This is a genomic window from Micromonospora sp. WMMD730, assembly GCF_049178955.1.
In the GTDB taxonomy this organism is placed as follows: Bacteria; Actinomycetota; Actinomycetes; order Mycobacteriales; family Micromonosporaceae; genus Micromonospora; species Micromonospora wenchangensis.
On the sequence record NZ_JBMHML010000002.1, the window covers coordinates 2,923,517 to 2,980,200 of the forward strand.

The 56,684-nt window shown below is 74.1% G+C and carries 50 protein-coding genes (2 of these 50 running past the window's edge); 36 read left to right on the plus strand and 14 right to left on the minus strand.

The window, feature by feature from the left end; genetic code table 11:
- Together ACN265_RS12770 and ACN265_RS12775 are read left to right on the plus strand one after the other, a co-directional pair.
- Positions 1-886, plus strand: partial view of an Ig-like domain-containing protein gene (locus ACN265_RS12770; protein ID WP_421407642.1) — the 3' portion only. Its footprint begins 392 nt before the window's first position; only the last 886 of its 1,278 coding nucleotides appear in the window; its start codon lies beyond the left edge, outside the window; the stop codon is at positions 884-886.
- Between the two features lie 176 nt (positions 887-1,062).
- Entirely contained in the window at positions 1,063-1,431 is a 369-nt protein-coding gene (locus ACN265_RS12775) for an STAS domain-containing protein (protein WP_421407644.1), read from the plus strand.
- Positions 1,432-1,620: 189 nt separating this feature from the next.
- Here the strand turns inward: ACN265_RS12775 and ACN265_RS12780 are convergent, their stop codons facing one another.
- Positions 1,621-2,004, minus strand: a complete 384-nt coding sequence (locus ACN265_RS12780) for an FKBP-type peptidyl-prolyl cis-trans isomerase (protein ID WP_088646491.1) — start codon at positions 2,002-2,004, stop codon at positions 1,621-1,623.
- 236 nt (positions 2,005-2,240) lie between these two features.
- Complete coding sequence (locus ACN265_RS12785; protein WP_204922889.1) at positions 2,241-2,807, minus strand: DoxX family membrane protein; 567 nt, start codon at positions 2,805-2,807, stop codon at positions 2,241-2,243.
- A gap of 226 nt (positions 2,808-3,033) precedes the next feature.
- Here ACN265_RS12785 and ACN265_RS12790 point away from each other — a divergent pair, with 226 nt between their 5' ends.
- Positions 3,034-3,723 carry a CBS domain-containing protein gene (locus ACN265_RS12790; RefSeq protein ID WP_377686637.1) on the plus strand — a complete coding sequence of 230 codons (690 nt, stop codon included), beginning with the start codon at positions 3,034-3,036 and terminating at the stop codon, positions 3,721-3,723.
- A gap of 30 nt (positions 3,724-3,753) precedes the next feature.
- On the opposite strand, the gene ACN265_RS12795 is transcribed toward ACN265_RS12790, so the two are convergent.
- A complete protein-coding gene (locus ACN265_RS12795; protein ID WP_421407648.1) occupies positions 3,754-4,470 on the minus strand; it encodes a helical backbone metal receptor in 717 nt (238 codons plus the stop codon).
- 18 nt (positions 4,471-4,488) lie between these two features.
- Positions 4,489-5,598, minus strand: coding sequence for a DICT sensory domain-containing protein (locus tag ACN265_RS12800; protein WP_357930246.1), 1,110 nt, complete (start codon positions 5,596-5,598; stop codon positions 4,489-4,491).
- 142 nt (positions 5,599-5,740) lie between these two features.
- On the opposite strand from ACN265_RS12800, the gene ACN265_RS12805 reads away from it, so the two are divergent.
- Together ACN265_RS12805 and ACN265_RS12810 are read left to right on the plus strand one after the other, a co-directional pair.
- Positions 5,741-6,613 (plus strand): hypothetical protein, encoded by an 873-nt coding sequence (locus tag ACN265_RS12805; RefSeq protein WP_421407650.1) that lies wholly within the window; start codon positions 5,741-5,743, stop codon positions 6,611-6,613.
- 321 nt (positions 6,614-6,934) lie between these two features.
- Entirely contained in the window at positions 6,935-8,221 is a 1,287-nt protein-coding gene (locus ACN265_RS12810; RefSeq protein WP_421407651.1) for a hypothetical protein, read from the plus strand.
- Positions 8,222-8,438: 217 nt separating this feature from the next.
- Here the strand turns inward: ACN265_RS12810 and ACN265_RS12815 are convergent, their stop codons facing one another.
- Positions 8,439-8,786, minus strand: a complete 348-nt coding sequence (locus ACN265_RS12815; RefSeq protein ID WP_145922814.1) for a histone-like nucleoid-structuring protein Lsr2 — start codon at positions 8,784-8,786, stop codon at positions 8,439-8,441.
- A gap of 243 nt (positions 8,787-9,029) precedes the next feature.
- Here ACN265_RS12815 and lon point away from each other — a divergent pair, with 243 nt between their 5' ends.
- Entirely contained in the window at positions 9,030-11,366 is a 2,337-nt protein-coding gene (gene lon / locus ACN265_RS12820; RefSeq protein WP_421407654.1) for an endopeptidase La, read from the plus strand.
- Positions 11,367-11,497: 131 nt separating this feature from the next.
- Positions 11,498-11,863, plus strand: a complete 366-nt coding sequence (locus ACN265_RS12825) for a DoxX family protein (RefSeq protein WP_421411476.1) — start codon at positions 11,498-11,500, stop codon at positions 11,861-11,863.
- A 56-nt stretch (positions 11,864-11,919) separates the two neighbouring features.
- On the opposite strand, the gene ACN265_RS12830 is transcribed toward ACN265_RS12825, so the two are convergent.
- A complete protein-coding gene (locus ACN265_RS12830; protein ID WP_204922882.1) occupies positions 11,920-13,638 on the minus strand; it encodes a DEAD/DEAH box helicase in 1,719 nt (572 codons plus the stop codon).
- Positions 13,639-13,737: 99 nt separating this feature from the next.
- Between ACN265_RS12830 and ACN265_RS12835 the strand changes: the two genes are divergently transcribed.
- The 3 genes from ACN265_RS12835 to ACN265_RS12845 all read left to right on the plus strand — a co-directional run bounded on the left by ACN265_RS12835 (position 13,738) and on the right by ACN265_RS12845 (position 17,805).
- Positions 13,738-14,265 (plus strand): 2'-5' RNA ligase family protein, encoded by a 528-nt coding sequence (locus ACN265_RS12835; RefSeq protein ID WP_421407655.1) that lies wholly within the window; start codon positions 13,738-13,740, stop codon positions 14,263-14,265.
- A 115-nt stretch (positions 14,266-14,380) separates the two neighbouring features.
- Complete coding sequence (locus tag ACN265_RS12840; protein WP_421407657.1) at positions 14,381-16,639, plus strand: glycoside hydrolase family 9 protein; 2,259 nt, start codon at positions 14,381-14,383, stop codon at positions 16,637-16,639.
- 209 nt (positions 16,640-16,848) lie between these two features.
- Entirely contained in the window at positions 16,849-17,805 is a 957-nt protein-coding gene (locus ACN265_RS12845; RefSeq protein ID WP_420116012.1) for a hypothetical protein, read from the plus strand.
- Between the two features lie 31 nt (positions 17,806-17,836).
- Here ACN265_RS12845 and ACN265_RS12850 read toward each other — a convergent pair whose 3' ends face one another.
- A complete protein-coding gene (locus ACN265_RS12850) occupies positions 17,837-19,063 on the minus strand; it encodes an SLC13 family permease (RefSeq protein ID WP_363658616.1) in 1,227 nt (408 codons plus the stop codon).
- A gap of 151 nt (positions 19,064-19,214) precedes the next feature.
- Here ACN265_RS12850 and ACN265_RS12855 point away from each other — a divergent pair, with 151 nt between their 5' ends.
- Positions 19,215-20,249 carry a linear amide C-N hydrolase gene (locus ACN265_RS12855; protein ID WP_421407660.1) on the plus strand — a complete coding sequence of 345 codons (1,035 nt, stop codon included), beginning with the start codon at positions 19,215-19,217 and terminating at the stop codon, positions 20,247-20,249.
- Positions 20,250-20,312: 63 nt separating this feature from the next.
- Here ACN265_RS12855 and ACN265_RS12860 read toward each other — a convergent pair whose 3' ends face one another.
- Positions 20,313-21,767 (minus strand): LVIVD repeat-containing protein, encoded by a 1,455-nt coding sequence (locus ACN265_RS12860; protein ID WP_421407662.1) that lies wholly within the window; start codon positions 21,765-21,767, stop codon positions 20,313-20,315.
- A 140-nt stretch (positions 21,768-21,907) separates the two neighbouring features.
- On the opposite strand from ACN265_RS12860, the gene ACN265_RS12865 reads away from it, so the two are divergent.
- The 4 genes from ACN265_RS12865 to ACN265_RS12880 all read left to right on the plus strand — a co-directional run bounded on the left by ACN265_RS12865 (position 21,908) and on the right by ACN265_RS12880 (position 27,252).
- The gene (locus ACN265_RS12865; protein WP_421407664.1) at positions 21,908-22,588 is read left to right on the plus strand and encodes a DUF305 domain-containing protein; all 681 of its coding nucleotides are present in this window, start codon (positions 21,908-21,910) and stop codon (positions 22,586-22,588) included.
- 58 nt (positions 22,589-22,646) lie between these two features.
- Positions 22,647-23,876: a sensor histidine kinase gene (locus ACN265_RS12870; protein ID WP_420116016.1), complete on the plus strand. Its 1,230-nt coding sequence runs from the start codon at positions 22,647-22,649 to the stop codon at positions 23,874-23,876.
- Positions 23,873-24,538 (plus strand): response regulator, encoded by a 666-nt coding sequence (locus ACN265_RS12875; protein ID WP_204922873.1) that lies wholly within the window; start codon positions 23,873-23,875, stop codon positions 24,536-24,538. Before ACN265_RS12870 ends, ACN265_RS12875 begins: the two co-directional genes overlap by 4 nt.
- 236 nt (positions 24,539-24,774) lie before the next feature.
- On the plus strand, positions 24,775-27,252 hold the full coding sequence (locus ACN265_RS12880; protein WP_421411478.1) for an FtsX-like permease family protein: 2,478 nt from the start codon (positions 24,775-24,777) through the stop codon (positions 27,250-27,252).
- Positions 27,253-27,288: 36 nt separating this feature from the next.
- On the opposite strand, the gene ACN265_RS12885 is transcribed toward ACN265_RS12880, so the two are convergent.
- The gene (locus ACN265_RS12885) at positions 27,289-28,551 is read right to left on the minus strand and encodes a nucleotide sugar dehydrogenase (protein WP_204922872.1); all 1,263 of its coding nucleotides are present in this window, start codon (positions 28,549-28,551) and stop codon (positions 27,289-27,291) included.
- 113 nt (positions 28,552-28,664) lie between these two features.
- On the minus strand, positions 28,665-30,056 hold the full coding sequence (locus ACN265_RS12890) for a serine/threonine-protein kinase (RefSeq protein WP_204922871.1): 1,392 nt from the start codon (positions 30,054-30,056) through the stop codon (positions 28,665-28,667).
- 506 nt (positions 30,057-30,562) lie between these two features.
- On the opposite strand from ACN265_RS12890, the gene ACN265_RS12895 reads away from it, so the two are divergent.
- From ACN265_RS12895 to ACN265_RS12940, 10 genes are all read left to right on the plus strand, one after another.
- On the plus strand, positions 30,563-31,186 hold the full coding sequence (locus ACN265_RS12895; protein WP_421407665.1) for an RNA polymerase sigma factor: 624 nt from the start codon (positions 30,563-30,565) through the stop codon (positions 31,184-31,186).
- Positions 31,187-31,202: 16 nt separating this feature from the next.
- The gene (locus tag ACN265_RS12900) at positions 31,203-31,961 is read left to right on the plus strand and encodes a hypothetical protein (protein WP_377685316.1); all 759 of its coding nucleotides are present in this window, start codon (positions 31,203-31,205) and stop codon (positions 31,959-31,961) included.
- A gap of 141 nt (positions 31,962-32,102) precedes the next feature.
- A complete protein-coding gene (egtA, locus tag ACN265_RS12905; protein WP_421407667.1) occupies positions 32,103-33,338 on the plus strand; it encodes an ergothioneine biosynthesis glutamate--cysteine ligase EgtA in 1,236 nt (411 codons plus the stop codon).
- The gene (egtB, locus tag ACN265_RS12910) at positions 33,335-34,672 is read left to right on the plus strand and encodes an ergothioneine biosynthesis protein EgtB (RefSeq protein ID WP_421407668.1); all 1,338 of its coding nucleotides are present in this window, start codon (positions 33,335-33,337) and stop codon (positions 34,670-34,672) included. Before egtA ends, egtB begins: the two co-directional genes overlap by 4 nt.
- A gap of 16 nt (positions 34,673-34,688) precedes the next feature.
- A complete protein-coding gene (egtC, locus tag ACN265_RS12915) occupies positions 34,689-35,450 on the plus strand; it encodes an ergothioneine biosynthesis protein EgtC (RefSeq protein ID WP_421407670.1) in 762 nt (253 codons plus the stop codon).
- Between the two features lie 40 nt (positions 35,451-35,490).
- Positions 35,491-36,462, plus strand: a complete 972-nt coding sequence (gene egtD, locus ACN265_RS12920; protein ID WP_420116021.1) for an L-histidine N(alpha)-methyltransferase — start codon at positions 35,491-35,493, stop codon at positions 36,460-36,462.
- Positions 36,463-36,844: 382 nt separating this feature from the next.
- The gene (locus tag ACN265_RS12925) at positions 36,845-37,432 is read left to right on the plus strand and encodes a TMEM165/GDT1 family protein (protein WP_204922864.1); all 588 of its coding nucleotides are present in this window, start codon (positions 36,845-36,847) and stop codon (positions 37,430-37,432) included.
- A gap of 39 nt (positions 37,433-37,471) precedes the next feature.
- On the plus strand, positions 37,472-37,882 hold the full coding sequence (locus tag ACN265_RS12930; RefSeq protein WP_421407672.1) for a DUF1622 domain-containing protein: 411 nt from the start codon (positions 37,472-37,474) through the stop codon (positions 37,880-37,882).
- Positions 37,879-38,238 carry a hypothetical protein gene (locus ACN265_RS12935; protein ID WP_421407674.1) on the plus strand — a complete coding sequence of 120 codons (360 nt, stop codon included), beginning with the start codon at positions 37,879-37,881 and terminating at the stop codon, positions 38,236-38,238. The genes ACN265_RS12930 and ACN265_RS12935 overlap by 4 nt, the downstream gene beginning before the upstream one ends.
- Positions 38,235-38,438, plus strand: a complete 204-nt coding sequence (locus ACN265_RS12940) for a hypothetical protein (protein WP_204922861.1) — start codon at positions 38,235-38,237, stop codon at positions 38,436-38,438. The genes ACN265_RS12935 and ACN265_RS12940 overlap by 4 nt, the downstream gene beginning before the upstream one ends.
- Before the next feature lie 46 nt (positions 38,439-38,484).
- On the opposite strand, the gene ACN265_RS12945 is transcribed toward ACN265_RS12940, so the two are convergent.
- Entirely contained in the window at positions 38,485-40,362 is a 1,878-nt protein-coding gene (locus tag ACN265_RS12945; protein ID WP_204922860.1) for a polysaccharide biosynthesis protein, read from the minus strand.
- Between the two features lie 188 nt (positions 40,363-40,550).
- Here ACN265_RS12945 and ACN265_RS12950 point away from each other — a divergent pair, with 188 nt between their 5' ends.
- The 7 genes from ACN265_RS12950 to ACN265_RS12980 all read left to right on the plus strand — a co-directional run bounded on the left by ACN265_RS12950 (position 40,551) and on the right by ACN265_RS12980 (position 48,196).
- Positions 40,551-42,008: a polysaccharide biosynthesis tyrosine autokinase gene (locus ACN265_RS12950; protein ID WP_421407677.1), complete on the plus strand. Its 1,458-nt coding sequence runs from the start codon at positions 40,551-40,553 to the stop codon at positions 42,006-42,008.
- 157 nt (positions 42,009-42,165) lie between these two features.
- Complete coding sequence (locus ACN265_RS12955; RefSeq protein WP_421407679.1) at positions 42,166-43,395, plus strand: glycosyltransferase family 4 protein; 1,230 nt, start codon at positions 42,166-42,168, stop codon at positions 43,393-43,395.
- Positions 43,396-43,494: 99 nt separating this feature from the next.
- Positions 43,495-45,279 (plus strand): DUF4012 domain-containing protein, encoded by a 1,785-nt coding sequence (locus tag ACN265_RS12960; RefSeq protein WP_421407680.1) that lies wholly within the window; start codon positions 43,495-43,497, stop codon positions 45,277-45,279.
- A 12-nt stretch (positions 45,280-45,291) separates the two neighbouring features.
- A complete protein-coding gene (locus ACN265_RS12965) occupies positions 45,292-45,924 on the plus strand; it encodes a hypothetical protein (RefSeq protein WP_420117920.1) in 633 nt (210 codons plus the stop codon).
- Positions 45,925-46,048: 124 nt separating this feature from the next.
- Positions 46,049-46,360: a MazG-like family protein gene (locus ACN265_RS12970; protein WP_204928638.1), complete on the plus strand. Its 312-nt coding sequence runs from the start codon at positions 46,049-46,051 to the stop codon at positions 46,358-46,360.
- Between the two features lie 497 nt (positions 46,361-46,857).
- Positions 46,858-47,448: a hypothetical protein gene (locus tag ACN265_RS12975; RefSeq protein WP_421411480.1), complete on the plus strand. Its 591-nt coding sequence runs from the start codon at positions 46,858-46,860 to the stop codon at positions 47,446-47,448.
- 334 nt (positions 47,449-47,782) lie between these two features.
- Complete coding sequence (locus ACN265_RS12980) at positions 47,783-48,196, plus strand: protein-tyrosine phosphatase family protein (protein WP_420115791.1); 414 nt, start codon at positions 47,783-47,785, stop codon at positions 48,194-48,196.
- A 53-nt stretch (positions 48,197-48,249) separates the two neighbouring features.
- Here the strand turns inward: ACN265_RS12980 and ACN265_RS12985 are convergent, their stop codons facing one another.
- Positions 48,250-50,526 carry an ATP-binding cassette domain-containing protein gene (locus ACN265_RS12985; protein WP_421407681.1) on the minus strand — a complete coding sequence of 759 codons (2,277 nt, stop codon included), beginning with the start codon at positions 50,524-50,526 and terminating at the stop codon, positions 48,250-48,252.
- 141 nt (positions 50,527-50,667) lie between these two features.
- Here ACN265_RS12985 and ACN265_RS12990 point away from each other — a divergent pair, with 141 nt between their 5' ends.
- Complete coding sequence (locus tag ACN265_RS12990; protein ID WP_421407683.1) at positions 50,668-51,378, plus strand: MerR family transcriptional regulator; 711 nt, start codon at positions 50,668-50,670, stop codon at positions 51,376-51,378.
- Between the two features lie 94 nt (positions 51,379-51,472).
- Here the strand turns inward: ACN265_RS12990 and ACN265_RS12995 are convergent, their stop codons facing one another.
- Entirely contained in the window at positions 51,473-52,675 is a 1,203-nt protein-coding gene (locus ACN265_RS12995) for a hypothetical protein (RefSeq protein WP_421407685.1), read from the minus strand.
- 369 nt (positions 52,676-53,044) lie between these two features.
- Between ACN265_RS12995 and ACN265_RS13000 the strand changes: the two genes are divergently transcribed.
- Entirely contained in the window at positions 53,045-54,295 is a 1,251-nt protein-coding gene (locus ACN265_RS13000) for a D-alanyl-D-alanine carboxypeptidase family protein (RefSeq protein WP_421407687.1), read from the plus strand.
- A 153-nt stretch (positions 54,296-54,448) separates the two neighbouring features.
- Positions 54,449-55,228 carry a peptidylprolyl isomerase gene (locus tag ACN265_RS13005; RefSeq protein ID WP_307826461.1) on the plus strand — a complete coding sequence of 260 codons (780 nt, stop codon included), beginning with the start codon at positions 54,449-54,451 and terminating at the stop codon, positions 55,226-55,228.
- Between the two features lie 79 nt (positions 55,229-55,307).
- Here ACN265_RS13005 and ACN265_RS13010 read toward each other — a convergent pair whose 3' ends face one another.
- Positions 55,308-55,538 (minus strand): hypothetical protein, encoded by a 231-nt coding sequence (locus ACN265_RS13010; RefSeq protein WP_421407690.1) that lies wholly within the window; start codon positions 55,536-55,538, stop codon positions 55,308-55,310.
- A gap of 158 nt (positions 55,539-55,696) precedes the next feature.
- Between ACN265_RS13010 and ACN265_RS13015 the strand changes: the two genes are divergently transcribed.
- Positions 55,697-56,684, plus strand: the 5' portion of a protein-coding gene (locus ACN265_RS13015) for a D-alanyl-D-alanine carboxypeptidase family protein (RefSeq protein WP_421407692.1). Its footprint extends 245 nt past the window's final position; only the first 988 of its 1,233 coding nucleotides appear in the window; it begins with the start codon at positions 55,697-55,699; the stop codon falls past the right edge of the window.

Here is a 56,684-nt window from a genome sequence, read left to right on the forward strand (position 1 = left end):
GAATACGAACCGGCAGGCGCTGACCAGCGTGCTCTATTTCGCCGGAAACCAGACGTACGGCACCGCGATGCCGGTGACGGTCGCGTTCGAACCGGCCATTCCGAAAGAGGCCAGGGCGGTCGTGCAGCGACGATTGTTCGTGAAGACCGATCCGCCCCAGCCGGGCACCTGGTCGTGGCTGGAGGACGGCAGTCAGGTCTACTACCGGGCCCCCGACTTCTGGCGTCCCGGGACGACGATCAGCGTCCGCTCCGCACTGGAGGGGCTGCCCATCGGCAAGGAGTACGTCGGTGACGCCGACCGGCGGTCCACCTCGAGGATCGGCCGGCAGGTCGCGCTGGACATCGACAATGCCACCAAGCAGATGTCGGTCTTCCAGGACGGCAGGCTGGTCCGCCGGATCCCGGTCAGCCTCGGCAAGCCGAGCACCCCGAGTTCCAGCGGCAAGATGGTGATCATGGAGAAGCACCAGCAGACCCGCTTCGACACCCGGGGCGAGCCCGACGGCGGCTACGTGGTCGACGTCGAGGACGCCCAGCGCCTCACCTGGGGTGGCGAGTTCATCCACGCCGCCCCCTGGTCGGAGGGGGACCAGGGCTACACCAACGTCTCGCACGGCTGCGCCAACGTCTCCTCGGCCGCCGCCGACTGGCTGATGGGCATCACCCAGGTCGGTGACCTGGTGACCGTGAAGGGCACCGAGGTGCCGCTGCGGCCGGGTAACGGCTGGACCGCCTGGAACACGAGCTGGGCCGAGTTCGCCCGGGGCAGCGCGCTGCCCGTACCGCCGGGGTTGAAGCCGGCGCCCGCCACGAGCGCGCCGCACCCGGGGGCGGTCGCCGGTGGCTCGTCGCCGGCCCCCGGGCCGTCGGCCAGCGGCGGCTGACCCACGACGACCCGCCGGGAACCACCCGGGCCCGCTCGGCCACCACGCGGCCGGTCGGGCCCGGCCGGCTCCACCCTGAGAAGGACTCGGGGTCGGCTCCGGGGCGACCCTGGGACTACCCCGAAACCCGCCCTGGGCAGGGCGGAAACGTCAGAGGTGGGGGCTAGATTCGGGGCATGACGCAGGCAGAGGAGCGGTTCCACGTGCGGCTGCGGGTGGCCGACGACGTGGTCGAGGTGCGCGCGGCCGGTGAGATCGACATCGCCACCGTGGGCGCGTTCCGGGCCGCCCTCTGGGCCGCACCGGCCCGCCCGCTGCTCCGGCTCGACCTGTCCGGGGTCCAGGTGCTCTCCGCCGCCGGGGTGCGGGCGCTGGTCGCCGCCCACCTCAGGGTCCGGGCCCGGGGCGGCGAGCTGGTGGTGGTCGACCCCGATCCGGTGGTCGCCCGGGTGCTGCGGGTCGGCGGCCTGCACCGCGTCATCGCCGTCCGGCACGGCGACGCCCCGGTCGGGGCCCTGCCCCGCCCGCTGGCCGCCTGCGCCTGACCACATATGCCCCGGCGACCGCCGGGGCGGCACCGCAGAGCCCGGCGCCGGGGCAGCACCGGAGTCGGGCGACCAGGGCGGCACCGGGGTCCGGCGGCCGGGCCGTGCGCCGTGGGGCCCGGAGACCGGGCCGCGCCACGGAGTCCGGCGGGTGGGGCCGCCGGGCGGTGCCGGCGACCCCGACCGGCGTCAGCGCACGCCGAGCAGGTCGACGACGAAGACCAGGGTCTCGTTCGGCTTGATCACGCCGCCCGCGCCCCGGCTGCCGTAGCCCAGGTGCGGCGGGATGGTGAGCCGACGGCGACCGCCGACCTTCATCCCCACCACGCCCTGGTCCCAGCCGGCGATGACCTGACCGCCGCCGAGCGGGAACTCGAACGCCTCGCCCCGGTTCCAGGACGCGTCGAACTCGCGGCCGGTGGAGTGGGACACCCCCACGTAGTGCACGTTGGCGAGCTGGCCGGGACGCGCCTCCGGGCCCTCCCCGACGGTGATGTCCTCGATCACCAGGTCGGCCGGGGCCGCACCCTCGATCGGGCCGATCTCCGGCTTGCCTGCCTGGGGCGTGTTCATCTGCTGTTCTCCTCTGTCGTCACCCGATCGTCCGGACGGTGTCGATCCTGCCCGATCGCGAGCGCGTCGGCTGCCGCGGGCCCCACCGACCGGGCCCCGCGCGTCGCGGGACCCGGCCCGGCCGTAGCCGCCGTACACGTATCCCGCCCACGGGGCCGGACGCGGACGCGGCAGGGGCGCCACCGTGGCGGTGGCGCCCCTGCCGGTCGGTCGACCACCCGGGCGGGTGGGACCTGTCACCTGAGCCAGCCGAACCGGCGGACCAGCGGGAGGGTGGCCCAGACCCGACCGAGGCCGAGGGTGTTCCCCGCGCCGACCAGGGCGAGGCCGGCGAGCACTGCGGCGTAGATCAGGTGGTCGTCCATGAAGGGGTTGTTCTCGGGAGGCAGGACGGCGGTCCACATCAGCACCATGAGCAGGCCACCGGCGACGGCGGCGATCCGCATCCCGATGCCGAGCAGCAGGGCCACCCCGATCCCGGCCAGGCCGATCATGAACAGCCAGTCGGCCCAGGCCGCTCCGGCGATGTCCTGGTAGATCCCCTGGAACGGACCCTTCGCGCCGAAGGCGAGGAAACCCTTGGTCGGGCTGCCGCCGTTGATCCAGGCGTTCTTCGCCGGGGTCTCGTGGCCGAGGCCGAACAGCTTGTCCAGGAAGGCCCAGAGGAAGATCCAGCCGAGGGCCAGCCGGGTTCCGGCCCAGACGTACCGGGCGGCCCGCTGGCGGGTGGTCTCGGTTCCGGCCACCGGTGCGATGTTCCTGGCGGTGGTGTTCCGCTCGATCGTCGCGGTCATGGTCTCCACGTCCCTTCTCTGCCTGGCACCGCACTTCCCGGTGGCAGTTACATTCCACGCCGGTCGGCGCGGTCCCGGCAGGGCCGACCGGTCCGTGCCGGGACGGGACCTAAGTCCCCTGGTACGGGCGTCCGGACGGGACCTTCGGCCTCGGGTCTACCGGTCCACCCGCCCCTGTCCCGGCCGGTCGGCGCGGTCCTAGCGTCGGACGGGAGAACCGGGCGAGGAGGTCGTGATGAGGACGTGGCAGGTGGACGACGTGATGACCCGGGAGGTCGCCACGGTGGGGGAGGAGACCCCGTACCGGGTGATCGTCGACATGCTGATCCGTCGGGGCATCAGCGCGGTGCCGGTGGTGGACGACTTCCGTCGGGTGCTGGGGGTGGTGTCCGAGGCGGACCTGCTGCACAAGGTGGAGCACTCCGGGGCGCAGGAGGAACGTCGGGTCTTCACCGGGCGGCGGCGTCGGGTGTCCCGGGAGAAGGCCGGGGCGCTGCTGGCGAAGGAGCTGATGACAGCCCCGGCCGTCACCACCTTCCCGGGTGCGTCGCTGCCGGCGGCGGCCCGGCTGATGGACCGGGAGGAGGTCAAGCGGCTGCCCGTCCTGGACGACCTGGGCCGGCTGGTCGGCATCGTCACCCGCAGCGACCTGCTGCGGGTGCACCTGCGCACCGACGCCGAGATCCGTGAGGACGTGGTGCAGGAGGTGCTGCGCCGGGTGCTCGCCGTGCGGGACGGGCTGGTCACCGTGCAGGTCCGCGACGGCGCGGTGCGGTTGGACGGCCGGCTGGACCGGCGGACCGCCGCCGAGCTGGCGGAGAAACTCGCCGGCCAGGTCAGCGGCGTGGTCCAGGTCACCAGCACCATCGGGTACGACGTGGACGACGCCGGTCTGACCGAGCGGGGGATCACCCCGGTGGCCTGACCGTCGACGCCGGGGCCCGCCCGGGGACGGTCAGACCGGGGTGGCCAGTTGGGCGGCGAGCAGGGCCGGCGCCTCGGCCAGCGACGGGCCGTACCAGGTGAGGTGGCGGCCGGAGACCAGCGCACAGGGGACGCCGGGGAAGGCGTCCGGCCCGTCGTCGGCGGTGAACGCGTACGGCTCGTCGGGGAGGACCACCAGATCGGGGCGGCGGGCCCGCAGCGCGTCGAGGTCGGGACGCGGATAACGGTCCGGGTCGTCGTCGTACACGTTGACCACGCCGAGCCGGCACAGCACGTCCCCGGCGAAGGTGTCCCCGCCGAGCACCACCCACGGCCGCCGCCACACCGGCACCACCGCCCGCCGCACGGGGCCCGTGCCGGTGGGGGCGGCCCAGGCCCGGCGGGCGTCGCGCAGCCAGCCCGGCTCCCCGGTCACCCCCAGCGCGGCAAGCACCCCGGCCAGCTCGTCGAGGGCCTGCGGCACGGTCCGGGGGTAGGTGACCAGCACCGGAACCCCGGCCGCGGTGAGCGCGTCCGCGTCGGCGCGGCGGTTCTCCTCCACGTTGAGCAGCACCAGGTCCGGCCGCAGCGCCCGGACCCGGTCCAGGTCGGGGTACTTGCTGCCGCCGACCCGGGCCACGTCCAACCCCGCCGGGTGCACGCACCAGTCGGTCGCGCCGACCAGCAGCTCCGGCACGGTCACCGCCACCGCCTCGGTCAGCGACGGCACCAACGAGACCACCCGCACGTCGTCGTCCTCCCGTCCTCAGTGGGCGGCGCTGGCGACGGTCTCCCGGGCCACCGTCGCCACCGGGACACCCTCCCGGGCCGCCCACCCGACGGCGTGCCGCACCTCGGCCACCGGCAACGGCCGCCGGTCGGTCACGGTGACCGCCGTGTGCACCGCGAAGGACACGAACGGGTACGACCGGGCCAGCCCGGCCACGCAGTCGTGCACCTGACCGGCCACCGCCAACGCCTCGTCGCGGGTCAACGCCGGCAGTACCAGCAGGTACTCGTCGGCGGTGAGGCGCACGGCCCGGTCGACCGGGCGCAGCGGGGCGGTCAGCGCGGCGATCACGGCCTGCGCCTCGCGGGCGGCGCTGCGTCGCCCGAACCGTTCCGGGGCGCCGGCCGGCTCACCGACGCGCACCCCGATCAGGGCCACCGGCAGGGTGCCGGCGGCGGTCACCCCGTCCATCCCGGTCCAGTGGCGCAGTGCCGGCTCGTCCACCAGCCCCGGCGGGCCGTCCACCGGCTCGGCGTGCCGGCCCGGCCCGCCACGGTGGGCGCGCTCGGCCCGGTCGGCCATCAGCCGCAACGCCGCCTCGGCCCGGCTCTCCCCGGGGGTCGCCGGTAGGTCCCGGACCCGGTGCAGCACCTGGTCGATCGCGGTCAGCGCGACCGGGGGGAGCCGGTCGCCGAGCTGGGTGCGCAGCCGGATCACCTCGTGCAACGCCTCGTCGCGGCGGAAGCCCCAGCGGCCGGCGAAGAGCCGCCCCTGTTCCAGGGTGTCGGCCGGCACCGCCTCCCGGCGGTCCCGGGCCACCAGGCTCGCCCCGAACCGGGGGGTCAGCGCCACCACGCTCCACTCGCGGGCCAGTTCCTCGGTGTCGTCGAGCGTCACCGGGTACACCCCGGCGGGCAGCTCCGGCGGTGTCTGCCCGACCGACCCGACCACGGTGACCGTCGCGCCGGCCGCGATCCGGGCATAGCGTTCCCGCTCCCGCAGGAAGTACGGCATCCGCTGGAACAGGGCGATCACCACCAGCGGGCCGTCCTCGGCGGTGGCCAGCGCCGACCGCTCGATGGCGTGGGAGACCGTGACGAGACTCCGCTTGGTCAACAGTTCCGGGGCCGGTCCGTCGTGCAGCACCCCGTGAGCGTAGAGATCGCGCCCGGGGCGCACCAACCGCCTGGTGCCGCGTCCGTCGCCCGAACCGGCGGGGCGGAGATCGCCCTCGACGTCCTAGACTCGGCCGGTCACTTTCGCCTGCCACGGACGGACCGACCCGACGATGACGCGTACCGCCACCGACGACGACGCCCGGCTGCGGCCGGTCCCGTCCGGTGCCGCGCCGCTGTTCGTCCGGGCCGGCCAGGCCGTGTACGCCGCCCGTCGGCTCGGTGACCTGGTGACACGGCGGCCGGCCGGGGTCACCGGGCACCAGTGGAGTTCCGCCCTGCGCGAGGAGTTCGACCACGTCGTCTGCGCGGCCGACACCGGTGTGCCGCTGTTCGCCCTGACCGTCGGCCCGACCGCGCCCCCGGGTTCGGCCGGGCAGCGGGCCGGGCGGATGGCCGCCGCGGTGTGCGCCGCCGTGGGCCTGCCGGTGCTGCGGATCGGCTCGCCGACGCTGCGGGCCGCCGGGCACGGCCGGCGCATCGTCACGTACGTCATCGACGCACGCGCCTATGCCGCCGGGGCCGCCCCGGACGGGTCGGACGACGCCCCGGTGGGTTTCCGGGACATCGTCGGCCGGCTACCGGACGGGCGAACCGGGCCGGTCAACGACCTCGGCGCGTTGTCCCGGGCGGCGGCCGTCGAGGCGTACGTGTCGCGGCGGCTCAGCGATCCGATCGTGCGGGGCTTGCACGTGTTGTGGCGCGACGGGACGGCCGAGGGGTGGAGCTGGGTCGAGGTGCGTCCCGGCCGGTGCCTGGTGGAGCGGGTCACGGTGCACGAGGCGCGGCTGCGCTGCGGGGTGGACCCGGGCCGGCTGGCCGAGGATCTCGCGGCGGTGGCGGTGGGCGAACGGCTCGCCGGGGCGGACAACGCGGAACCGGTCCTGCTCGACCGGGACGAGCTGCGCCGGCAGATCCGCGCCCTGCGGGACCGGCGCGACGAGTTGGGCGCCCCGTTCGCGTTCGAGCACCTCTGCGTGGACTGACCGCCACCGAAACGACCCGCCGCCGAACGACCCGCCGTCATTTTCCGGCGACGGTTGGTGACATTGCGGCCCGCCCGGAAATCGGTCCGGGATTCCTCGATCCGCGTTGAACCTTCGCCGATGCGGGCCCGTACCTAAGCGGGAATGGACAGGATCTTCCCAGCCGCGCCACCCGACGCGGCGGACGGTGCGGAAAGGCATCGTCGGCCATCGACGTGCGACCGGAACGTCGCAGCGTCTCCGGCGGGGGTGACCGACCCGGAAAGGGTCTCCTCGTCGGGGGCGCGAGTCAGGTACCGGATCGAGAAGGAGAGCAATTCGATGCGCAGGTCCACAGGGGCACGCCGGTCTTCCGGTAACGCGCGGAGCAAGCGGCTGCTGGCGGCGGTCGGTGCGCTCGTCGTCTTCGGCGGTATCGCCGCCGTCACCCAGATCTCCTCGGCCGGGGACAAGCCGAGGCAGCAGACCCGCAACGTCTCGTCGGCCTGCGTCGCACCGAGCCCCGGTGCCACCTCGCCGAGCGGGCGCGGCAGCACCACCCAGACGTGGCAGAACGGCAGATGGGTCCGCAACCACTGGGGTGACGGGCAGATGTCCGTCGCCGAGTGCCAGGCCGTCAAGGCCGGCAACGCGCCGGTCACCACGCTGGCCTCGACGGTGGCCTGCCCGGAGGTCACCCCCCGGCTGCCGCAGATCCCGGCCCAGGCCAAGGCCGAGGTGGACAAGGAACTCGCCCTGCTCAAGACCCAGATCGACGACGCCAACAAGCGGTTGGCGGCCGAGGGGCGCAACGGCAAGGCGTTCATCGACAACGCCATCCTCGGCCCGCTGGCCGACAAGCGCCGGTCGGCGCTGAACCGGATCGCCACCGCGATCGGCCGCTTCGCCCAGCGCCCGCAGGGCCTGGAGCAGCTCGCCGGCTGCCAGGTGGCGGCCAACAACGGCGGCAACAACGGCGGCCAGAACGGCAACAACGGGAACAACGGCGGCCAGAACGGCAACAACGGCAACAACGGCGGCCAGAACAACAACGGCGGTAACAACGGCAACAACGGCAACGCGCTGGGCGTGCTGGCCAAGGACTGCGCCAACAGCCGGTTGCAGGCGCACGACGGCTTCCAGAACGGCAACCGGTGCGTCAGCACCGCGTTCGGCGAGGTGGGCGCGGCGGCCAACAACCCGTCGCTGCTGATCACCCAGTTCCCCAACCAGGTGCAGCGCAACCAGGCGTTCACCCTGAAGGTCTCCACCCGCAACCTGGTCCGTGACCGGTTCCTGGCGGCCGGCCAGGGCGGCTACTACCTGGAGAGTTCGGTGCTCAACGGTCAGGGCCTGACCCGCGGTCACTTCCACACCGCCTGCCGGATGCTCCAGAACACCAACCAGGCGCCCTCGAACCCGCAGGACGTGCCGGCGTTCTTCGTCGCCACCGAGGACGGCAAGGGCGGCAACCAGGCCGACGACGTGACCATCCAGATCCCGGGCCTGCCGCAGTCGGGTACGGCGCAGTGCGCGGTCTGGGCCGGCGACGGCTCGCACCGGGTGCCGATGATGGAGCGGGCCAACCAGACCCCCGCCTTCGACGTGGTGCGCATCCGGGTCAACTGACCCGACCGGCAACGACTGCGGGCCACCCCGGGAATTCCCGGGGTGGCCCGCAGTCGTTGCGTGCCCGCCCCGGGTGCGTGCGGCGGGCGGACAGCGTACCGGCGGATGTTTTCGGTGCGGGGTCGTCGGATGGAAATTGTGGACACGGCAAAAACGCCGGGGTCACGCTGATATCCCAGCGTGACCCCGGCGTGCCCGTTCGTGAACCGGCCCGCTGTCAGCGGTTCTTCCACGCCTCCACGACCGAGACCGGGATGCGCCCGCGCTCGGAGATTTCGTGTCCGTTCTTGGTCGCCCATTCCCGGATGGCGCGGTTCTGCTCGCGATCCATTCCCGAGACGCCGGGCCGGGCGGGGCGCCGGGCGGGGCGACCGGCCTCGACGGCGCCTCGGCCCATTCGACGGCCAGCGGTGATGTAGGCGTCGAGCGCCTTGCGCAGCACCCCCGCGTTCTCGTCGGAGAGGTCGATGGTGTACGCCGCCCCATCCAGGCTGAACTCGACGGTCCGATCGGCCTTTCCGCCGTCGAGGTCGTCGGTCAGAACGGTGATTACTTTCCTTGCCATCGCCATTACTCCCTGTGGTGATCGGGGTGTGCTAAGAGTTTGACGTATCTGACGGCAAATCCGCAACAATATGCCTCCCTTTCATTTGGCGGGTCGCGCCAATCCTGGGAAATCCGGGTGCGGCCAATGCTGGCCGGCGGTGGCGGTACGGCTGGGATGTGTCCTGAGTCACACGTCGGAACATGGGGCACGGTTTGTGACTTGAGTGAGACACGCTCAACCTCAAGTGATGGCAGGTGCTCGATGGCAACCCTTCCGGTACTTCCCCTGACCGACGTCGTCCTGCTGCCCGGCATGGTCATCCCGGTGACCCTCGACCCGACCACCCAGGCCGCCGTCGACGCCGCCCGGGCCAGCGGCGACAAGACCCTGCTCGCCGTCCCCCGCATCGACGGCGAGTACGGCCCCGTCGGCACGATCGCCACCATCGAGAAGGTGGGCCGCCTTCCCGACGGTGAGCCCGCCGCCGTGGTGCGTGGCGTCGCCCGCGCCCGGATCGGCTCCGGCGTCCCCGGACCCGGCGCGGCCCTCTGGGTGGAGGCCACCCGGATCGACGAACCCGCCCCCGCCGGCCGCGCCCGTGACCTGGCCCGCGAGTACCGCGCCCTGATGACCTCCGTGCTCCAGCAGCGGGGCGCCTGGCAGGTCATCGACGCGATGGAGCGGATGACCGACCTGTCCGAACTGGCCGACGCGGCCGGTTACGCGCCCTGGCTCAGCCTGGCGCAGAAGACCGAACTGCTCGCCGCCCAGGACGTCACCGCCCGGCTGGAACTGCTCGTCGGCTGGGTGAAGGACCACCTGGCCGAGCAGGAGGTCACCGAGCAGATCAACAGCGACGTCCGGGAGGGGCTGGAGAAGTCCCAACGGGAGTTCCTGCTCCGCCAGCAGCTCGCCGCGATCCGCAAGGAACTCGGCGAGGACGAGCCGGACGGCTCCGCCGACTACCGCTCCCGGGTGGAGTCCGCCGACCTGCCGGACAAGGTCCGCGAGGCGGCGCTGCGCGAGGTCGGCAAGCTGGAGCGGGCCAGCGACGCCTCACCCGAGGCGGGCTGGATCCGCACCTGGCTGGACACGGTGCTGGAGATGCCGTGGAGCACGCGTACCGAGGACAACACCGACCTGACGGCGGCGCGGGCGGTGCTCGACGCCGACCACGCCGGCCTGGCCGACGTCAAGGACCGCATCCTGGAATACCTGGCGGTGCGCAACCGGCGTGCCGAGCGCAACCTCGGGGTGGTCGGTGGCCGCGGCTCCGGCGCGGTGCTCGCCCTCGCCGGCCCGCCCGGAGTCGGCAAGACCAGCCTCGGCGAGTCGGTCGCCCGGGCGCTGGGCCGCAACTTCGTCCGGGTCTCCCTCGGCGGCGTCCGTGACGAGGCCGAGATCCGCGGCCACCGGCGCACCTACGTCGGCGCGCTGCCCGGCCGGATCGTCCGCGCGCTGCGCGAGGCCGGCTCGATGAACCCGGTGGTGCTCCTCGACGAGGTCGACAAGCTCGCCGTCGGGTACGCCGGGGACCCGGCCGCCGCCCTGCTGGAGGTGCTCGACCCGGCCCAGAACCACACCTTCCGCGACCACTACCTCGAAGTCGACCTCGACCTGTCCGACGTGCTCTTCCTGGCCACCGCCAACGTGGTGGAGACCATCCCTGGCCCGTTGCTGGACCGGATGGAACTGGTCACCCTGGACGGGTACACCGAGGACGAGAAGGTCGCCATCGCCCGCGACCACCTGCTGCCCCGGCAGCTCCAGCGGGCCGGCCTGACCGATGGCGAGGTGACCGTCACCGACGAGGTGCTGGCGCTGATCGCCGGTGAGTACACCCGCGAGGCGGGCGTCCGGCAGCTCGAACGAGCCCTGGCGAAGATCCTGCGCAAGGTCGCCGTGGCCCTGGCCACCGACCCGACCCCGGTCCGGGTCGACACCGACACCCTGGCCCGCTACCTGGGCCGGCCGAAGTTCACCCCGGAGTCGGCCGAGCGGACGGCGGTGCCCGGCGTGGCCACCGGCCTGGCCGTCACCGGCGCCGGCGGCGACGTGCTCTTCATCGAGGCCACCAGCATGGACGGTGAGCCGGGGCTGACCCTCACCGGGCAGCTCGGTGACGTGATGAAGGAGTCCGCCCACATCGCGCTGTCCTACCTGCGCGCCAACGGGCGGCGCTACGGCCTCGACCCGAACGTCCTGGCCGGACGCCGGATCCACCTGCACGTGCCGGCCGGTGCGGTGCCCAAGGACGGCCCGAGCGCCGGCATCACCATGGTCACCGCGCTGGCGTCCCTGGTGACCGGCCGACCGGTCCGGCCCGAGTTCGGGATGACCGGTGAGGTGACACTGTCCGGCCGGGTACTGCCCATCGGCGGGGTGAAGCAGAAGCTGCTCGCCGCGCACCGGGCCGGCCTGACCGAGGTGATCATCCCGGCCCGTAACGAGCCCGACCTCGACGACCTGCCCACCGAGGTGCGCGAGGCGCTGACCGTGCACACCCTGGCCGACGTGGCCGACGTGCTCGCCCTGGCGTTGCGCCCGGCCGAGATCGACGCGGACACGCTCGGCGGTCGACCGGTCGGCGCCGCCTGACCGGAACCCACCCACGGCCCCCGACGTCGCGCCCGGCGTCGGGGGCCGCTGCGGCCCCGTAATCTGGACCCCTCCCGTTTCCCGCATCCGCCACCGCCCGGTGGCACCCCCGGAGGCGACCACCCGTGAACATGTTCCTGTGGATCGTGCAGATCCTGCTCGCCGCGCTCTTCGCCGGCGCGGGACTGACCAAACTCATCCAGCCCAAGGAGAAGCTGCTCGACCGGATGGCCTGGGTGCGGAACACCCCGCCGCTGCAGGTCAAGGCGCTCGGCGCGGCCGAGGTGCTGGCCGCGCTGGGGCTGGTCCTGCCCGGCCTCACCGGCATCGCCACGGTGCTCACCCCGCTGGCCGCCGTCGGGCTGGTCATCGTGATGGTCGGTGCGGTCGTGGTGCACGCCCGCGCCAAGGAACACCCCGGTACCGCGATGACCGTGGTGCTGCTGGTCCTGGCGGCGATCGTCGCCTGGGGCCGGTTCGGGCCGTACCCGCTCTGACGAACGCGACCGGCCCGCGCCCCGTCGAGGGGGTGCGGGCCGGTGTCGCGTCCGGGTCAGCGCCCGTCGACGCCGCGGTCGCGGCGTACGGTCGCCTTGCGGCCCTTGATGGTGCTGTTGCGCAGCCCGGCGATCACCTCGTCGGCGACGCCCTGCGGCACCTCCACCAGCGAGAACCGGTCGGCGATCTCGATCGAGCCGATGTCCCGGCCGCTGACCCGGGTCTCCCCGGTGATCGCGCCGACCAGGTCCTGCGGGCGGACCCCGGCCCGGCGGCCCAGGCCGATGAAGACCTGCGCGGTGCCGCCCGTACGGGGCCGGCCACCGCCGCGCCGCTCCCCGCCCCGGCTGTCGAATCCGGGCCGGGCCTCGCGGGGCGGGCGGACCGCCACCTGCGGGATCTCCTCCTCGTCGTCGGAGCCCGGCAGGGCCGCCTCGTGGGCCAGCTTGACCGCCGCCAGCGCCACCTCCATCAGGTCGAACTCGTCCGACAGCGACTCGACGATCACCCGGAACGGGTCCAGGTCGTCCTCCAGCAGGCTCTCCCGCAGCGCTGCCTGGGTCAGCGCCAGCCGCCGGGTACGCAGGTCGGCCACCGTCGGGATCTTGTCGATGGTGATCCGCTGGCCGGTGACCCGCTCGATGGTCTTGAGCATCCGGTGCTCCCGGGGCTCGGCCAGGGTGATCGCCACCCCCTCCCGGCCGGCCCGGCCCACCCGGCCGATCCGGTGCACGTACGACTCCGGCGCGGACGGCACGTCGTAGTTGACCACGTGGGTGAGCTGCTCGACGTCCAGACCCCGGGCCGCCACGTCGGTGGCCACCAGCAGGTCGGCGGTGCCGGCGCGCAGCCGCCCCATCACCCGGTCCCGCTGCTCCTGGCTCATCCCGCCGTGCAGCGCCTCGGCCCGGTAGCCCCGCCCGTTCATCGTCTCGGTGAGCCGGTCGACCTCCTCCCGGCTGCGGCAGAAGACGATCGCCGCCGTCGGGGACTCCACGTCCAGCACCCGGCCCAGCAGTGCCGGCTTGTGCGCCCGGCTGACGATGTAGGCGCTCTGCCGTACCCGGGGGGCCTCGCCGGCCACCGGCTGCTCCCGCCCGATCTGGATGCGCTCCGGGTCGGTCAGGTGCTGGCGGGCCAACCCGTCGATCCGGGCCGGCATGGTGGCCGAGAAGAGCACCGTCTGCCGCTGCGCGGGCGCGTGCTCCAGGATCGCCTCGATGTCCTCGGCGAAGCCCATGTCGAGCATCTCGTCGGCCTCGTCCAGCACCACCGTGGCCAGCGAACCCAACCGCAGGGTGCCCCGGGCGATGTGGTCCAGCGCCCGGCCCGGGGTCGCCACCACCACGTCCACGCCCAGGTCCAGGGCGCGTAGCTGGCGGCCGATCGGCTGGCCGCCGTAGATCGGCAGCACCCGGGCGCCCAGGTCCTTGCCGTAGCGGTGGAACGCCTCGGAGACCTGCACGGCCAGTTCCCGGGTGGGCACCAGCACCAGCGACACCGGGTCACCGCCCTGACGGTCCTGCGGCATCCGCTGCAACAGGGGCAGGGCGAACGCGGCGGTCTTGCCCGTACCGGTGGCCGCCTGCCCGAGCAGGTCCCGTCCCGACAGCAGCAGGGGGATCGCCTCCCGCTGGATCGGGGTCGGCTCCTCGTAGCCGAGCGCGGCGAGGGCGCCCAGCAGCTCGGCGCGCAGCCCGAGATCCACGAAGGCGGGCCCGCCGTCGGAGTCGTCGGGCGCGGAGAGGTCGGTCGGTGTGGGTGCGGAACTCATGACCAAAGTTTTCCATCACCCCGGTCGGGCCGTGCCGCCGACCGGCCCCACCGTGCCGACCGGCACAGCCGGGCCCGTCCGCCGGTTAGCCTGACGGGCGTGCGTACGGTGGAACTGCTCTGCTGCCCGGCGCTGGAGCGGACGGTGCGGGCCGCCTGGGACCGGCTGGCCGCGGCGGGGCTGCCGAGCCTGGCCCGGCACGGCCACCCGACGAACCGGCCGCACCTGACGCTGGCCGCCGTCGAGGCGTTCCCGCCCGGCGCGGCCGACCGGCTCGCCGCCCTGTTCGCCACCGCGTTGCCGCTGCCGGTCACCCTGGAGCGGGTGACGGTGCTCGACGGCAGCGCCCCGCTGGTGTGGCTGGTCCGGCCCGGCCCGGCGCTGACCGCCCTGCACGCAGCCGTCTGGGCGGCACTGGACGGCGCGGACGGGCAGCGGCCCTGGCACGCCCCGGTGAACTGGGTGCCGCACCTGAGCCTCGCGCTGCGCTTCCGCGACCACGACCGGCGGCTGGCCCGCGCCCTGGTCGGCGGGGAGCGGCCGGCGGGCACCCTCGTGGCGGCGCGCAGCTACGACGGCGACACCCGGACCGTCCGGCCGTTGGGCGGTGACTTCCCGGCGGACTGACGGTGGTCTATGGTGGGCGGAGCGCTCCCGTCGACGGTCCATCCGACCGCCCGGCGGATCACTGCTGCGCCGGTCCGGTCGGATGGTCACTGCCATCCCCACCGGAAGAGGCCCCATGCCCCAGCATCCCCGACGGCGTCCGGTCGCGCTCGCGGCTGCCGCCCTGCTCGCCCTCGGCGGGCTCGCGGCCGTGCCGCAGCTCGCCTCCGCCGCCCCCGACCCCGGCTCACCGGTCAAGGTCAACCAGGTCGCCTACGTGCCAGGGCTGCCCAAGCAGGCCACCGTCGTGAACTCCGCGAACTCCCCGCTCGGCTGGACGCTGCGCAACGCCGGCGGCGCCACGGTCGCCTCCGGGCAGACCACGGTCCGGGGCACCGACGCGCTCTCCGGCGACCCGGTGCACATCGCGGACTTCTCGGCCTACGACACCCCGGGCGCCGGCTACGTGCTGTCGGTCGGCGGGAGCAACAGCTACCCGTTCGACATCTCCGCCGACCCGGTCCGCCGGCTGCGCGGCGACTCGCTGGCGTTCTTCTACCACCAGCGCAGCGGCACCCCGATCGACGCCCAGTACGTCGGCTCCCGCTACGCCCGCCCGGCCGGGCACGTCAACGTCGCCCCCAACCGGGGGGACAACAACGTGCCGTGCCGCACCTCCTGCGGTTACACCCTGGACGTGCGCGGTGGCTGGTACGACGCCGGTGACCAGGGCAAGTACGTGGTCAACGGCGGCCTGTCCACCTGGCAGCTGCAGAACATCTACGAGCGCACGCTGTACGTCAGCGGGGCGGACCGGTCCGCCGTCGCCGACGGCACGCTGGCCATCCCCGAGCGGTCCAACGGGGTGCCGGACGTGCTCGACGAGGCCCGCTGGGAGTTGGAGTTCCTGCTCAAGATGCAGGTGCCGGACGGCCGGACCAACGCCGGCATGGTCCACCACAAGATCCACGACCAGAACTGGACCGCCCTGCCCACCCGTCCCGAGCTGGACAGCGAGCCCCGGCTGCTGTCCCCGGTGAGCACCGCCGCCACCCTCAACATGGCGGCGGTGGCCGCCCAGGCGTCCCGGCTGTGGAAGCCGTTCGACGCCGCCTTCGCCTCCCGGGCCCTGGCCGCCGCCGAGAAGGCGTACACCGCGGCGAAGGCCAACCCGAACCGGCTCGCCCCCGCCACCGACAACACCGGCGGCGGCGCGTACGAGGACAACACCGTCACCGACGAGTTCTACTGGGCGGCCGCGGAGCTGTACGCCACCACCGGCGCGACCGGCTACCGCAACGACCTGAGCAGCTCCCCGCACGCCCGGGGCGCGGGCTTCACCCGGGGCGCGTACGACTGGAGCTGGACCGCCGGGCTGGGCGACACCACCCTGGTGCTGGTGCCGACCGGCCTGCCCAGCGGCGACGTGAGCGCGATCCGCTCGGCGATCGTCGGTTTCGCCGACCGGATGCTCAGCCAGATCGCCAACCAGGGCTACCCGGCCCCGGGCAGCGGCAACGGCACGTACTACTGGGGTTCCAACGGCGCGGTCGCCAACAACGCCAACGTGCTCGCCCTGGCCTACGACCTGACCCGCACCACGAAGTACCGCAACGGGGCCTTCGCCGCCTACGACTACCTGCTCGGCCGTAACCCGCTCAACCAGTCCTACGTGGCCGGGTACGGGGACAAGCCGGTGCGTAACCTGCACCACCGGTTCTGGGCCAACCAGAACGACGGCTCGCTGCCGACCGCGCCGCCCGGCTCGCTCTCCGGCGGCCCGAACAGCGAGTTGCAGGACCCGGTCGTGCAGGCCCAGCTCGGTGGCTGCAAGCCGCAGAAGTGCTTCATCGACGACATCGGGGCGTACTCGGTCAACGAGGTGGCGATCAACTGGAACGCGGCGCTGGCCTGGCTGGTGCACTGGGCGGCCGAGCAGGCCGGCACCGGCAGCGGCCCGGACCCGACGCCGACCCCCACGGTGACGCCGCCGCCGACCACCACGCCGCCGCCGACCACCACGCCGCCCCCGCCGACCACCACGCCCCCGCCGCCGACCACCACGCCGCCGCCGGCCGGCGGGTGCGCGGTGACGTACTCGGCGAACAGCTGGAGCACCGGCTTCACCGGCAGCGTCACGTTGGCCAACACCAGCGCGGCGGCCTGGTCGTCGTGGCGGTTGACCTTCCGGTTCACCGGTAACCAGCAGATCAGCCAGGGCTGGTCGGGCCGGTTCAGCCAGAGCGGCAGCGAGGTCACGGTGACCAACGAGAGCTACAACGGCGCGGTCGCGCCGAACGGCTCGGTCAACCTCGGCTTCAACGCCACCTACAGCGGCACCAACGCGACCCCGACCGGGTTCGCGGTGAACGGGACGGCCTGCACCCTGCGCTGACCCACCCGCACCGGGCCGCCCGTCGCGCGTCGACGGGCGGCCCGGTCGCGGTCCCGCGCCGGCCCCGGCCGGCGCGGGACCGGGCGACGCCACCGGCAGTGCGTCGCCCTTCGGGGGCTGTGGGAGGAATGCTCGGTCTCCACCGGTTCACCACGGTTACGGTGCCCTCAGGTTCATCCGCACCGTGTCGCACCGGGAGAGGACCGACCATGCGCGTGCCCAGCCGAAGCCCCGGCCCCCAACCCGGCGTCACCCCGCCCGCCCCGGCCCGGCGGACGCCGGCCCCGACCCGTCCCGTGCGGCCGGCCGCCCCCGACCTCGACGCCTACCGGCAGGCGGTCGCCGAGCTGCTGGTCGAGGTCGGCGCGCTCGCCGGGACCGCCGGCACCGCCGCCCGTCAGGTGCTGCTCGACCAGCGGCTGCGCGAGCCGGCGATCGCCGACGTGCTCGACGCCACCGGGCAGGGGGTGCTGGGCGCCCGGGAGACCCTGCTGCTGGAACTGGCCCGCCACCAGCCCGACCGGCCCGCCCCGGGCCCCGACCTGACCGCCCTGGTCCGGATCTACCTGCTGTCCCGCATCGACCTGATGTGGTGGCGGGACACGACGGCCCTGGCGACCGACGAGCAGGTCGACACGCACCCCGACCTGATCGACCTGGAATGGCTGCGCCGTCGTGGTCTGCTCGGCTTCCGCTACCGGGAACAACCGGGAAGCGTCCTGGGCCGGGGGGTGCGCGCCGTCCGGGGCCGGCTGCTGCCGGAGACCGCCCCGCCCACCGCCGGTGTGCCGTTGCGCCGGACCCGCCGCGAGATCGTCGCGCTCCTCAACGACCTGGCCCGGGAGTTCGCCAGGTCCGCCCCGCCCGGCACCCCGCCGCTGTGGGTGACCAACCTGGCCCACAGCGCCGAACACCGGTACCGGCTGCGCCGGCTCGGCCAGCCGGCCATGCTGCCCAGCGGCCACTGCCTCGGCTGGGCGGTGGACGTGGAACTGGCCTGGTACGCCCGGTTCGGCGCGCGGGACGTGCTGGCCGAGATCCTGCTGGCCCGGCAGTCCGCCGGTGAACTGAACGTCATCGACGAGGGGCCCGACTGGCACGTCTGCCTGGCCCCGACCGCCCGCACCCGGCTGCGCTCGGCGTACGAGGCCGAGATGGGGATCTGAACGGCCGGCCGGGCGACGGGCCGCCGCCGGGTCAGCCGGTGACCAGCAGGGCGAGCACCGCGGCGAGGGTGCCGAGCACCGCGACCACGGCGCTGGTCGCCACGAACCGGCGTAGCGGCACGGTCACCCCGGCGGCCCGGCACCGCTCGAACCACAGCAGGGTCGCCAGGGACGCCCACGGCACCGCCAGCGGCCCCACGTTGGTGCCGATCAGCAGCGCCAGCAGCCGGGTCCCGTCACCGGGCGGGAGCACCGCCTCGCCGGCCAGGTAGGCGGGCAGGTTGTTGACCAGGTTGGCCAGCAGCGCCCCGGTGCCCCCGGCGCGCAGCGCCCCCGCCGTGCCACCGGCGTCCCCGAGCAGCACGGACACCAGGTCGTCCAGCCCGTGCCGGCCGAGGGTCTGCACCACCAGGAACAGGCCGGTCACGAAGACCAGCAGCCGCCAGGGCAGCAGCGCCGGGCGCAGGGTCCGCCGGGACCGGACCGCGAAGCCGGCCACCACCAGCCCGGCGGCGACGGCGGCGGCCACCCCGATCTCCACCCCGACCAGGATGCCGGCGACGAACAGCAGGCAGCCGGCGACCGCCGTGCCGAACAGCAGCCGGTCGGCCGGCCGGTGCGGCGGGGGAGGGGTGAACCGGTCGACGTCGCGCCGGCCCCGCCGCCAGTACCACAGCCACAACCCCGCCATGGTCACCCCGATCGCCGCGAGCTGCGGCAACGCCATCCGGGCCGCGTACGCCGCCGGGGCCAGCGTGATCCGGTCGGCGGCGAGCAGGTTGGTCAGGTTCGACACGGGCAGCAGCAGGCTTGCGGTGTTGGCCAGCCAGACGGTGGTCATCGCCAGCGGTCCCGGTGCGACGTCCAGCTTGCGGGCCAGCGCGATCATCACCGGGGTGAGCAGGACCGCGGTGGTGTCCAGGTTGAGGGCGATGGTGGTGAGCGAGGCGAACCCGACGCAGAGCAGGAACAGGCCGGCGAAGCTGCCCCGGGCGGTGATCGCCAGCCGGGTGGCCAGCACGTCGAACACCCCGGCGACGGCGGTCAGTTCGGCGAGCACCACCACCGCGCCGAGAAAGAGCAGCAGCGGCAGGATGCGGTGCAGGGTCGCCCCGGCGTCGGCCCGGGGGAGCAGGCCGGTGACCACCGCGCCGAGGCCCAGCAGGGCCAGCCCGATCGCCACCCGGTCCAGCGGGTGCAGCCGCGGCCGGCGGGGCCGCTCGGTCGGTACGGGCGGGGTCCCGCCGGCAGGTGTCACGGCGGATGATCCTCGCACAGCCGGCCCTGCTCCGACGCCGGTTGGCCGCAACCGCCCGCCCGGCGGCCCCGTACCGACCGGCCCGACATCGACGTGCGCGGTTACGGCCACGGTGGACATCCCGGCACGGCTGCCCTAGCGTTCAGGAGATATGCGCAGGATGCTGCTGGGGGCCGGACTGGCCCTGTCGCTCGTCGCCACCGGCTGTGCCCAGGCCACCCCGACGGATCGGGCCACCCCGACGGAGTCGGCCCGGACCGGTCCGGCGTCGGCGTCCGCGAGCCCGCCGCGCGCCTCCCGGCAGGACCCGGAGCAGGCCCGGCGGACGCTGGACAGCCTGCGCAAGGTCGACGACCTGCCGCTCTACGAGATGACCTACGTCGGCGGCTACGACCCGACGGTGGGCACCGACGCCCGGCCGGACACCGGCCCGTTCGGCTGTTCCCTCTTCGCCGCCTCCGGCGACCCGGCCCGGCCGCTGTTCGCCCGCAACTTCGACTGGGACGCCAACCCGGCGATGGTGCTGCGCACCGACCCCCCCGAGGGGTACGCCTCGGTCTCCCTGGTCGACCTGTCCTACCTGGGGGTGGGCCCGGACCCGACCGGCGACCGCCGGCTGCTCGACGCGCCGCTGCTGCCCTTCGACGGGATGAACGAGCGGGGGCTGGCCGTCGGGCTGGCCGCCGACGACACCGCGACGGCGAAGCCGGTGCCGGGCCGGCCCACCGTCGGGTCGGTGCGCATCCTGCGGCTGGTGCTGGACCGGGCGGCCACGGTGGACGAGGCGGTGGCGATGTTCGGCCGGCACAACCTCGACTTCGACGGCGGGCCGCCGCTGCACTACCTGCTCGCCGACGCGGGCGGCCGGTCGGCGGTCGTCGAGTTCGTCGACGGGACGATGCGGGTGCAGCGGGGGCAGGGGCGGTGGCAGGCGCTGACCAACGTGCCGGTGGTCGACGTACCCGAGCAGCAGCGTCGCCGCGACCACCGCTACGACGTCCTGGCGAAGGCGCTGGACGCGGCCGACGGCCGGGTGGACCCGGCGGCGGCGCTGCGGCTGCTGGGCCAGGTCCGGCAGGGGCACACCCGCTGGTCGGTGACGTACGGGCTGCGCGACGGCGAGGTCCGGCTGGTCACCGTGGCCGGTGGTGGGCAGGAGCGCCGCTACCGGTTGCCGATCCGCTGACCCCTCGTACGACGGACGGCCCGGCCCCCCGACACGCGGGGGCCGGGCCGTCGCCGGTCGGGACTACCAGCTCAGGTAGCCGGCCTGGGTCTGCGCGTTCAGCTCGGGCATCCGGACCAGGTCGGCCGTCCAGGTCCGCCAGTCGTTGAGCTTCAGCACGTCCAGGCCCTTCTGGATGTCGCTGGAGTAGATGTGCCCGTTGTAGTAGTACGTCGACCAGGCGCCGCCGGTGGTCAGTTGGGTGTCCGACAGCGGCCCGCGCTCCCAGAAGCCGATCTCCTTCGGGCGGGTCGAGTCGGTGAAGTCCCAGACCGAGACCCCGCCCTGGTACCAGGCCTGCACCATGATGTCCTTGCCGAGGACGGGGATCAGCGAACCGTTGTGGGCCACGCAGTTCTCGGTGTCGGCGTTGGTCCGGGGGATCTTGTAGTAGCTGCGGAAGACCATCGTGCGGGCGTCGCCCCGGCCGGTGACGTCGTAGACGGCGTCCGCGCCCCGGTTCGGGCCGACGACCTCGTTGCAGGTGGCCGCGCCGCCGCCGCCGAGTTCGTCGGTGAAGACCACCTTGGTTCCGGCGTTGTTGAACGTCGCCGAGTGCCAGAACGCGAAGTTGACCGTGTCCCGCACCCGGTTGATCACCCGGGGTGCCTCCCGGTTGCGGATGTCCAGCAGGACGCCGTCACCCATGCACGCGCCGGCGGCCAGGTCCTTGGCCGGGTAGGCGGTGATGTCGTGGCAGCCGGTGGTGGCCGAGGTCTGCCCGGGGATGCCCTCGTAGCCGCCGTCGGGGAAGAGGTTCGGGGTGGCCACCACGGCCGCCTCGGTGGGCCTGTGCACCGGGACCTTCACGATGGAGATCGAGTCGTGCGGGGGTTGGCAGTCGGGGAAGTCGGCCCGTGGGCTGTACGACGACACGTACAGGTAGACCGTCCTGCGGTCCTTGCCGGGGACGAGGGTGTGGGTGTGCGAGCCGCAGGCGGTCTCCACCGACTTGATGTAGCGCGGGTTGGCCTTGTCGCTGATGTCGAAGACCTTGATGCCCTCCCAGGACTCCTTCACCGTCGCCGGTTGGCTCGCGCTGGCGCACGAGTCGTCGGTGCGGGACGAGTCGGTGGAGAGGAAGAGCAGGTCGCCGTAGACCGAGATGTCGTTCTGCGAGCCGGGGCAGAGCACCTGCGACACGATCGTCGGGGCGCTGGGTCGGGCGATGTCGTAGATGACGAAGCCGTTGTAGTTGCCGACGAAGGCGTACCGGCCCTGGAAGGCCATGTCGGTGCCGAGCGCGCTGGTGGTGTCGAACGGCGCCTGTTTGGGCAGGTTGGCGACCTGACGCAGGTTGGGGCTGCTGGAGATCTCGTCGACGGCGAGGCCGGGGGCCGCCGGCGTCCCGCCCCGGGTCGCGGTGGCCGGTGCGGCGTTGCCCGCCGGGCTGGTGGCGACGCTCGCCACCAGCAGGCCGGCGGCGACCACGCTGACGATCTTCAACTGCCGTGCTCGGGGCAGGGTAAACCTGATCATCGGCGGAACCCTTCAAAAGGGGACGATGCGTGTCAGGCACCTTACCGGGCAGTGATGAGAGTTGATGTGAGCCGCATCACATCTATCGGTGGCAGTGAATGGATACGATCGCGGCGACCTCGACCGGAGGGGGGAGTCGCATGACCGGCCGACGTGGGCGCATCCTGCTCGCCGTCACAGTCGCCGCCGCCGTCGCGGTGCCGGTCGGGCTGGCCCTGCGCCCCGACGGACCGCCGACCCCGACGGCGTCCGCCCCCACGGCGACGCCGACCACGACCGGGTCGCCCGACACCCCCGGGGTGATCGTGCCCGGCCGGCCGGGGGAGCCCGCCGTGACCCGGCCCGCGCAGGAGGTCCGCGCCCCCGGCACACCCCGGTACAACACCCCCGACGTCTGGTTCGTGCGGATGATGATCCCGCACCACCAACAGGCCCTCCAGATGGCCGAGCTGGCCCCCGACCGGGCCGCCAGCGCCCAGGTCAAGGCGATCGCCGCCCGGATCAGGGGCACCCAGGGGCCGGAGCTCGGCCTGCTGCGCGGCTGGCTCGACGCCCGGAGCCTGGCCGTCGGGGAGCCCGGCCACGACCACGGCCGGATGCCCGGCATGCAGTCCCCCGAGGCGCTCCGGCAGCTCGATGCCGCCCGGGGCGCCGCCTTCGACCGGCTCTTCGTCCAGCTGATGACCGCCCACCACACCGGCGCGGTGACCATGGCCACCGAGCTCCTCTCCGCCGGCGCCGACCAGCAGCTCAACGAGTTCGCCAACGCGGTGGCGACCGAACAGACCGTGGAGATCGCCCGACTCCGCGCGCTGCTCTGAACCCCGGTCGGCCGACGGACCCGCAGCCACCCCGCGCGGGGCACTACGCTCGGTCACCGTGAGCCGTACCCTGTTCGGTCGCCCGCTGCGCGGCGTCGCCTTCGACGTCGGCGTCAGCGTGCTGGTGGTGCTCTTCACCCTGGTCACGGCGGCCCAGCCCGGGGCGTGGACCCAGCCCGGCGGCTGGCCGTCCGCACTGGTCGGCCTGGGCATGGCGGTGGCCCTGCTGTTCCGGCGCGGCCACCCCTCACTGGTCGCGACGGTCGTCGCCGCACTGGCACTGGTCCAGGTGGTCGCCGGCTGGGGGCCGCTGGCCTACGACGTCGCCGTGCTCGTCGCCCTCTACAGCGTGGTCAAGTACGCCGACCGGCTCCGCGACGGCATGGTGGCCGGCGTCGTCGCCGCCGTCGGGGTGCTGCTGGCCGCCTCGCAGACCGTCTCCCAGGCCGCCTGGTGGGCCACCGCGCTCTACTTCGGCCTGATCACCGGCGGGGTGTGGCTGGCCGCGCTGAACGTCCGCACCCGTCGCCTCTACGTGCTCAGCCTGGAGGAGCGGGCCGCCACCCTGGAACGGGAACGGGAGGCCGAGGCCCGCGCCGCGGTGGTCGGCGAACGCGCCCGGATCGCCCGCGAGCTGCACGACGTGGTGGCGCACAGCATGGCGGTGATGATCGTGCAGGCCGACGGGGCCCGCCTGATGTTCGACCGGGACCCGGATACCGCCCGGCACGCGGTCAAGGTGGTGGCCGACACCGGCCGGCAGGCCCTGGAGGAGATGCGCCGGCTCGTCGACGTGCTGCGGGAGCCCGACCCGCCGGAGACGACGACCGGCCCCGGCGCGGACACCGCCGGCACCGAACCCGAACGCCGCCGCGCCACCGTCGCCGAACTGCCCGCCCTGGTGGGTCGGTTCCGCGACGCCGGCCTGCTGGTCGGCTACCGGGCCGGGGAGGTGCCGGCCACCCTGCCCCCCGGGCTCGACCTGACCGTCTACCGGGTGGTGCAGGAGGCCCTGACCAACACCCTCAAACACGCCGGGGTCGGCGCGCACGCCACGGTCGTGCTCGGCGTCGACGACGGGCTGGTGGTCCGGGTGACCGACGACGGGCGCGGCCGCCCGCCGGCCCGGCCGGCCCCCTCCGGCGGGCACGGCCTGGTCGGCATGCGCGAGCGGGTCGGCGTGTACGACGGCCGACTCACCGCCGGCCCCCGAACCGGTGGCGGGTGGCAGGTCGAGGTACGGCTGCCGCTACCGTCGACCCCGGAGGCGGAGGTGATCGCGGCATGACCGTACGAGTGGTGATCGTGGACGACCAGGCGCTGGTCCGGGCCGGCTTCCGGATGGTGCTGGACTCCCAACCCGACCTGGCCGTCGTCGGCGAGGCGATCGACGGGGCGGACGCGCTGCGGGTGCTGGCCGGGGTCGAGGCCGACGTGGTGGTCATGGACCTGCGGATGCCGACCATGGACGGGGTGGAGGCGACCCGCCGGATCTGCGCCGCCTCCACCGACGGCCGGCCCCGGGTGCTGGTGCTCACCACGTTCGACACCGAGGCGGACGCGTTCGCCGCGCTGCGCGCCGGGGCCAGCGGGTTCCTGCTCAAGAACGTGCCGCCGGAGGAACTGCTGGCCGCGATCCGGGTGGTCGCCGAGGGGGACTCGGTGGTCGCCCCGTCGATCACCCGCCGGCTGCTCGACCGGTTCGCCGACCGGCTCGGCCCGGCACCCGCGCAGGACCCGCGACTGGCGCAGCTCACCGACCGGGAACGGGAGATCCTGCTGCTCGTGGCGCAGGGGCTGGCCAACGCCGAGATCGCCGCCCGGGTGCACGTCGCCGAGGCGACCGTGAAGACCCACGTCGGGCGGATCCTGGCCAAGCTCCAGCTCCGCGACCGGGTCCAGGTGGTGGTCCTGGCGTACGAGAGCGGCCTGGTCACCCCGGGCGGCTGAACCCGGGTACGACCTGGGTCGTACGGGTCACCCCGGTCGGGGTCGACCTGCGGCGCAGCCGGGTCGCGCGTGCGGGTGGACGCGGACCGCCGGGGCGCTGCCTAGCGTCGGAGGGGACCAGTGCCACGCCGACCGGGAGTCCCCATGTCCGTCCGTACCGCGCCCCGCCCACCCGCCGAAGGCGGCAAACCCGCAGGTCCCCGGGCCGGGCGTCGCCGGTGGGGGCGGTGACCGGGATGTGGCGGTTGACCCTGCGCACGCTGCGCGCCGACGCGCTGCGCCTGCTGCTCTCCTCGGTGGCGATCGTGCTCGGTGTCGCCTTCGTCGCCGGCACGCTGATGCTCACCGACGGCATGCAGGCCGGGGCGTACGAGCGGGCCGGCGCCTTCGACAGGCACACCGACCTGGGCGTCTACGCCGACCGGACCACCCTGCCACCGTCCCTGGTCGACCGGGTGCGCACGGTCGACGGGGTGGCCGAGGCCGCCGGGGAGCTGACCGCCCTCGTCGGGGTGGTCGGCGTCGACGGCCGGCCGGTGCTCGGCGTCGGGTTGCTCGCCGCGATCCCCACCGGACCCGCGTTGCGCTCCTACGACGTGGTCGCCGGCCGGCTGCCCGACCGTCCCGGCGAGGTGGTCCTCGACGCGCCCACGGTCGCCGCGCAGGGGTTCACGCTCGGCGGCCCGGTCGGCGTCGGCGGCGCGACCGGCGCGGCCCGCCCGTACACCCTGGTGGGCACCGTCGACGTGGCCGCAACCACGCGCGACGTCGGCGGACCGTTCGTCGGGCTGGTCGGCGCGGACGCGCTGACCGTCAGCGGGAAACCCGGCTACGACCGGATCATGGTGGCCGCCGCTGCGGGGACGGCCGGGCCGGCCCTGGCCGACCGGGTGGCCGCCGTGGTCGGCGGGGACGCCACGGTGAAGTCCCGGCAGCGCATCCTCGACGAGGCCGTCGAGGACGGCGTGCGCGACCTCGACCAGTTCCGCCTGGTGCTGCTCGTCTTCGCCGGGGTGGCGGTGGTGGTGGCGGGGTTCGTCATCGCCAACACCTTCGCCATCGTGCTCGCCCAGCGGACCCGGCGGACCGCGCTGCTGCGGCTGGTGGGGGCCCGTCGGGGCCAGGTCTTCCGGGCCGCCGCGCTGGAGGCGGCGGCGCTCGGGCTGGCCGGCTCGGCCCTCGGGGTCGCGCTCGGGGTCGGGCTGGCCGCCGGGGCGGCGGCCCTGGTCCCCCGGCTCGACCTGCCGCTTCCCGCCGCCGGCCTGACGGTGACCGCCCGGACCGTCGGGATCAGCCTGCTGCTCGGCATCCTGGTCACCGTCGGGTCCGCGCTGCTGCCCGCCTGGCAGGGCACCCGGGTGCCGCCGGTGGCCGCCCTCGCCGACGCCGCCGGGCACCCGGCCCGGGGCGCCGGGCGGGTCCGGCTGACCCTCGGCGCGCTGGTCGGCGTCGCCGGCATCGCCGCGCTGGCCGGGGCCGCCGCCGTCGGGCAGATCGTCCTGGTCGCCGTGGGTGGGGTGCTGTCCTTCTTCGGGATGGTCATGTTCGGTCCGCTGCTGGTGCCGGTGCTGGTCCGGTTGCTCGGCCGGCCGCTGCGGCCGGTGTTCGGGGCCACCGCCGCGCTCGCCGTGGCCAACGCGGCCCGCAACCCGCGCCGGGTGTCGGCGACCGCCACCGCCCTGGTGATCGGCATCGGGTTGGTCTCGGCGTTCGTGGTCGGCGCCGGCAGCGTCAAGGTGGGCATCGAGCGTGCGGTCGACGCCCGCATCGGCGTCGACTTCGTGGTCACCGGCGTCGGTGTCGAGCTGCCCGCCCCGCTCGCCGGGGAACTGGCCGCCCGACCCGAGGTGGGGGTGGTGCACGAGCACCGCAGCCGGGTCGTCGACGGCGTCGAGCTGCGGTCGGCGCACCCGGCGCTGGCCCGGCGTACCCTCGACGCGGTCGACGCCGGGGACGTCGCGGGCCTGGGGCCCGGATCGGTGCTGGTGCACCGCGAACTGGCCGCCGCGCGGGGCTGGCGGGTGGGGTCGACGGTCACCGTCGCCGGGCGTCCGTTCCGGGTGGCCGCCGTGGTCACCGCCGACGGCCCGACGTCGCAGGGGGTGCCCGCCGGGCACGTGGTCGACCTGGCCGACAGCGACTTCACCGCGCTCTACCCCGACGAACGCGGCCAGCTGGCCGAGGTCGAGCCGGCCGACGGGGTGTCCGCCGCGCAGGCCCGCGCCGCCGTCGAGACGGTGCTCGCCCGGTACCCGACGGTGAACCTGCTGGACCAGGCGGCCTACAAGAAGATGCTCACCGGCACGGTGGACATGCTGCTCGCCTTCGTCACCGCGCTGCTCGGTCTGGCCGTGGTGATCGCCCTGGTCGGCGTCGCGAACACGCTCAGCCTCGCGGTGGTGGAACGGACCCGGGAGAACGCCGTGCTGCGTGCCGTGGGGTTGTCCCGGGTGCGGATGCACCTGCTGCTGGCCATCGAGGCGGTGCTGACCGCCCTGGTCGGCGCGCTGCTGGGCACCGCGCTGGGGGTGGCGGTCAGCGCCGGCACGGTGGCCTTCGTCGCCCGGCTGGGTGGCGGTTTCACGCTGGTGCTGCCCTGGGGACGGCTCGGACTGACCCTCGCCGTGGCGGTGCTGGCCGCGCTGGCCGCCTCGGTGCTGCCGGCCCGGCGTGCCCTGGCCCGCCCGGTGGTCGAGGCGCTCGGCGAGCAGTGACCCCGGCCGTCGCCCCGCCGTCCGGCGGGGCGACGGTCAGAGCCGCTCCACCATCGCGCCCCGGCACCGGTCCCGGGTGTCGAAGACGTACCGGGCGTGCCGGGTGACCAGGTCGTAGTCGAAGCTGTCGTGGTCGGTGACCAGGACCACCGCGTCGGCCGCCGCGACCTCCCGCGCGGTCAGGTCGACCACCACCACCCCGCCGGGGATGTGCTGCGGCTCGGCGTACGGCTCCACCGCGTGCACGTCCGCGCCGAGCGCCTGCAACCGGCGGGCCACGTCGACCGCCGGCGAGTCGCGCATGTCACCGGTGTTCTTCTTGTACGCCAACCCGAGCAGCAGCAGCCGCGCCCCGTTGACCGGCCGGCCGATCCGGTTCAACCCGGCCATCACCCGCTGGGCCACGTGCTCGGGCATCTGGTGGTTGATGTCGTCGGCCAGCTCGATGAACCGGAACGGCCGGCCCAGGGTGCGCTTGACCTGCCACGACAGGTAACACGGGTCGATCGGCAGGCAGTGCCCGCCGACCCCCGGGCCGGGCCGGAACGGCATGAACCCGAACGGCTTGGACGAGGCGGCCTCGATGGCCTGCCAGGCGTCGATGCCGAGCTGGTGGGAGGCCATCGCCAGCTCGTTGATCAGCGCGATGTTGACCTGACGGAAGGTGTTCTCGATCAGCTTGGTCAGCTCGGCGACCCGGGTGGAGTCCACCGGCACGGTCCGCTCGACCAGCCGCCGGTAGAAGCCGTCCACCCGCTCCAGCGACGCCGCGTCCACCCCGGACACCACCTTCGGGGTGTTCTCCAGCCGCCACGTCGGGTTGCCCGGGTCGATCCGCTCCGGGCTGTAACCGAGGTGGAAGTCACCCGGGCTGCGCAGCCCGCTCGCCGCCTCCAGCAGCGGCCGGAGCAGGTCCTCGGTGGTCCCCGGGTAGGTGGTCGACTCCAGCACCACCGTGCAGCCGCGCCGCACGTACGGGCCGACGGCGGTACCGGCCTGCTCGACGAAACTCAGGTCGGGGACGCCGTCGCGCAGCGGGGTGGGCACGGTGATCACGCAGATGTCGAAGCCCTCGGCGTCCGGGTACTCGGTGCTCGGCCGGTACCGTCCGCTGGCCAGGGCCCGGCCCAGCCGGTCGGCCGGGATGTCCTCGACGAAGGACTCGCCGCAGGCCAGCCGCTTGACCCGGTCGGCGTCGACGTCCAACCCGACCACGTCCAGCCCGGCCTCGACGGCGCGCATGGCCAGCGGCAGTCCGACGTATCCCTGACCGATGACGACCAGCTTCTGTGCGTTCATCCGGGCTCCCTGCAAGCGTGTCCTTGCAGGGAGCCTAGATGGCGATATAGCGATCTACGTCCGTTTTGGTATTCCTGGGGTCGGTGGTGTTCCCGGTGCCGGGCGACGACCGGTCAGGTGCCGGCCGGTGGCGGGTTGTTGCCGCCCCCGCCACCCGCCTCGGTCGTGGTCGCCGTCGGCTCGCCCTGGGTCGGCCCGGTGGTGGGCGTGCCCGTCGGGGCGGGCTCGCTGGTGGCCGGCGCCGTCGGGGTGGGCGGCGCGGAGTTCGTCGGCGGCGTCGAGGGTGAGCCGTTCGGCAGCGGCGTCGGACTGACCGACACCGACGGCGACGGCTTCTCGTACTGGTTGGTCGGCCGGGGCGGACGCGACGACTCGTCGGAGCCGGTCTCCTCGACCACCGCCGGGATCTCGGAGCGGTCGGTGGGGGCCACCGCCGGGCCCGTGCTGCGGATGTTGGGCACGCCGCTGTCGAGCGACTTCGAGGCGCCCAACGCGGCACCGAGCGCGGTCAGGGCCACCAGCACCGCGGCCAGCGCGCCGACCAGGGAACCCCGGCGGCCCCGCCGCGACCCCGAGCCGACCACCGTCGTCGACGTCCCCGCCGGGTCGACCCGCACGCCGTCGGCCCGGGACGGGTGGCGCAGCGGCGGCGTCACCAGGGCGGTGGCGGCGGTGTCGTCGCCGGCGGCGGCGCGGGCGGCGGTGGCCATCTCGGCGCCGGTGGCGAAGCGGTCCGCCGGGTCCTTCTCCAGCGCCCGCGCCACCAGGGCCCGGACCGCCACCGGAATGTCGGCGGGCAGCTCCGGCGGCTCGTCGTCCAGATGCCGCACGGCCACCTGGAGCGGGTTGTCCCCGGTGAACGGCGGCTGCCCGGTCAGGCAGCAGTACGCGACCGCGCCGAGGGCGTAGATGTCGGTGGCGGCCGACACCGGCCGGCCGGACGCCTGCTCGGGCGCCATGTAGAGGGCGGTGCCCGGCACCGCGTTCGCACTGGTGATGCTCGTCACATTGGTGGAGCGGGCGACGCCGAAGTCGACCAGCACCACCGTGCCGTCCTCCTGCACCAGCAGGTTGCTCGGCTTGACGTCGCGGTGCACGATGCCGCCGGCATGCGCGGCGTGCAGGGCCTGGGCGGCCTGCGCCACGACCGACATCGTCTCGTCCACGTCCAGGTGGCCGGCGGACTCGATCCGCCGCGACAGCGGTTCGCCCTCGACGAACTCCATGACCAGGTAGTCGGCACGGCCGCCGTCGTCGAGCCGGTCCTCACCGCAGTCGAAGACCTGCACGATGCCGGGGTGGCGCAGCGCCGCCATGATCCGCGCTTCGGCGCGGAACCGGGCGATGAAGTCGGGATCCGAGACGAGCGCCGGCAGCAGCACCTTCACCGCGACCTGGCGACCGAGAACCAGGTCGGTGGCCCGCCACACATCGCCCATGCCGCCGGTGGCGACACGTTCGTCCAGGCGGTAGCGACCGCTGAGCACGACCTCGGATGACAACACCCCCATACCGTACCCAGGGTCCTCCCGTCCGGCAGACGCCGATATCCCTTCGGAGTTTTCGTGGGACCACCTGTCCAGGTCCCGGCGGGGGGTCGGCCTGACGGTCGGTGACCGGTGGCTGTCGCGGGGTCACCGACGGTGCGCCGTGGCCTCGTGGTCGGGACGGAGGGCGTCGCGGCTAAGCGTCCGGAGGGTGATCGGTGTTACTCCGACGCGCCGCCAGCGAGATTGATCTATCTCACCTTTTCCGCCCCGTTGACCGCTTGCCTGCGCCCTGCTCCGGCTCCTAGTGTTGCCCCCTCTGGCCCGTCCCGGTGCCGGTACCGCGCCCAGACCCGACGCCGTACTCTCCCGGCGGCGTACCAGACGGGTCACCCGACCTCCGGCGTCGGGTGCGAGCGGGGCAGCGGGGGGCTGAAGGTGCGCGAAGGGGTCCGCTGGTCGGGCCGGGGCGGCGGTGTGTCCGCCGGCTGCCGGCCCGGGTCGGTCGACGGGGCGGCCCGGCGGTGACCGATGACCTGACCGGGGCGGTCGCGGCGGCGCAGGCCGGCGACGAGGAGTCGTTCCGCGTCCTGTACCGCAGCCTCCAGCCGGGCCTGCTGCGCTATCTCACCGCGCTCGTCGGTCCGGACGCCGAGGACGTGGCCTCCGAGACCTGGTTGCAGATCGCCCGGGACCTGTCCCGCTTCACCGGCGGCGAGTTCCGCGCCTGGGCGGTGACGATCGCCCGGAACCGGGCCATGGACCACCTGCGTCGCCAGCGTCGCCGTCCGTCCCTGCCGGTTCCCGTCCAGGACCTCAGCGACCTCGCCGGCGACGCCGACACCGCCGAACGGGCCGGCGAGACGATCACCACCGAGTCCGCGCTGGCGTTGATCTCCACCCTGCCGCCCCGGGAGGCCGAGGCGGTGCTGCTGCGGGCGGTGATGGGACTGGACGCGGAGACCGCCGGTCGGGTGCTCGGCCGGCGGCCGGGTGCGGTCCGCACGGCCGCACACCGGGGGCTGCGCCGGCTGGCGGCGATGCTGGAACGCGGGGACGCCCCCCGGTCGTCCGACGACGAGCGGGTCGCCCCGCCCCGCCCCCGGCCGACGCCGCACGCGTCGCGGGCCGAGGCGGCGGACGGCTGACATGAGGGGAGACTGGATGAACCTCCGCCGGTCGGCCCGCTCCGGTCGGCCGGTGAGCCGGGCCGAGGCCGAGCGGCTGCTCGATTCGACCGGGCCAGGGACCGTGCCGTCCACCGACGATCCGCTCACCCGGTTGCTGGCCGCGGCCGCCGCACCGGCCCGGGTCGACGAGCTCGCCGGTGAGCAGGCGGCACTGGCGGCGTTCCGGGCCGCCCGGGGCGCGGCGGCACCCGGGCCCGCCCCGGCCGTCCGGCGGCGTCCCCGGCTGTCCACCGGTGTGGTGGCCTGGATCGCCGCGCTGGCCGCCACCGCCACCGCCGGGGTCGCCTTCGCCGCGGCGGCCCTCGACCGTCCCGCCGAGCGGACACCCGGACCTGTCCCGTCCGCCACCGCCACCGCCACGGCCACCGGTGCCGACACCGACCGGCCGTCGCCGTACCGGTCCGAACCGCAGCGGCAGAGCCCGTCGCGGCGGCCCGGCGGCACCGTGCCCGGTGGTGGCCCCTCGGCACCGCCCGCGCCGCCCGGCCACAGCGGGCCGGCGAACACCGGCAAACTGGTCGGGCAGTGCCGGGCCTACCTGGCCATGCCGCCCCCGCAGCGGGCGAAGGCGTTGACCAGACCCGGGTACGCCGACCTGGTGGCCGCCGCGGGCGGAGCCGACCGGGTGGAGGCGTACTGCCGCACCCTGGTTCCGCAGCGCCCGCCGGCCAAGCCGTCCGATGCCACAGGTGGTCCGGCCAGCCCCGGCGGGGGGCCCGGCCCCAGGAACTAGTCGAAAAGGCTTCACAATTATTTCTTCCCGTCGGGTCTGCGGGATCGGTCCCCGGGACAGAAGATGGAGGACGGGACGGCCCCGGTCGGCCGTGCCCGCCGACCGGCATGGTCGGACCCTTCGTCGGGAGGAAACCGTCTCGTGGTGACGTCGCCCGGGCTGGACCGGTCGACCGTGCTCGGCGAGGTCGCCGGGGCGGCCGGGCACCTGGCCCGCATCTGCTTCAAGACCGGCCCACCCACCCTCACCGGCGTCGAACTGGAATGGACCGTCCACGACGTCGCCGACCCCGCCCGGCCACTGGACCGGGCGCGGCTCCGAGCGGCACTCGGGCCACACAGCCCCTCCACCCTGGACGACACCAGCCCGGCCCGCCCCCTGCGGCACGGCAGCGCCGTGACCGTCGAGCCGGGCGGTCAGGTGGAGTTGTCCACCGCGCCGCGATCCTCGGTCGCCGCGCTCGTCTCGGCCACCCAGGCCGACATCGACGAACTCGACGCCCTGCTCGCCCGTGCCGGCCTGGTGCGCGGGCAGACCGGCATCGACCCGTGGCGGGCCCCCCGCCCGGTGGTCGACACCCCGCGCTACCGCGCCATGCGCTGCGTCTTCGACCGGCGCGGCCCGGCCGGGCAGACCATGATGTACAGCACCGCCGGCCTCCAGGTCTGCCTCGACGTCGGCCCGGCCGCCGGCCTGGCCGAGCGCTGGGCGGCGGTGCACGCGGTCGGGCCACCACTGGTGGCGGCCTTCGCCACCGCCGACCGGCACGCCGGGCGGCCCACCGGCTGGGCGTCCGCCCGGATGGCCGCCTGGCTGGACATCGACCCGGCCCGCACCGGCCCGGTCTGGTCGGCGCACCAGCCGGACCGGGACCCGGTCGCCGCCTGGACGCAGTACGTCCTCGCCGCGCCCCTGCTCTGTCTGCGTCACGACGGCCCGGACTGGACACCCCCGCGCGGGGTCACGTTCGCCGACTGGATAGCCGGGGCACTGCCCGACCCACCCACCACCGACGACCTGGAATACCACGTCAGCACCCTCTTCCCACCGGTACGCCCGCGCGGCTACCTGGAGGTCCGCTACCTCGACGCCCAACCCGGCCGGGACTGGACGCTCCCACTGGTCGTGCTGACCGCGCTGCTGGGCGACGAGCGGACGGTCCGGGCGGCCCGGACGATCGCCGCGCCGGTGGCCGACCGCTGGCGCACCGCCGCCCGGTACGGGCTGGCCGACCCGGCCCTGGCCACGGCGGCCGTGGCCCTGCTCGACCTGGCCCGGGAGACGCTGCCGACGCTCGACCTGCCGACCGACACCCACGACGAGATCGACCGCGGGATCCGCCGACGGATCGCCGCAGCGCAGAGGGGAGACCGGTGACCACCACCGAGCAACCGGGCGCGCAGCCCGAGGCGTTGCGCAGCCGGATCGCCGCCGAACTGGCCCGGACCCGAGCCCGCACCGACGCGTTGACCAGCGCGGTCGACGACGACGACCTGGTCCGGCAGCACTCGACACTGATGTCCCCGCTGGTCTGGGACCTCGCCCACGTGGGCAACCAGGAGGAACTGTGGCTGGTCCGGGACGTCGGTGGGCGGGAGCCGGTGCGGCGCGACATCGACGACCTGTACGACGCGTTCAAACAGCCCCGTAAGGACCGCCCCTCCCTGCCGCTGCTGCCCCCGACCGAGGCGCGGGCCTATGTGGCGACCGTGCGGGACAAGGTGCACGACCTGCTCGACGGGGTCCGGTTCTCCGAGCGGCCGCTGGTTGCCGACGGCTTCGTCTTCGGCATGATCGTGCAGCACGAGCAGCAGCACGACGAGACCATGCTCGCCACCCACCAGCTACGCTCCGGGCCAGCGGCGCTCGACGCGCCCCCACCCCCCGAGCCCCGGGCCCGGGGCGCCGCCGAGGTGCTGGTGCCGGCGGGGCCGTTCACCATGGGCACCTCGACCGACCCGTGGGCGCTGGACAACGAACGCCCGGCGCACACCGTCGACCTGCCCGCGTACGTCATCGACGCCGCGCCGGTCACCAACGGCGCGTACCGGGAGTTCCTCGCCGACGGCGGGTACGACGACCCGCGCTGGTGGAGCGCGGCCGGCTGGCGGCACCGCACCGAGGCCGGGCTGAGCGCGCCGATGCACTGGCGACGTGACGGCGACGGCTGGGCGTACCAGCGGTTCGGCCGGTGGGCGCCGGTACGCGACGACGAGCCGGTGGTACATGTCTGCTGGCACGAGGCGCAGGCGTACGCGCGGTGGGCCGGCAAGCGGCTGCCGACCGAGGCGGAGTGGGAGAAGGCGGCCCGCTGGGACCCGGCGACCGGGCGCTCCCGGCGCTGGCCGTGGGGTGACGACGAGCCGACCGCCGAGCACGCCAACCTGGGACAGCGGCACCTGTGGCCGGCACCGGTCGGGGCCTATCCGGCGGGCGCCTCGCCGCTCGGCGTGCACCAGCTCATCGGCGACGTCTGGGAGTGGACGGCGAGCCCCTTCCACGGGCATCCCGGCTTCGCCGTCTTCCCCTACCGGGAGTATTCGGAGGTGTTCTTCGGCGGCGACTACCGGGTGCTGCGTGGCGGCTCGTTCGGCACCGACCGGGCGGCCTGCCGGGGCACCTTCCGCAACTGGGACCACCCGATCCGGCGGCAGATCTTCAGCGGCTTCCGCTGCGCCCGTGACGCCCGGCCCGAGGAGGCCCACGGGTGAGAGGCGGTGTCGCCTGATGTGCCGGCACCTGGCGTACCTCGGCCCCCCGGTGACCCTGCGGTCGCTGCTGTACGACCCGCCGCACTCGCTGGTCCGGCAGTCCTGGGCCCCCCGGGACATGCGCGGCGGCGGCACGGTCAACGTCGACGGCTTCGGCGTCGGCTGGTATCCCGGCACGGGCGGGGACGACGGTCGCGGCGGGGCCCCGGTGCGGTACCGCCGGGCCGGCCCGATCTGGTCCGACCCGACGCTGCCCGAGCTGGCGGCGGTGACCTGCTCCGGCGCGGTGCTGGCGGCGGTGCGTTCCGGCACGGTGGGCATGCCGGTGCAGGAGAGCGCCGCCGCGCCGTTCGCCGGGGGGCGGTGGTTGTTCAGCCACAACGGGGTGGTGCGTGGCTGGCCGGACTCGGTCGTCGGAGCGGCCGGCGGCCTGCCGGTGCGGGACCTGCTCACCCTCGACGCGCCGACCGACTCGGCGCTGCTGTGGGCGCTGGTCCGGCACCGGCTGCGGGCCGGCGCGTCGCCGACCGAGGCGGTCACCGCGACCGTCCGGGAGGTCGCCGCCGCGGCCCCGGGGTCACGGCTGAACCTGCTGCTCACCGACGGCGTGTCGGTGGTGGCGAGCGTGTGGGGGCACGCGTTGTCGGTGCGCGCCGACGACGGTACGGCGCTGCTGGCCTCCGAGCCGGTGGACGACGCGCCCGGCTGGCGGGAGGTGCCCGACCGGCGGTGGGTCCGGGCGGGACCGGACGGCGTGCACGTCGGCGAGCTGGATTGACCGGACGGAACAGGACGTTTTCGGTGCAGGAGAGGACGACATGAGCGCGGAACCGCTGGAGATCTACCTGGAGGAACAGGACCTCGACCGGGCGCTGCGGTCCGACGTGCGGACCGGGCTGGCCGCCGACCCCAAGTGGCTGCCCCCGAAGTGGTTCTACGACGCCCGGGGCAGCGAGTTGTTCGAGGAGATCACCCGGCTGCCGGAGTACTACCCGACCCGGGCGGAACGGGCGGTGCTGGCCGAACGGGCGCCCGACATCGCGGCGGCGACCGGGGCGAAGACCCTGATCGAGTTGGGCTCCGGTTCGTCGGAGAAGACCCGGCTGTTGTTGGACGCCTTCACCCGGCACGGCGGGCTGGGCACCTTCGTGCCGCTGGACGTGTCGGTGAGCGCGCTGCGGCAGTCCACCGTGCAGATCGCCACGGACTATCCGGCGCTGCGGGTGCGCGGCATCGTCGGGGACTTCACCCGGCAACTGGACCGCCTGCCGACCGGTGGTCGTCGGTTGGTGGTCTTCCTGGGCGGCACCATCGGCAACCTGGTGCCGGCCGAGCGGGCCGACTTCCTGGCCGCCATGCGCGCCGCCCTGGAGCCGGGCGACCACCTGCTCGTCGGCACCGACCTGGTCAAGGACCCGGCGGTGATCGTGCCGGCGTACGACGACGCGGCCGGGGTCACCGCCGAGTTCAACCGCAACGTGCTGCGGGTGATCAACCGGGAGCTCGACGCCGACTTCGACCCGGACGCGTTCGCCCACGTCGCCCACTGGGACCCGGCGCAGGAGTGGATCGAGATGCGGCTGCGGGCCCGACGCCCGATGCGGGTCCGCGTCGACGCGCTCGACCTGACCGTCGGGTTCGCCGCCGACGAGGAGCTGCGTACGGAGGTGTCGGCGAAGTTCCGGCCGGCGGGGATCGGCGCGGAGCTGACGGCGGCCGGATTCCTGCCGACGGAGTTCTGGACCGACCCGGACGGCCTGTTCGGGGTCACCCTGGCCCGCGCCGCCTGACCGCCGACCGGGCCGGAGCGCCACGGTCCGCTGCCGGCCGGTCCGCCGCCGGCCCGACCGCCACCGGGACTGCCGGCGGCCGGTCGGCCGGGGCGGAACCGCCGGTGACGACACCGCCGGCCCGGTGCGTCGGGACGTTGACGGGCACCCCCCGGGGTGACCTGGCGCACCCGGCGCACCGGCCGGTCGGGCCGTTCGGTTAGGCTGGCAGGCGCGAAGGGGAGTAGCCCCCAATGTCGTGGTCGACACACTGGTGCGTTCCGCACCCGGCCACGCGGCCCCACCAGCGGTGGGGCGGGCGAGACCTTCGACTCTGGCTGTCAACACAGCCGGGTCGAGGTCGCCCCGTCACCTCCTCCCGGCCTGATCGGGAAGGTTCCTCATGGACGGTTTCCTCGTCGCGCTGGTCGTCAGCTTCGGCGTCATCTTCGTCGCCGAGCTGGGGGACAAGTCCCAGCTCATGGCGCTCACGTTCGCCACCCGGTTCAAGACGGTCCCGGTGCTGATCGGCATCACCGTCGCCACCGCGATCGTGCACCTGGCCTCGGTGGCGATCGGCGTCGGCCTGAACGCGGCGCTGCCCACCGGGTGGATCTCGCTGGTCGCCGGCCTGGCGTTCCTCGGCTTCGGCGTCTGGACGCTGCGCGGCGACAAGCTCACCGAGGAGGAGAAGCGCAAGGCGGAGAAGACCGGCAAGTCCGCCATCTTCGCCGTCGGTGTCGCGTTCTTCCTGGCCGAGCTGGGCGACAAGACGATGCTCGCCACCATCACCCTGGCCACCAAGTACGGCTGGTTCGGCACCTGGCTCGGCTCGACGCTGGGCATGGTGGCCGCCGACGCGTTGGCCATCCTGGTCGGCCGGCTGCTCGGCCGGCACCTGCCGGAGCGGACCATCCGGTACGGCGCGGCGGTGCTCTTCGCCATCTGCGGCCTGTGGCTGATCCTGGAGGCGGTGCGCGAGCTGTCCTGACCGTCGACTAGCCGGGGTGCGGGCGGGTAACGCCACCCGGTGAGCCTGGAAGAGCTGTTGCACCACGGCGACGCGGTCGTGGTGGGGGTCGTGGAGACCATCGGCGCGACCGTCATCGTCGTCGGCGCGCTCTGGGCGGCGCTGCGGTTCGTGGTCGAGGGGCTGCGGCACCGCAGCGCCGCCGTGTTCACCCCGATCCGGCTCTCCCTCGGCCGGTTCCTCACCCTCGGCCTGGAGTTCCAGCTGGCGGCGGACATCCTGCGGACCGCGGTGTCGCCGACCTTCGCCCAGCTCGGTCAGCTGGCGGCGATCGCCACCATCCGGACCGCGCTGAACGTCGTCCTGCGCCGGGAGATCGCTCAGGAGAAGCGGCAGGTGGACGCCGGTGACCGGGCGCACCCCGAGCGGCAGCCGGTCCCGGCCGGGGACGGTGGCGGGCCGTCCCGATGACCGGGGTCGCGGTGCTGCTGGCCACCGGGGTGAGCGCACTCGCCCTCGGCGTCGGCGCGGTGGCGCTGCTGACCACCCGGTCCTGGCGGACCGCCCTGCGGGTCCTGCTCGACCTGCTGGTCGCCGCGGGCCTGCTCCGGCTGGCCGGCGGCCGGAGCTGGTCGGCGCTGGCGACGGCGGCGGCGGTCGTGGTGCTGCGTCACCTGCTCTCCGCCGGGCTGAATGCGGCGGCGTCCACCGCGCCCCCACCCACCGCGCCGCCGACTACCGACCCCCGGACGTGGGTAAGCCGAGCACACCCCCACCGGGGGCCAGCAGGGCACGAACCGAACGTGACGGGAAGGATTCCCCTATGAGCCGGCACGACGAGCCGAACGAGTACGGTTTCGCGGGCGGGGCCACCGCGCCGCAGCCCCCACCCGGTGGCCGCCCCGACGAGCAGGACCGGGCCGAGGCGGTCGCGGTGCCGGGTGACGACCTGACCGGGTCGGTCACCGAGGCGCTGGAGGAGACCGAACCGGACGGGCGGGACGACGACGCGGGCCGGCACCGCTGAGCGCTCACCACCGTCCGCCCGGCGGTACGCCGGGCGGACGGTGGGTTCAGCGTGGTGACGGCAGGGTGGACAGCCGGGCGGTGTCGTCGACCCGGACGAGGCGGTCGTCGCAGCAGGCCGCGAGCCGTTTGACCAGCTCTTCCGGCTCGCCGTACGGGTCGAGCCCGGCCAGGTCCGCCGGGTCGAGCGCGGGGACCCGGACGTGGGAGATGAGCGGGTGCAGCGGCCGGCTGTCGATCTCGTCGACGCCGAACAGGTCCTCGTGCAGCTTCTCCCCGGGGCGCAGGCCGGTGTAGACGATCTCGGGCGGCTGGGCCGCCTCGGCGGCCAGCCGCTGGGCCACCTCGGCGATGCGTACCGGCTCGCCCATGTCCAGCACCAGCGCCTCCCCGCCCCGGCCGACGACGGCGGCCTGGAGCACCAGGTGCACCGCCTCCTGCACGGTCATGAAGTACCGGGTCACGTCCGGGTGGGTCACGGTGATCGGCAGCCCGGCCCGGACCTGGGCCTGGAACGCGGTGAGCACCGAACCCCGGCTGCTGAGCACGTTGCCGAAGCGGACGCTGAGGAACGCCCCGCCGTACCGCTCGGCGTAGTGCGCGGTCAGCCGCTCGGTGATCCGCTTGGAGTAGCCGAGGACGCTGATCGGGTTGGCCGCCTTGTCGGTGGAGATGTTCACGAACTCGGCGACGTCGCGGCATGCCTCCAGCACGTTGAGGGTGCCCTGGACGTTGGTCTTGACCGCCTCGCCCGGGTGCCGCTGCAACAGGGTTAGGTGTTTGAGGGCGGCGGCGTGGAAGACGATGTCGGGCCGCCGTTCGGCGATGATCCGGGCGATCCCGTCGGCGTCGCGCAGGTCGGCGAGGATCAGTTCCGGCCCGTCCAGCAGCGCCCGGCCGTGCAGGGACATCTGCAGCGCGTGCAGCGCCGACTCGTCCCGGTCGAGCATCATCAGCTCGCCGGGGTCGCAGCGGGCGATCTGCCGGCACAGCTCCGAGCCGATCGAGCCGCCCGCGCCGGTGACCAGCACCCGGCGTCCGGCGAGCCCGTTGCGCTCGACGGGTAGTTCGGCCACCCGCTGGGCCCGTCCGAGCAGGTCGGTGAGTTGCAGGTCGCGGACGGCGTGCGCGGTGACCGGGCGGTCCAGCAGCTCGCGTACGGGCGGCAGCACCTTGAACGCGGCGCCGGCCTGCAGGGTGCGGCTGCGGACGTCGCGCATCAGTTCGGCGTCCGAGCCGTTGATCGAGAAGATCACCGTGCCGGCCCGGGTGGCGCGGACGGCCTGGATCAGTTGCTCCCGGCCGCCGAGCACCCGGAGCCCGGCCACCCGCAGCCCCTGCCGTTCGGGGTCGTCGTCGAGCAGCCCCACCGGCAGGTATCCGCTGGTCGGGTCGCCGAGCAGCACCCGGACGAGGCGTTCGCTGGCGGCGTCGACCCCGTAGATCAGGGTCCGGTCGGCCGAGCGGGCGGGCCGGGCGTCGCGGTCGCGTCGCCACCGGTAGGTGACCCGGCCGGTCCCCATCAGCAGCAACGCCACGGCGGCGCCGAGGATCGGCACGCTGGCCGGGATGGGTCGTTCGGCCATCGGCAGCAGCGCGGCCAGCGCCACGGCGGCGGCCAGCACGACCGTCCCGCCCAGGTCGCGGGCCTCGCCGACGCTGCCGACCGGGTGTCGGCCCCGGGCGGTGAACCGGACCTGTTCGAGCGCCGCGTGGATGACCGCGCACACGCCGGCGGCGCCGAGGGCCAGGGCGCACTGCCGGGGGGTGATGCCGAACTCGTACCGGGCCCAGGAGGCGACCAGGAAACCTGCGCACCAGGAGGCGGTGTCGAGCGTTAGCAAGGACAGGGCCTTCGCGCGTCGCGTGACCCAGTCGCGCCGCTGGCTGGGGTCGTCGTCGGGCCGGGGGTCTACGTGGTTCATTGGCGTCCTCTGCGTTTTGTTCCGTGATTGCGAGGATTCGGCACTGGCAAGCGGTTTGCATCGTATACGTTGTTTTTGCAACTTAAAGGGCTACTCGCTGCGTTTAGATACTCTCACGGCGTTATGGGAACCTAGGGAGACTTCGTGCTTTTTCACCAGCTGGCCGTTCCGCCGGAACGGAGGGCGTGATGGACGTCCGCACCTGCCTGCGCCTGGTCCGCCGACACTGGTGGATCGTCCTGGTCACGCTGATGCTGACGGTCGGCTCGGCGGCGCTGGTCACGGTCCGCACGGCGCCCCGTTACGTGGCCTCGGTGACCTTCTTCGTCACCGCCCCCAACCAGGGCGTGAGCAACGCCTACCAGGGCGAACTCTTCCTCCAGCAGCGGGTGAAGTCGTATGCCGACCTGCTGCGCAGCGACCGCCTGGCGCAGGCCGTGGTCGCCGACTCCGGCCTCGGCCTCACCGCCGACGACATCCAGCGCCGGGTCGCCACCTCCACCGAACCGGGCACCGTGCTGCTGCGGGCCAGCGTCACCGACACCGACCAGACCCGGGCCATGAAGGTCACCGAGGCCCTGTCGGCCAAGTTCGTCGAGCTGGTCAAGAAGATCGAGACCACGTCGGACGGCAAGGCCGGACCGACCCGGATCGAGGTGGTGGGCGGCCCCCGGGTCAGCGCCAGCCCGGTCTCCCCGCAGCCCAACCGCAACCTCGCCCTCGGCGTCCTGGTCGGGCTCCTGCTCGGCGTGGCGCTCGCCGTGCTGCGCGGCATGGTCGACGTACGGCTGCGTGACGCCGCCGGCCTGCAACGCGCCACCGGCAGCCCACTGCTCGGCGACATCCCGTTCGACCAGGGCGCCAAGGCGGCGCCGCTGATCGTCGGTGAGGCGGCGACGTCGGCCCGTGCGGAGGCGGTCCGCAAGCTGCGGACCAACCTGCGCTTCGTGGACGTGCACGAGCCGGCCCGGGTGATCGCGGTGACCAGCGCGTTGCAGGGGGAGGGGAAGACCACCCTGTCCTGCAACCTGGCGATCGCGCTGGCCGAGGCGGGCTGGCGGGTGCTGCTGGTCGACGCCGACCTGCGCCGCCCGAAGGTCGCCGACTATCTCGGCGTCGACGGCGGCGTCGGGCTCACCGACGTGCTCGTCGGCGACGTCCAGGTCGGTGACGTGGTGCAGCGCTGGGGCGACAAGTCCCTGCTGGTGCTGCCCAGCGGCTCGACCCCGCCGAACCCGAGCGAGCTGCTGGGGTCCAAGTCGATGGCCGACCTGCTCCTGTCGCTGCGCGAGTCCGCCGACATCGTGGTGATCGACACCGCGCCCCTGCTGGCCGTCACCGACGGCGTGGTGGTGGCCGTGCAGGCCGACGGCGCGTTGCTGGTCACCCAGCAGGGGCGCACCTCGCGCGCCCAGGCCGCCGCGGCGGCCCGGTCCCTGCACTCCGTGTCGGTGCGGCTGCTCGGGTGTGTGCTCAACATGGCCAAGGTGGCCCGCGCGGACGCCTACCAGTACGAGGCGTACCGGATCGCCACCGCGTCGCCGGCATCGGTGCCGGCCGACCGCGCCACCGCCGCCCACCGCGACGAGCAGGGGCTGCACCCGGCCAGCGACCGGACGCAGGAACTCACCCGGCTGCCGCGATGAGTGCCGCCGCGGGTCCGTCCGTCCGTCCCGCCCTGCCCGCCACGGGCGGGGCGGCGACGGCGGCCCGCGGGTCGGGGGCGGCGGTGCGCCGTCGCCCCCCGGCCTTCGACCGCGTCGGTCGACGACCCGCCGACGGTACGCGGAGGGGAGCGCGGCGATGAGGGTGGGAATCCTGTCGTACCACTTCCCGCCGGAACCGGCGTTCATCCCCGGCAGCCTCGCCGAGGAGCTGGCCCGGCGCGGACACGAGGTGCGGGTGCTGACCGGTTTCCCGGACTATCCCGGCGGCCACGTCTATCCCGGGTGGCGGCAGCGCTGGCGGCACGTGACCCACAGCGAGCGGTTGACCGTACGCCGGGTGCCCCGCTATGCGGGCGGCGACGCCTCGCCCACCGCCCGGATGGCCGGCTACCTCTCCTTCGCCGGCAGCGCGGCGCTCGCCGGACGGCGGTACCTGGCCGGCATCGACGTGCTCTACGTCTTCCAGTTCCCCGCGACCAGCTTCGCCGCCGCCGGGCTGCTGCGGCTGCTCGGCCGGGTGCCCACCGTGCTGCACGTGCAGGATCTCTGGACCGGGGAGGTCGCGACCGACCCGCAGCGGCCCGGCCGGATCACCACCACGATGCGCCGGGTGCTGCGGGCGGCCGACGCGGTGGCGGTCACCGCCCCCTCGATGCGGGACCTGGTGCTCGCCGACGGGGTCGCCGGGGACCGGGTGCGTACCGTGCCCAACTGGACCGACGAGCGGATCTTCCAACCGGTGCGCGCCGGCCGGGCCGCCCAGGCGCTGGTCCGTGGGGACGCGCGCTGCGTCGTCATGCACGCCGGCACAATCGGCGAACGGCAGGGCCTGGAGACGGCGGTCCGGGCGGCCGCGGCGCTGCACGACCGGATGGATCTGGTGCTGGTCGGCTCCGGGGCGCAGGAGCGGCGGGTGCGGGGCCTGGCCGGCGAACTCGGGGCCGGCAACGTGCGGTTCCTCGACCGGCGGTCGCCGGGGGAGATGCCCGAGCTGTACGCCGCCGCCGACTACCAGCTGGTGACCCTGCGGGATCTGCCGGAACTGAACGGGACGGTGCCGAGCAAGGTGCAGTCCGCGCTGGCCTGTGCCGCCCCGCTGGTGGCCTCGGCCGGGGGCGACACCGCTGCACTGGTGGAGCGGGCCCGGGCCGGCCTGTCCTGCCCGCCCGAGGACTGGGCCGCGCTGGCCGACCGGTTCTGGCTGGCCAGCACGATCCCACCGCCCGCGCGGGCGGAGATGGGGCGGCGGGGGCGGGAGACCTACCTGCGGGAGATGTCGCTGCGGGCCGGGGTGGACCGGATCGAGTCGCTGCTGCGGGACGTGGCGTCCCCCCGGGTGACCACCGGGCAATACCGCGCGAACTAATCCAAGTACGAAAATTCGGTAAAAGCCTGACAGTGGTATTTGTCGTGCTACAAAGCTCATGAACGGTCATATCGCCCGAAAGGGAGAGCGGAGCAGCGGGTGGCGGAGAGCGGTAGGTCGCGCAGCGGCCGACGGAGACTGCGGCGGCGGACCCGGCGACGGGTCCGTCGGGCCCTGCTGGTCTGCCTGGTCGTCGGGTCGGTGCTGTTCGGTGCCGCCGGCTGGGTGGGGTTCCGTGGCTGGCAGGCGCGCGCCCACCTGGTCAACGCGGCCGGGCTCGCCCGGGAGCTGAGCACCCAGGTGCTCGGCGGCGACCTCGACCGGGCCCAGCGCACCCTGGCGGCGTTGCAGGAGCAGGCCGGGGCCGCCCGGACCGCCACCGGGGACCCCGGGTGGGCGCTCGCCCGGCACGCCCCGTACGCCGGGGACGACGTCGCGGCCGTCCGGACCATCGCGGTGGCCATCGACGACCTGGCCCGGGAGGCGTTCCCGGCGCTGCTGCGCACCGACCTGACCACGCTGGTGCCGACCGAGGGGCGGCTGGACCTGGCCCGACTGCGGGCCGCCTCGGCGGACCTGACCGCCGCCGACGCCGCGGTGCGCAGGTCCCGGGCCGGCCTCGACGCGGTACCCGCCGAGGACCTGGTCAGCCAGCTCGGTACGGCGTTGACCGAGCTGCGGGGGGAGATCGACCGGCTGGCCGGACTGACCGGAGCGGCCGACCGCGGTGCCCGGGTGCTGCCCGCCCTGCTCGGCGCGGACGGACCACGCAACTACCTGTTGCTCTCGCAGAACCTCGCCGAGCTGCGCGCGACCGGCGGCATGTTCGGCGCGTACGCGGTGATCCACGCCGACGACGGGCGGATCCGGATGCGCGAGCAGGGCACCAGCGCCCAGTTCGGGCGGTTCACCCCGGCGCTGCGGGTGGACGAGGAGGTGCGTCGGCTCTACACCGACCTGCCGGGCATCTACCCGGCCGACGTCAACCTGAGCCCGAACTTTCCCGCCGCGGCGAAGCTCTACCGGGAGATGTACCGGCGGCACAGCGGGGTGACCGTCGACGGGGTGCTGACCGTCGACCCGGTGATGCTGTCCTACCTGCTCCAGGCCACCGGCCCGGTGCAGGTGCCCGGCGACGCCACCCTGGTCAGCAACCAGGTGGTGCGCACCCTGCTCAGCGACGCCTACCAGGGCCGCGACGACACCGGGCAGGACGCCTTCTTCGCCGCCTCGGCCTCCGCCGTGTTCGACGCCTTCCTCACGAAGAAGGTCAACCCAAGAGTGCTTTTGTCGGCTTTGGACCGCTCCATCACGGAAAGACGGATACTGTTCTGGAGTGCCCGATCCACGGAACAGCGGACGTTCGCCGACACCCGGCTCGCCGGTGCGCTCCCCGAACAGGAGGCCACCCCGACCGTCGGGGTCTTCCTCAACGACGGCAGCGGCGCGAAGCTCGGCTACTACCTACGGCCGACGGCGACCCTCACCACCGGCGACTGCGCCGACGAGGGGCGGCGGCAGCTCAAGCTGCGCTTCACCCTGCACTCCTCGGCCCCCGACTCGGGTCTGGCCAAGTCGGTGCTCGGCCTCGGCATGGCCGGCGACCCGTACACGGCCCGGACCCTGATCTCCGTCTACAGCCCGGCGGGCGGCACGGTGCTCAGCGCCCGGGTCGACGGAAAACCGACCCCGCTGGGCAGCGGGATCGAACGTCGCCGGCAGGTGGTCATCGCCACCGTCGACGTCGCTCCCGGCGCCACCCGGACCCTCGACGTGGACCTGCTGACCGGCAGGAACACCACCGGCACCGCCGAACTCTGGCACACACCGACCGCCACCCCATGGACCACCCAAGTAGTTCCCGCACCTAGCTGCAAACAGTAGGAGGAGACCATCATGCGGCTATCCCGCATTCTCATGGCGCTGACGGTCGGTCTGGCCATCGTGGCCGTGCCGACCGCCGCGGGGGCTGCTCAGCCGCAGCCACCCGCCGACAGCACGCCGCAGCCGCCACCGTACCCGCCCGTCACGCCCTCGCTGACGGCCAACCCGACGACCATCTTCCTCGGCGAGACGGTGGTGCTCACCGGCACCGGCTTCGGGCCGAACGAGATCGTCGACATCGACGTCACCGTGGTGCCCCTCGCCGCGGCCGTGCCGGGGCAGGCGCCGGCCCGACGCAGCGACGGCACCACCGTCGCCATGGTGAAGGTGGACTACTCGCAGCCGCAGCCCGCGCCGCGGCACTTCACGGCGCAGACGGACGCGAACGGCAACTTCACCGTGAGCTACCGGCCGAGCGACGTCGGACGGATCACCTTCACGGCGACCGGGCGCACCTCTGGGCGTACGGCCAGCACGACGATCACCGTGCTGCCGAAGAAGAAGCCGCACCCGCACCTGCCGGTGACCGGTGACAACCTGAGCACGCCGCTGAAGGTCGGTGGCGGGCTGGTCGGCGCCGGTGTGGTGCTGATGCTCACCGCGTTCGGCTGGCGGCGTCGCCACCGGTTCGGCATGACCCGCTGACCCGGAACCCCTGCGGTACCCGGTGCCCGTCGGACCTTGCGGTCCGGCGGGCACCGACCGTTGCCGGTACGCCGCCGAGGGCCCCCGGGCGCGGATCGTCACCCCCGTCCGGTTCACTGGGCGGGTGGACGAGGTGATCTGGAACGCGGCCCGCGCCGCCCGCGCCTGGCTGGACGCCACCAACGGCACCGACCAGACCGAGCTGACCTGCCGCATCCTCAAGCTCAGCGAGGAGGCCGGGGAGGCGGCCGGCGCCTGGATCGGCGTGCTCGGCCAGAACCCCCGCAAGGGGGTCACCCACACCCGTGCGGAGGTGGCCGCCGAACTGGCCGACGTGGTCTTCACCGCCCTGGTCGCCATCGAGAGTTTGGGCCTGGACGCCCGGTCGGTGGTGACCGCCTGCGCCGCGAAGGTCGAGTCCCGGATCACCCCGTGACGACCCGGCCGTCCCGGGTGGGCGGTACGGCCCCCGGTGCCGGTGCGACGGTTGTCCGGTATCGCCCGGTCCGACCCCGGTCGCCGTGACCGGCGGCACCCCCGGGCCGGAATCCCCACCCCGCCCCCGGCGTTACACCCTGCGTACGACCGCAGCAGCACCCCCGGGCCGTCCGACGCCCCGGCCGCCGGTGGAATGACCCGGCACCGACGGTCGTTACACCCCGGTACGACCGCAGCAGCCCCCGGCCGACCCCGCACCCCCGGCGGGAATGACCCCGGACCCCCGGTCGTTACACCTGACCCCGGCACGAGCGGCCACCGCCCCACGCGGCAGGCCCCGGCCGGGAACCCCCCACAGACTTTCCACCCAGATGAGCGCCCCCGACGTGGTGCCCACGCCCCTACGCTGCCCGTCCCCCACGGGCACACCCAGCCCTCCACGGGCCGGACGGGGCGTCTACCCCCGAAGGAGCTTCCCCCATGAACACCACCATCATGAACACCACCATCCTGCGTAAGAGCGTCCTCGGCATCGCCGGTCTCGCCGTCGCCGGTGGTCTGGCCGCCGGCCCGCTCAACCACGACACCCCCACCATCGACACCCGCCCCGTCGCCACCGTCCAGGCCGACAAGCCGGCCGTGGACAAGGCCAAGCTGATCCCGCACGGCGTGCAGGGCACCCAGTCCCGCATCGACCTGAACGACGAGCAGACCGGCAACGCCAAGGCGATCATCGCGGCGACGAAGAAGGCCGGCATGGACGAACGGGCCGCGGTGGTGTCGATCGCGACCAGCCTGCAGGAGTCGAAGCTGGAGAACCTCGGTCACCTCGGCGACCGCAACGACCACGACTCGCAGGGCCTGTTCCAGCAGCGCCCCTCCAGCGGCTGGGGCACCGTCGAGCAGATCACCGACCCCGAATACGCCACCCTGGCCTTCCTCAAGGGCCTCAAGCAGGTCGACGGCTGGCAGGACATGCCCCTGACCAAGGCCGCCCAGACCGTCCAGGTCTCCGCCTACCCCGACCACTACGCCCAGTGGGAACAGCAGGCCGCCGACCTCGTCGCCAAGCACTGGAACAGCTGACCCCGTACGACACGATGGCCGGCACCCCACCCGGGGTGCCGGCCATCGGCGTGTCTCCACCGGTGCTCTGTGGATGGTTCGGTGACTGCCGGCGGATCGATGGTGACGGGGGTCACTGGAGGGTGGGGAAGGAGTAGGTGGGGTGCCGCGTTGTGCGGGGTGTCGGTGTGTTCGGTGTCCCCGGGCCTCACCTGAAATGCCCTCGCGGAGTTCCGTTCGGCTGGAGCCGCGTCGCGCCACGCGCCGAGAGGCGACCCGCACATCGACACGCGCCGCCCCCGACCCGTCAGGGTCGGGGGCGGCGCGCTGTGCGCCCAGCGGGCAGAATCACGGGGTGGACTGGTCCAGCACGGCCGGAGTGGTCACCCTGCCCAGCGGCGCGACCGTGCGCGGGCGGCGGGTGGCCGATGCGGTGTCCCCGGCCGACTTCGCCCTGATCCTGGCCCCGGGCCCGACGCCCGCCTGGGCGCACCGGCGCATCCGGTGGCCCGACTTCTGGTTGCCGACCGACCGGGTCGACGCCCTGGACGCCTTCCGTGAGGCGCTGCGCCGCGCCCACGCCGGCGACCGGGTGGAGGCGGCCTGCCGGGGCGGGATCGGCCGGACCGGCACCACCCTCGCCGCCCTGGCGATCCTCGACGGGGTGCCGGCCCGCGACGCCGTCCGGTGGGTCCGTGACCGCTACCATCCGAAGGCCGTCGAGACCCCCTGGCAGCGCGCCTGGCTGCGGCGGCTCCCCGACCACTGACCCTGCCGCCCGCCCCCGCCGGTGGCCCGCCGCCGACGGGGGAGCGGCCCCGCTCAGCGGGGGGCGACGTACTCGCGCAGGTGTCGGGCGGTGAGGGTGTCACCGTGGGCGACCAGGTCGGCGGGGGTGCCGGTGAAGACGATCCGGCCGCCGTCGTGGCCGGCACCGGGACCCAGGTCGACGATCCAGTCCGCGTGCGCCATCACCGCCTGGTGGTGCTCGATGACGATCACGGTGTTGCCGGCGTCGACCAGCCGGTCCAGCAGGGCGAGCAGTTGGTCCACGTCGGCCAGGTGCAGGCCGGTGGTCGGCTCGTCCAGGACGTAGGTGGCCGCCTTCTCGGCCATGTGCACGGCCAGCTTGAGCCGTTGGCGTTCCCCGCCGGACAGGGTGGTCAGCGGCTGCCCCAGGGTCAGGTAGCCGAGGCCCACCTCGGTCAGCCGGTCCAGCACCACCCGGGCCGGGCCGGACGGGAAGAACTCCCGGGCCTCGGTCACCGACATGCCGAGCACCTCGCTGATGTTGCGGCCGCGCAGCGTGTAGGCCAGCACCTCGGGGGTGTACCGCCGTCCCTCGCACGCCTCGCAGACGCTGGCGACGGCCGCCATCGTCGCCAGGTCGGTGTAGACCAGCCCGATCCCCTTACAGGTCGGGCAGGCGCCCTCGGAGTTGGCGCTGAACAGTGCGGCCTTCACCCCGTTGGCACGGGCGAACGCGGTGCGGATCGGGTCGAGCAGGCCCGTCCAGGTCGCCGGGTTGCTGCGCCGGGAACCCCGGATGGGGGACTGGTCGACCACCACGACGCCGTCGCGGCGGGGCAGCGATCCGTGGATCAGTGAGCTCTTGCCCGAGCCGGCCACCCCGGTGACGACGGTGAGCACCCCCAGCGGCAGGTCGACGTCGACGTCGCGCAGGTTGTGCAGGTCGGCTCCCCGGATCGCCAGGTGGCCGGTGGGTCGGCGGAACGCCGTCCGCAGGGTGACCCGGTGGTCGAGGTGCCGGCCGGTCAGCGTGTCGGAGCGGCGCAGCCCGGCGACGTCGCCGGTGTAGCAGATCCGCCCGCCGGCCGTGCCCGCGCCCGGACCCAGGTCGACGACGTGGTCGGCGATCGCGATCGTCTCCGGCTTGTGCTCGACGACCAGCACCGTGTTGCCCTTGTCGCGCAGCCGCTGCAGCAGGCCGTTCATCCGGGCGATGTCGTGCGGGTGCAGCCCCACCGTCGGCTCGTCGAAGACGTACGTCACGTCGGAGAGGCTGGACCCGAGGTGGCGGACCATCTTCACCCGCTGCGCCTCGCCACCGGACAGGGTGCCGGACTCCCGGTCCAGGCTGAGGTAGCCCAGGCCGATCTCCACCATCGAGTCCAGGGTGTCGCGCAGGTCGGCCACCAGCGGGGCCACCGACGGTGCGTCGATCCCGCCGACGAACTCGGCCAGGTCGCTGATCTGCATGGCCGCGCACTCGGCGATGGTGCGGCCGGCGATCCGCGAGGACAGTGCCGCCGCGTTGAGCCGGGCCCCGCCGCAGGCGGCGCAGGTGGCGAAGGCGACCGCCCGGTCCACGAAGGCGCGGATGTGCGCCTGCATGGACTCCCGGTCCTTGGCCAGGTAGAGCCGGCGGACCTTCACCACCAGCCCCTCGTACGTCCAGCTGTTGGCGCCGACCTTGATCTTCGTGGCCGGCTTGTGCAGGAAGTCCTCCCACTGCTGCGGGGTGAAATCCTGGAGCTTCACGTCCGGGTCGAACAGGCCGGACCCGACGATGGTCTGCCAGTACCAGGAGTCCACGGCGAAGTTCGGCACCAGGATCGCCCCGTCGTTGAGCGAGCGTTCCACGTCCACCATCGCCGACACGTCGGGGTCGGAGACCCGGCCCAGCCCTTCGCAGGTCGGGCACATGCCCTCGGCGAGGTTGAAGCTGAACGCCCCGGCTCCGCCGGCGTGCGGCTCACCGAGCCGGCTGAACAGGATCCGCAGCAGCGCGTACGCGTCGGTCGCGGTGCCGACGGTGGAGCGGGAGTTCGCCCCCATCCGTTCCTGGTCGACCACGATCGCCGGGGTCAGGTTCCGCAGCGAGTCGACGTCGGGGCGGGACAGGTTCGGCATGAACGACTGGAGGAAGGCACTGTAGGTCTCGTTGATCAGGCGGCGGGACTCGGCGGCGACGGTGCCGAACACCAGGGAGGACTTCCCCGAGCCGGAGACGCCGGTGAAGACGGTGAGCCGTCGCTTGGGTATGTCGACGGAGACGCCGGTGAGGTTGTTCTCCCGGGCGCCCCGTACCTCGATCACGTCGTGGCGGTCGGCGGCGGACTGCGCTGGTTGCTCCATACCTTCGATTTTCTCATTCATGCTCCTGTAGAGACTTTCTCCGCAACTCACGCGTCCACGGCCCGGCTATATGGCGAGAAGTCTCAAACCACGTGGCAACCACTAGGGTGGGCCGGAACGCGAGCGGTGGGGAGAGGCCCGGTGACAGGGGAGCGACGGTGGCGGCTGGTCGACGTCGCGGCCAGCGCCGGCGTCTCCACCCAGCAGGTACGCAACTATCTGGCCGACGGGGTGCTGCCGCCGACCGACCGCACCCCGAGCGGCTACCGGATCTTCACCGACCGCCACGTCCGGGCCCTGGCGGTGGCCCGTCGGATGGCCGAGGGGCACGGCTGGGCGCGTACCCGGGAGGTGCTGGCGGCCGTGCACCGGGGTGAGCTGCCGGCGGCGCTCGCCGCGCTCGACGCCGGGCACGCCGAACTGGACCGCGAGCGGGCCGAGATCGCCCGGGTGCTGGGCGCGTTCGAGACGGTGCTGGGCAGCCGGGCGGCGGCCGTGCCCCGCCGGGACGCCCGGATCGGCGAGGTGGCGGTCCAGGTGGGTGTGCGGACCTCGCAGCTGCGCCTGTGGGAACAGCGTGGCCTGCTCCGCCCGCACCGGCAGCGGGGCACCGGCTACCGGGTGTACGACGTGGCCGAGGGCCGGGCGGCGCAGGTGGTGGCGCTGCTGCGCCGGGGCGGCTACCCGTTCGACATCATCACGGCGGTCCTCGACGAGCTGCGCAGCACCGGCCGGCCGGACCGGGTCCGGGCCGAACTCGCCCGGCGGGAGCAGGAGCTGAACCGGCGCAGCCTGCGCCGGCTGCGGGCCTCCGCCGCCCTGCACGACTACCTGGACGGGACCGGCACCTGAACCGCACGGCGGGGCGGCACCCAACGCGCTGCGGAGGCCGTGCACAGCCGGACGGCCCGGCGGATCATCCGCCGGGCCGTCGGTGCGCAAGGGGTCAGTTCAGCCCGCAGGCGGCGAAGTTGTCGAGGTTGGGGCGCTGTGCGCCGACGCGGTTGAAGGCGATCTCGATGCGGTCGAGGGCGGCCTTGCGCTTGTCCTCCAGGGGGCCGAGGATGGCGTTGTTGATGAAGTTGGCGCCGCCCTGGGGGTTGGCGGCCTGCTGGGCGAGGCGGGCGTTGGCCTCGCTGATCTGCTTGTCGAGGTTGGCCAGTTCGGCCTGGACGTTCGCGGCGGCCTGGGCCGGTACGGCAGGGATCTGCGGCGTCGGGCAGTTCACCGTCCGGGCGGCACCGGCGTTGCCGTTGCCCGCGTTCCCGTTCCCGTTCCCGGCGTTCCCGTTCCCGTTGCCGGCGTTGCCGTTGCCGTTGCCGGCACCCGCGTTGCCGTTGCCGGCGTTGCCCGCACCCGCGCCGTTGAGCCCGCAGGCGGCGAAGTTGTCGAGGTTGGGGCGCTGTGCGCCGACGCGGTTGAAGGCGATCTCGATGCGGTCGAGGGCGGCCTTGCGCTTGTCCTCCAGGGGGCCGAGGATGGCGTTGTTGATGAAGTTGGCGCCGCCCTGGGGGTTGGCGGCCTGCTGGGCGAGGCGGGCGTTGGCCTCGCTGATCTGCTTGTCGAGGTTGGCCAGTTCGGCCTGGACGTTCGCGGCGGCCTGGGCCGGTACGGCGGGGATCTGCGGCGTCGGGCAGTTCACCGTCTGGGCGGCGGCAGTGGTGTTGTTCCCGCCGGTGGCGGCGTTGCCGGCCTTGACGGAGCTGTTCAGCGCGCTGGCCACACCCGGGGCGTTCAGGCCGCAGGTGGCCAGGGCGTCCAGGTTGGGTCGCTGGGCGCCGGCCCGGTTGAAGTTGATCTCGATGCGGTCCAGCACCGCGACCCGCTTGCTCTTCAGCGGGCCGAGGATGGCGTTGTTGATGAAGTTCGCACCGCCCTGCGGGTTGGCCGCCTGCTTCGCCAGCCGCTCGTTCTGCCGGGCGATCTCCTCGTCCAGGTTGGTCAGTTCCCGCTCCACCCCGGCGGCAGCCGACGCCGGGACCGCCGGCAGCTTGTCCCGTACCGTCGGGCAGTTGACGGTCTGCGCGGCGGTGCTGCCGGTGTTCTCACCGGCGGAGGCGAGTTGCAGACCGCCGCCCAGCAGCAGCACCGCCAGGGCGCCCACTCCGCCGAGCTTGAGGACGGCATTCTTCCGCATTGGCCTGGCCATGTACCTCTCCTCTGATCTCCGGCGGGTCGCGACGGCGTAGCGTGCGGTGGCCCGACGGTGGCTGGGGTCAAGGCGGACCGGATGTCCGACGCCCGGCATTGGCGTCCGCCCCGATCCGTCCTTGCGGCGATGGATACGGGGACCGGCAGAAGATCGTTCAAGAATTCTCGTGAGCTTCCGGTCGCTCTCGGTGACTGATGAAGAAATCCCAGGTCAGTGGGGGTGGGAGCGGTTCCATCGGCGCTCGATGGAGGCGATTTCGGCTACCAGCGGTCACTGATCGATGATCAAGGGTGACGAAAGGGATTCCCGTCGGGTCGGTCGCGCCCCCTGGGGAACCCGGTTGCCGCCTCGGTAGGGTGCCTCACCATGAGAGCCCGGGTCCTGGCCGCCGGCGTCGCGGCCGTACTCCTCACCGGTGTGCCGGCCATCCCCGCCACCGCGGGCGGTGCGGCCCGCGCCGGGTCGGCCGCCGCCGTCGTGCCGTGCCCGAAGCTGCCGACGCCGAAGGTGACCCGACCGCCCCGGCCCACACCGCCCGCGGCCGTGCCCGAGCAGCAGCGGGTGGGGGGCGAGGCGCTGGCCACCCCCGGGCTGACCGTGCCGCCCGGTGCGCCCGCGCCGCCGCCGGTCACCGCGACCTCGTGGCTCGTCGCCGACCTGGACACCGGGGCGGTGCTCGGCGGCTGCGGCCCGCACGAGTACGGCACCCCGGCCAGCGTGCAGAAGCTGCTGCTGGCCGCCACCATGCTGCCGAAGCTGAACCCGAAGCAGGTCGTCACGGTCACCCGCCCCGACCTGGACATCGAGCCGGGCAGTTCCGCCGTCGGCCTGCTCGACCGTGGTCGATACCCGGTCGAGACCGTCTGGCTCGGCCTGCTGCTCCAGTCCGGCAACGACGCGGCGAACCTGCTGGCCCGCCTCGGTGCGGGCAGCGCCGCCGCCGGGGTCCGCGAGATGAACGCCGAGGCACGCCGGCTCGGGGCGTTGCAGACCCGCGCGGTGACCCCGTCCGGGCTGGACGGTCCGGGCCAGTTCACCAGCGCGTACGACCTGGCGCTGATCGCCCGGGTCTGCTTCGCCGACCCCACCTTCCGCCGGTACGCCCTGACCGAGCGCACCCAGATCCCGGCCCAGCCGGCGTTGCGCAAACCCGGCTTCCAGATCCAGAACGAGAACCAGCTCATCTACCGGTACCCGGGGGCGCTGGGCGGGAAGACCGGCTTCACCGACCTCGCCCGGCACACCTACGTCGGGGCCGCCGAGCGCGGTGGACGACGACTGGTGGTGACCCTGCTCGGGGCGGAGGCCCGCCCGGTACGCGGCTGGGAACAGGGGGCGCGGCTGCTCGACTGGGGCTTCGGCCTGCCCCGGGACGCCTCGGTGGGGCGACTGGTCGAGCCCGGTGAGCTGACCACCGCCAGCCCGTCGGCCCCACCGTCCGCCCCGGTGGCCGCCGCGCCGGCCGCCTCCCGCCCGACGGCGGGCGCACCGCACTGGCTCGGCGGGGCGGTGGTCGGCGGGGCGGCCGGGCTGGTCGGCCTGCTGGCCGTCCTGCTCGCGGTCGGCCGTCGGCGCCGGACCCGCCGCCGGGTCCGACGGCGGGTCGCCTGGGACTGACGGCGACCCGTTGCGCCGGGGAGCACCGGCGCGCGTCGACGGTCACGACCCGCCCGGATCGGCCGGCGTCGACAACCGGTGCGAGCCTCCATAGACTCCGGTCGTTCCGGTACCCGTCGTCTCTCCGGTACCACGAGTCCAGGAGGACCATCAGTGTCGAGTGAACCCCGACCGTCCGCCGCCGGGTCGCGCCCCCACGGCCGGCTGGCCCGCCTCGCCGGGGCGGCCCTGGCCTCGGCCGCGCTGGTCGTCGCCGGTGGCACCGCCGCCGTCGCCGCGCCCGCCGACGGGCCGACCGCCGCCCGGACCACGAAGGGACCCTGCGCGTACACGTCCACGCCCGACGAGCCGCCGGCCCGGCCGGTGCCGCTGCCGCCCGACCCGCGTCGGACGCCCGACGACGGCACGGTCCGGGTCACCCTGCGCACCAGCCAGGGGCCGATCGGGCTGACCCTGGACCGCGAACAGGCCCCGTGCACCGTGCAGAGCTTCCTGCACCTGGCGAAGCACCGGTTCTACGACTGGACGCCCTGCCACCGGCTGACCGCGTACCCGACGCTGCAGGTGCTCCAGTGCGGCGACCCGTCCGGCACCGGTGAGGGCGGGCCGGGCTACCGCTACCGCGACGAGCTGCCCACCGACCTGCCGCCCGCGCCGACCGACCCCACCGGGGTGCGCCGGCTCTACGCCCGGGGCACGCTCGCCATGGCCAACGCCGGGCCGGACACCAACGGCAGCCAGTTCTTCCTGGTCCAGTCGGACTCGGCGCTGCGCCCCAACTACACCGTCTTCGGCAGCATCGACGCGGCCGGGCTGAACACCCTGGACAAGATCGCCGCCGGTGGCATCGCGCCCACCCCCGAGGACCCCGCGCCGGTGGACGGCGCGCCGGCCCTGCCGGTGCAGATCCACCGCGCGATCCGGGGCCACTGAACGACGCCGGCCGGCCCGTCGCGGGGCCGGCCGGGGGGATGACGCCGGGTGGGGGCGGTCAGCCGCCCCCACCCGACGGTCAGCTCTGCTCGCCTGCCGCCCGGGTCCGGTCGGCGTCCGCGTCGGCCGTGCCGGCCGGCACGCCGTCGCCGTCGCGGGCGGCGTCGGACAGGTCCACCTCCGCGCCGGCACGGGCGGCGTCGGCGCGGGCGTCGTCGGCACCCACCACGGGACGGGTGTCGACATCGTCGACGTCGACCAGGTCACCACCGGCCGCGAGGCCGATCGGGGCGTAACGGGGGTCGGTCATGGTCTCCTCCTTCACCGGGGCCTACCCTCCGCTACCCCCATCCACCCCCGTCGACACCTCCCGCCGCCCGGCGACATGCTAGCGGCCGGTCCGCACCCGCCGGGTGGGTTTCGCCGGATCGCCGGACCGGCGGGGCGGGCGTCACTACCTTCGTCAGCGTGAGAGTTCGGGGACGTACCGCCGCCGCCATCGCCGCCCTGCTGCTGTCGCCGGTCGTCGCACCCGCCGGTGCGGCGGACGCCGCCGGGGCGGTCACCACCGGCCCGTGCGCGCCGGTGCCGGCCGTGTCCCGGCCACCCCGACCGGTCCCGCCCCACACCGACCCCGCCGCCCGCGTGGTCGGCGGCCCCGCCCTGGCCACCACGGGGCAGGTCCGACCGGCCGGGACACCCCGGCCGCCCGCCGTGCCGGCCACCTCCTGGCTGGTCGCCGACCTGGACAGCGGCGACGTGCTCGGCGGCTGCGGCCCGCACGAGTACGGCACCCCGGCCAGCGTGCAGAAGCTGCTGCTCGCCGCGACCGTGCTGCCGAAGCTCGACCCCCGCCAGACGGTCACCCTCACCCCCGGCGACCTCGACATCGAGCCGGGCAGCTCCGCCGTGGGCTTCGCCGAGGGCGGCCGGTACCGGATCGAGACCCTCTGGTTGGGCCTGCTACTCAAGTCCGGCAACGAGGCGGCCAACGCGCTGGCCCGCCTCGGCGGCGGCCCCGACGGGCTGCCCGGTGGGCTGCGGGCGATGAACGAGCACGCCCGGCAGCTCGGCGCGTTGCAGACCCACGCGGTGACCGCGTCCGGGCTGGACGGGCCGGGCCAGTTCACCAGCGCGTACGACCTGGCGCTGATCGCCCGTGCCTGCTTCTCCGACGCCACCTTCCGCCGCTACGACACCACCCGGGAGACGATGATCCCCGCCCAGCCGGCGCTCGGCGAGAAGGCGTTCCCGATCCAGAACGACAACCAGCTACTCGACCGCTACCCGGGGGCGCTGGGCGGCAAGACCGGCTACACGGACCTGGCCCGGCACACCTACGTCGGTGCCGCCGAGCGGGGCGGCCGGCGGCTGGTGGTCACCCTGCTCGGCGCGGAGGTGCTCGACAGGCGGGGCTGGGAACAGGGCGCGGCCCTGCTCGACTGGGGGTTCGGGG

Excerpts from the sequence above, each read along its gene's own strand:
- ACN265_RS12775 (WP_421407644.1), top strand. The coding sequence starts at position 1,063 with ATGACGCAGGCAGAGGAGCGGTTCCACGTGCGGCTGCGGGTGGCCGAC.
- ACN265_RS12780 (WP_088646491.1), bottom strand. The coding sequence starts at position 2,004 with ATGAACACGCCCCAGGCAGGCAAGCCGGAGATCGGCCCGATCGAGGGT.
- ACN265_RS12790 (WP_377686637.1), top strand. The coding sequence starts at position 3,034 with ATGAGGACGTGGCAGGTGGACGACGTGATGACCCGGGAGGTCGCCACG.
- ACN265_RS12805 (WP_421407650.1), top strand. The coding sequence starts at position 5,741 with ATGACGCGTACCGCCACCGACGACGACGCCCGGCTGCGGCCGGTCCCG.
- ACN265_RS12810 (WP_421407651.1), top strand. The coding sequence starts at position 6,935 with ATGCGCAGGTCCACAGGGGCACGCCGGTCTTCCGGTAACGCGCGGAGC.
- ACN265_RS12815 (WP_145922814.1), bottom strand. The coding sequence starts at position 8,786 with ATGGCAAGGAAAGTAATCACCGTTCTGACCGACGACCTCGACGGCGGA.
- lon (WP_421407654.1), top strand. The coding sequence starts at position 9,030 with ATGGCAACCCTTCCGGTACTTCCCCTGACCGACGTCGTCCTGCTGCCC.
- ACN265_RS12825 (WP_421411476.1), top strand. The coding sequence starts at position 11,498 with ATGTTCCTGTGGATCGTGCAGATCCTGCTCGCCGCGCTCTTCGCCGGC.
- ACN265_RS12830 (WP_204922882.1), bottom strand. The coding sequence starts at position 13,638 with ATGAGTTCCGCACCCACACCGACCGACCTCTCCGCGCCCGACGACTCC.
- ACN265_RS12840 (WP_421407657.1), top strand. The coding sequence starts at position 14,381 with ATGCCCCAGCATCCCCGACGGCGTCCGGTCGCGCTCGCGGCTGCCGCC.
- ACN265_RS12845 (WP_420116012.1), top strand. The coding sequence starts at position 16,849 with ATGCGCGTGCCCAGCCGAAGCCCCGGCCCCCAACCCGGCGTCACCCCG.
- ACN265_RS12855 (WP_421407660.1), top strand. The coding sequence starts at position 19,215 with ATGCGCAGGATGCTGCTGGGGGCCGGACTGGCCCTGTCGCTCGTCGCC.
- ACN265_RS12860 (WP_421407662.1), bottom strand. The coding sequence starts at position 21,767 with ATGATCAGGTTTACCCTGCCCCGAGCACGGCAGTTGAAGATCGTCAGC.
- ACN265_RS12865 (WP_421407664.1), top strand. The coding sequence starts at position 21,908 with ATGACCGGCCGACGTGGGCGCATCCTGCTCGCCGTCACAGTCGCCGCC.
- ACN265_RS12875 (WP_204922873.1), top strand. The coding sequence starts at position 23,873 with ATGACCGTACGAGTGGTGATCGTGGACGACCAGGCGCTGGTCCGGGCC.
- ACN265_RS12880 (WP_421411478.1), top strand. The coding sequence starts at position 24,775 with ATGTGGCGGTTGACCCTGCGCACGCTGCGCGCCGACGCGCTGCGCCTG.
- ACN265_RS12885 (WP_204922872.1), bottom strand. The coding sequence starts at position 28,551 with ATGAACGCACAGAAGCTGGTCGTCATCGGTCAGGGATACGTCGGACTG.
- ACN265_RS12900 (WP_377685316.1), top strand. The coding sequence starts at position 31,203 with ATGAACCTCCGCCGGTCGGCCCGCTCCGGTCGGCCGGTGAGCCGGGCC.
- egtC (WP_421407670.1), top strand. The coding sequence starts at position 34,689 with ATGTGCCGGCACCTGGCGTACCTCGGCCCCCCGGTGACCCTGCGGTCG.
- egtD (WP_420116021.1), top strand. The coding sequence starts at position 35,491 with ATGAGCGCGGAACCGCTGGAGATCTACCTGGAGGAACAGGACCTCGAC.
- ACN265_RS12925 (WP_204922864.1), top strand. The coding sequence starts at position 36,845 with ATGGACGGTTTCCTCGTCGCGCTGGTCGTCAGCTTCGGCGTCATCTTC.
- ACN265_RS12935 (WP_421407674.1), top strand. The coding sequence starts at position 37,879 with ATGACCGGGGTCGCGGTGCTGCTGGCCACCGGGGTGAGCGCACTCGCC.
- ACN265_RS12940 (WP_204922861.1), top strand. The coding sequence starts at position 38,235 with ATGAGCCGGCACGACGAGCCGAACGAGTACGGTTTCGCGGGCGGGGCC.
- ACN265_RS12945 (WP_204922860.1), bottom strand. The coding sequence starts at position 40,362 with ATGAACCACGTAGACCCCCGGCCCGACGACGACCCCAGCCAGCGGCGC.
- ACN265_RS12950 (WP_421407677.1), top strand. The coding sequence starts at position 40,551 with ATGGACGTCCGCACCTGCCTGCGCCTGGTCCGCCGACACTGGTGGATC.
- ACN265_RS12955 (WP_421407679.1), top strand. The coding sequence starts at position 42,166 with ATGAGGGTGGGAATCCTGTCGTACCACTTCCCGCCGGAACCGGCGTTC.
- ACN265_RS12965 (WP_420117920.1), top strand. The coding sequence starts at position 45,292 with ATGCGGCTATCCCGCATTCTCATGGCGCTGACGGTCGGTCTGGCCATC.
- ACN265_RS12975 (WP_421411480.1), top strand. The coding sequence starts at position 46,858 with ATGAACACCACCATCCTGCGTAAGAGCGTCCTCGGCATCGCCGGTCTC.
- ACN265_RS12985 (WP_421407681.1), bottom strand. The coding sequence starts at position 50,526 with ATGGAGCAACCAGCGCAGTCCGCCGCCGACCGCCACGACGTGATCGAG.
- ACN265_RS12995 (WP_421407685.1), bottom strand. The coding sequence starts at position 52,675 with ATGGCCAGGCCAATGCGGAAGAATGCCGTCCTCAAGCTCGGCGGAGTG.
- ACN265_RS13000 (WP_421407687.1), top strand. The coding sequence starts at position 53,045 with ATGAGAGCCCGGGTCCTGGCCGCCGGCGTCGCGGCCGTACTCCTCACC.
- ACN265_RS13010 (WP_421407690.1), bottom strand. The coding sequence starts at position 55,538 with ATGACCGACCCCCGTTACGCCCCGATCGGCCTCGCGGCCGGTGGTGAC.